The sequence below is a fragment of the Halobium salinum genome (genome assembly GCF_026586625.1).
GTDB classification, from domain to species: domain Archaea; phylum Halobacteriota; class Halobacteria; order Halobacteriales; family Haloferacaceae; genus Halobium; species Halobium salinum.
Genome location: NZ_JAODIW010000006.1, coordinates 1,370,686 through 1,426,839, shown reverse-complemented (window position 1 = coordinate 1,426,839; position 56,154 = coordinate 1,370,686). Strand labels below are relative to the sequence as shown.

55 protein-coding genes and 3 tRNA genes (2 of these 58 cut by a window edge) are annotated in these 56,154 nt (G+C 69.0%); 39 read left to right on the top strand and 19 right to left on the bottom strand.

Annotated features, from left to right (window positions below):
• The 9 genes from N5095_RS10580 to N5095_RS10540 all read left to right on the top strand — a co-directional run.
• Positions 1–835: the end of an FAD-binding protein gene (locus N5095_RS10580; protein WP_267623036.1), read on the top strand. The gene continues 1,025 nt to the left of window position 1, outside the view; 835 of the gene's 1,860 nt are visible here — the last part of the coding sequence; its start codon lies off the left edge, out of view; the stop codon is at positions 833–835.
• A gap of 118 nt (positions 836–953) precedes the next feature.
• Complete coding sequence (locus N5095_RS10575; RefSeq protein WP_267622776.1) at positions 954–1,808, top strand: prenyltransferase; 855 nt, start codon at positions 954–956, stop codon at positions 1,806–1,808.
• A 34-nt stretch (positions 1,809–1,842) separates the two neighbouring features.
• Positions 1,843–1,941: transfer RNA gene (locus tag N5095_RS10570), tRNA-Gly, on the top strand.
• A gap of 463 nt (positions 1,942–2,404) precedes the next feature.
• Complete coding sequence (locus N5095_RS10565) at positions 2,405–2,623, top strand: helix-turn-helix domain-containing protein (RefSeq protein WP_267622775.1); 219 nt, start codon at positions 2,405–2,407, stop codon at positions 2,621–2,623.
• A gap of 94 nt (positions 2,624–2,717) precedes the next feature.
• The gene (locus N5095_RS10560) at positions 2,718–2,957 is read left to right on the top strand and encodes a DUF7999 family protein (RefSeq protein WP_267622774.1); all 240 of its coding nucleotides are present in this window, start codon (positions 2,718–2,720) and stop codon (positions 2,955–2,957) included.
• Positions 2,958–3,047: 90 nt separating this feature from the next.
• Complete coding sequence (locus N5095_RS10555; RefSeq protein ID WP_267622772.1) at positions 3,048–3,845, top strand: hypothetical protein; 798 nt, start codon at positions 3,048–3,050, stop codon at positions 3,843–3,845.
• A 31-nt stretch (positions 3,846–3,876) separates the two neighbouring features.
• A complete protein-coding gene (locus tag N5095_RS10550) occupies positions 3,877–5,343 on the top strand; it encodes an MFS transporter (protein ID WP_267622771.1) in 1,467 nt (488 codons plus the stop codon).
• A gap of 102 nt (positions 5,344–5,445) precedes the next feature.
• The gene (locus N5095_RS10545) at positions 5,446–6,282 is read left to right on the top strand and encodes an NAD-dependent epimerase/dehydratase family protein (protein WP_267622770.1); all 837 of its coding nucleotides are present in this window, start codon (positions 5,446–5,448) and stop codon (positions 6,280–6,282) included.
• Entirely contained in the window at positions 6,279–6,857 is a 579-nt protein-coding gene (locus N5095_RS10540) for a hypothetical protein (protein WP_267622769.1), read from the top strand. Before N5095_RS10545 ends, N5095_RS10540 begins: the two co-directional genes overlap by 4 nt.
• 28 nt (positions 6,858–6,885) lie before the next feature.
• On the opposite strand, the gene N5095_RS10535 is transcribed toward N5095_RS10540, so the two are convergent.
• A tRNA-Thr gene (locus tag N5095_RS10535) sits at positions 6,886–6,959 on the bottom strand.
• 18 nt (positions 6,960–6,977) lie between these two features.
• Positions 6,978–7,496, bottom strand: a complete 519-nt coding sequence (locus N5095_RS10530; protein WP_267622768.1) for a GNAT family N-acetyltransferase — start codon at positions 7,494–7,496, stop codon at positions 6,978–6,980.
• Between the two features lie 135 nt (positions 7,497–7,631).
• Here N5095_RS10530 and N5095_RS10525 point away from each other — a divergent pair, with 135 nt between their 5' ends.
• The 4 genes from N5095_RS10525 to N5095_RS10510 all read left to right on the top strand — a co-directional run bounded on the left by N5095_RS10525 (position 7,632) and on the right by N5095_RS10510 (position 11,819).
• Positions 7,632–8,750 (top strand): branched-chain amino acid ABC transporter permease, encoded by a 1,119-nt coding sequence (locus N5095_RS10525; RefSeq protein ID WP_267622766.1) that lies wholly within the window; start codon positions 7,632–7,634, stop codon positions 8,748–8,750.
• Positions 8,747–10,114, top strand: a complete 1,368-nt coding sequence (locus tag N5095_RS10520) for a branched-chain amino acid ABC transporter permease (protein WP_267622765.1) — start codon at positions 8,747–8,749, stop codon at positions 10,112–10,114. Before N5095_RS10525 ends, N5095_RS10520 begins: the two co-directional genes overlap by 4 nt.
• A gap of 167 nt (positions 10,115–10,281) precedes the next feature.
• Positions 10,282–11,061: an ABC transporter ATP-binding protein gene (locus tag N5095_RS10515; protein WP_390203061.1), complete on the top strand. Its 780-nt coding sequence runs from the start codon at positions 10,282–10,284 to the stop codon at positions 11,059–11,061.
• Between the two features lie 26 nt (positions 11,062–11,087).
• A complete protein-coding gene (locus N5095_RS10510) occupies positions 11,088–11,819 on the top strand; it encodes an ABC transporter ATP-binding protein (RefSeq protein WP_390203059.1) in 732 nt (243 codons plus the stop codon).
• A 193-nt stretch (positions 11,820–12,012) separates the two neighbouring features.
• Here the strand turns inward: N5095_RS10510 and N5095_RS10505 are convergent, their stop codons facing one another.
• Together N5095_RS10505 and N5095_RS10500 are read right to left on the bottom strand one after the other, a co-directional pair.
• On the bottom strand, positions 12,013–13,371 hold the full coding sequence (locus N5095_RS10505) for an ABC transporter substrate-binding protein (RefSeq protein WP_267622761.1): 1,359 nt from the start codon (positions 13,369–13,371) through the stop codon (positions 12,013–12,015).
• A gap of 202 nt (positions 13,372–13,573) precedes the next feature.
• A complete protein-coding gene (locus tag N5095_RS10500) occupies positions 13,574–14,143 on the bottom strand; it encodes a CBS domain-containing protein (protein ID WP_267622760.1) in 570 nt (189 codons plus the stop codon).
• Positions 14,144–14,339: 196 nt separating this feature from the next.
• On the opposite strand from N5095_RS10500, the gene udk reads away from it, so the two are divergent.
• Positions 14,340–15,062, top strand: coding sequence for a uridine kinase (gene udk / locus N5095_RS10495; protein WP_267622759.1), 723 nt, complete (start codon positions 14,340–14,342; stop codon positions 15,060–15,062).
• Positions 15,063–15,108: 46 nt separating this feature from the next.
• Here udk and N5095_RS10490 read toward each other — a convergent pair whose 3' ends face one another.
• Complete coding sequence (locus tag N5095_RS10490) at positions 15,109–15,435, bottom strand: DUF5785 family protein (protein ID WP_267622758.1); 327 nt, start codon at positions 15,433–15,435, stop codon at positions 15,109–15,111.
• A 147-nt stretch (positions 15,436–15,582) separates the two neighbouring features.
• Between N5095_RS10490 and N5095_RS10485 the strand changes: the two genes are divergently transcribed.
• Entirely contained in the window at positions 15,583–16,470 is an 888-nt protein-coding gene (locus N5095_RS10485; protein WP_267622757.1) for a DUF8054 domain-containing protein, read from the top strand.
• 62 nt (positions 16,471–16,532) lie between these two features.
• Positions 16,533–17,375: a class I SAM-dependent methyltransferase gene (locus N5095_RS10480; RefSeq protein WP_267622755.1), complete on the top strand. Its 843-nt coding sequence runs from the start codon at positions 16,533–16,535 to the stop codon at positions 17,373–17,375.
• A gap of 201 nt (positions 17,376–17,576) precedes the next feature.
• Here the strand turns inward: N5095_RS10480 and trmB are convergent, their stop codons facing one another.
• Together trmB and N5095_RS10470 are read right to left on the bottom strand one after the other, a co-directional pair.
• On the bottom strand, positions 17,577–18,632 hold the full coding sequence (trmB, locus tag N5095_RS10475) for an HTH-type sugar sensing transcriptional regulator TrmB (RefSeq protein ID WP_267622753.1): 1,056 nt from the start codon (positions 18,630–18,632) through the stop codon (positions 17,577–17,579).
• Positions 18,633–18,769: 137 nt separating this feature from the next.
• Positions 18,770–19,510: a proteasome assembly chaperone family protein gene (locus N5095_RS10470; protein WP_267622752.1), complete on the bottom strand. Its 741-nt coding sequence runs from the start codon at positions 19,508–19,510 to the stop codon at positions 18,770–18,772.
• A gap of 159 nt (positions 19,511–19,669) precedes the next feature.
• On the opposite strand from N5095_RS10470, the gene N5095_RS10465 reads away from it, so the two are divergent.
• The 4 genes from N5095_RS10465 (at position 19,670) to N5095_RS10450 (ending at position 21,585) form a co-directional block, all read left to right on the top strand.
• Complete coding sequence (locus N5095_RS10465; protein WP_267622751.1) at positions 19,670–20,764, top strand: mechanosensitive ion channel family protein; 1,095 nt, start codon at positions 19,670–19,672, stop codon at positions 20,762–20,764.
• Between the two features lie 114 nt (positions 20,765–20,878).
• Positions 20,879–21,118 (top strand): LSM domain-containing protein, encoded by a 240-nt coding sequence (locus N5095_RS10460; protein ID WP_267622749.1) that lies wholly within the window; start codon positions 20,879–20,881, stop codon positions 21,116–21,118.
• Positions 21,115–21,288, top strand: a complete 174-nt coding sequence (locus tag N5095_RS10455; RefSeq protein WP_267622748.1) for a 50S ribosomal protein L37e — start codon at positions 21,115–21,117, stop codon at positions 21,286–21,288. Before N5095_RS10460 ends, N5095_RS10455 begins: the two co-directional genes overlap by 4 nt.
• Positions 21,289–21,408: 120 nt before the next feature.
• The gene (locus tag N5095_RS10450; RefSeq protein WP_267622747.1) at positions 21,409–21,585 is read left to right on the top strand and encodes a hypothetical protein; all 177 of its coding nucleotides are present in this window, start codon (positions 21,409–21,411) and stop codon (positions 21,583–21,585) included.
• A 122-nt stretch (positions 21,586–21,707) separates the two neighbouring features.
• Here N5095_RS10450 and dpsA read toward each other — a convergent pair whose 3' ends face one another.
• Complete coding sequence (gene dpsA / locus N5095_RS10445; RefSeq protein WP_267622746.1) at positions 21,708–22,238, bottom strand: DNA starvation/stationary phase protection protein DpsA; 531 nt, start codon at positions 22,236–22,238, stop codon at positions 21,708–21,710.
• Between the two features lie 228 nt (positions 22,239–22,466).
• Here dpsA and purF point away from each other — a divergent pair, with 228 nt between their 5' ends.
• Positions 22,467–23,921, top strand: a complete 1,455-nt coding sequence (purF, locus tag N5095_RS10440; RefSeq protein ID WP_390203057.1) for an amidophosphoribosyltransferase — start codon at positions 22,467–22,469, stop codon at positions 23,919–23,921.
• Positions 23,922–23,996: 75 nt separating this feature from the next.
• On the opposite strand, the gene N5095_RS10435 is transcribed toward purF, so the two are convergent.
• The 3 genes from N5095_RS10435 to N5095_RS10425 all read right to left on the bottom strand — a co-directional run bounded on the left by N5095_RS10435 (position 23,997) and on the right by N5095_RS10425 (position 25,403).
• Positions 23,997–24,419, bottom strand: a complete 423-nt coding sequence (locus N5095_RS10435) for a MoaD/ThiS family protein (RefSeq protein WP_267622744.1) — start codon at positions 24,417–24,419, stop codon at positions 23,997–23,999.
• A 93-nt stretch (positions 24,420–24,512) separates the two neighbouring features.
• The gene (locus tag N5095_RS10430; RefSeq protein ID WP_267622743.1) at positions 24,513–25,073 is read right to left on the bottom strand and encodes a DUF420 domain-containing protein; all 561 of its coding nucleotides are present in this window, start codon (positions 25,071–25,073) and stop codon (positions 24,513–24,515) included.
• Between the two features lie 117 nt (positions 25,074–25,190).
• Positions 25,191–25,403, bottom strand: a complete 213-nt coding sequence (locus N5095_RS10425; protein WP_267622742.1) for a DUF1328 domain-containing protein — start codon at positions 25,401–25,403, stop codon at positions 25,191–25,193.
• Positions 25,404–25,649: 246 nt separating this feature from the next.
• Between N5095_RS10425 and N5095_RS10420 the strand changes: the two genes are divergently transcribed.
• The 3 genes from N5095_RS10420 to N5095_RS10410 all read left to right on the top strand — a co-directional run bounded on the left by N5095_RS10420 (position 25,650) and on the right by N5095_RS10410 (position 28,894).
• A tRNA-Leu gene (locus N5095_RS10420) sits at positions 25,650–25,734 on the top strand.
• Between the two features lie 294 nt (positions 25,735–26,028).
• A complete protein-coding gene (locus N5095_RS10415) occupies positions 26,029–27,081 on the top strand; it encodes a hypothetical protein (RefSeq protein ID WP_267622741.1) in 1,053 nt (350 codons plus the stop codon).
• Between the two features lie 118 nt (positions 27,082–27,199).
• Positions 27,200–28,894, top strand: coding sequence for a potassium channel family protein (locus N5095_RS10410; RefSeq protein WP_267622740.1), 1,695 nt, complete (start codon positions 27,200–27,202; stop codon positions 28,892–28,894).
• A 97-nt stretch (positions 28,895–28,991) separates the two neighbouring features.
• Here the strand turns inward: N5095_RS10410 and N5095_RS10405 are convergent, their stop codons facing one another.
• Both N5095_RS10405 and N5095_RS10400 read right to left on the bottom strand, forming a co-directional pair.
• Entirely contained in the window at positions 28,992–30,323 is a 1,332-nt protein-coding gene (locus tag N5095_RS10405) for an MFS transporter (RefSeq protein ID WP_267622739.1), read from the bottom strand.
• A gap of 10 nt (positions 30,324–30,333) precedes the next feature.
• Positions 30,334–30,783 carry an arsenate-mycothiol transferase ArsC gene (locus N5095_RS10400; protein ID WP_267622738.1) on the bottom strand — a complete coding sequence of 150 codons (450 nt, stop codon included), beginning with the start codon at positions 30,781–30,783 and terminating at the stop codon, positions 30,334–30,336.
• A gap of 249 nt (positions 30,784–31,032) precedes the next feature.
• Between N5095_RS10400 and N5095_RS10395 the strand changes: the two genes are divergently transcribed.
• Genes N5095_RS10395 through N5095_RS10385 form a run of 3 tightly spaced genes read left to right on the top strand, consistent with a single transcriptional unit; the run spans position 31,033 to position 33,805 of the window.
• Entirely contained in the window at positions 31,033–31,917 is an 885-nt protein-coding gene (locus N5095_RS10395) for a hypothetical protein (protein ID WP_267622737.1), read from the top strand.
• A 24-nt stretch (positions 31,918–31,941) separates the two neighbouring features.
• Positions 31,942–32,505 carry a helix-turn-helix domain-containing protein gene (locus N5095_RS10390; RefSeq protein WP_267622736.1) on the top strand — a complete coding sequence of 188 codons (564 nt, stop codon included), beginning with the start codon at positions 31,942–31,944 and terminating at the stop codon, positions 32,503–32,505.
• Between the two features lie 13 nt (positions 32,506–32,518).
• Positions 32,519–33,805 (top strand): alanine--tRNA ligase-related protein, encoded by a 1,287-nt coding sequence (locus N5095_RS10385; RefSeq protein WP_267622735.1) that lies wholly within the window; start codon positions 32,519–32,521, stop codon positions 33,803–33,805.
• A 63-nt stretch (positions 33,806–33,868) separates the two neighbouring features.
• Here the strand turns inward: N5095_RS10385 and N5095_RS10380 are convergent, their stop codons facing one another.
• On the bottom strand, positions 33,869–34,867 hold the full coding sequence (locus N5095_RS10380; RefSeq protein ID WP_267622734.1) for a M48 family metallopeptidase: 999 nt from the start codon (positions 34,865–34,867) through the stop codon (positions 33,869–33,871).
• Between the two features lie 132 nt (positions 34,868–34,999).
• Here N5095_RS10380 and N5095_RS10375 point away from each other — a divergent pair, with 132 nt between their 5' ends.
• Positions 35,000–36,400: an NAD(P)/FAD-dependent oxidoreductase gene (locus N5095_RS10375; RefSeq protein WP_267622733.1), complete on the top strand. Its 1,401-nt coding sequence runs from the start codon at positions 35,000–35,002 to the stop codon at positions 36,398–36,400.
• Between the two features lie 69 nt (positions 36,401–36,469).
• Here the strand turns inward: N5095_RS10375 and N5095_RS10370 are convergent, their stop codons facing one another.
• Positions 36,470–36,775, bottom strand: a complete 306-nt coding sequence (locus tag N5095_RS10370) for a DUF8036 family membrane protein (protein WP_267622732.1) — start codon at positions 36,773–36,775, stop codon at positions 36,470–36,472.
• Between the two features lie 265 nt (positions 36,776–37,040).
• A complete protein-coding gene (locus N5095_RS10365) occupies positions 37,041–38,363 on the bottom strand; it encodes a ferritin-like domain-containing protein (RefSeq protein ID WP_267622731.1) in 1,323 nt (440 codons plus the stop codon).
• A gap of 334 nt (positions 38,364–38,697) precedes the next feature.
• On the opposite strand from N5095_RS10365, the gene N5095_RS10360 reads away from it, so the two are divergent.
• From N5095_RS10360 to N5095_RS10315, 10 genes are all read left to right on the top strand, one after another.
• Positions 38,698–41,040: a DEAD/DEAH box helicase gene (locus N5095_RS10360; RefSeq protein ID WP_267622730.1), complete on the top strand. Its 2,343-nt coding sequence runs from the start codon at positions 38,698–38,700 to the stop codon at positions 41,038–41,040.
• Between the two features lie 71 nt (positions 41,041–41,111).
• On the top strand, positions 41,112–41,267 hold the full coding sequence (locus tag N5095_RS10355; RefSeq protein ID WP_267622729.1) for a DUF7563 family protein: 156 nt from the start codon (positions 41,112–41,114) through the stop codon (positions 41,265–41,267).
• A 144-nt stretch (positions 41,268–41,411) separates the two neighbouring features.
• The gene (locus N5095_RS10350; protein ID WP_267622728.1) at positions 41,412–42,578 is read left to right on the top strand and encodes an alpha-1 4-glucan-protein synthase; all 1,167 of its coding nucleotides are present in this window, start codon (positions 41,412–41,414) and stop codon (positions 42,576–42,578) included.
• Between the two features lie 373 nt (positions 42,579–42,951).
• On the top strand, positions 42,952–44,049 hold the full coding sequence (locus N5095_RS10345) for a CNNM domain-containing protein (RefSeq protein ID WP_267622727.1): 1,098 nt from the start codon (positions 42,952–42,954) through the stop codon (positions 44,047–44,049).
• A gap of 199 nt (positions 44,050–44,248) precedes the next feature.
• Positions 44,249–45,448 carry an extracellular solute-binding protein gene (locus N5095_RS10340; protein WP_267622726.1) on the top strand — a complete coding sequence of 400 codons (1,200 nt, stop codon included), beginning with the start codon at positions 44,249–44,251 and terminating at the stop codon, positions 45,446–45,448.
• Positions 45,449–45,467: 19 nt separating this feature from the next.
• Positions 45,468–47,090 (top strand): ABC transporter permease, encoded by a 1,623-nt coding sequence (locus N5095_RS10335; protein WP_267622725.1) that lies wholly within the window; start codon positions 45,468–45,470, stop codon positions 47,088–47,090.
• Positions 47,080–48,312, top strand: a complete 1,233-nt coding sequence (locus N5095_RS10330; protein WP_267622724.1) for an ABC transporter ATP-binding protein — start codon at positions 47,080–47,082, stop codon at positions 48,310–48,312. The genes N5095_RS10335 and N5095_RS10330 overlap by 11 nt, the downstream gene beginning before the upstream one ends.
• A 3-nt stretch (positions 48,313–48,315) precedes the next feature.
• Complete coding sequence (locus N5095_RS10325) at positions 48,316–50,607, top strand: DUF7846 domain-containing protein (RefSeq protein WP_267622723.1); 2,292 nt, start codon at positions 48,316–48,318, stop codon at positions 50,605–50,607.
• Positions 50,608–50,702: 95 nt separating this feature from the next.
• Positions 50,703–52,247, top strand: a complete 1,545-nt coding sequence (locus N5095_RS10320; protein WP_267623034.1) for an acyl-CoA carboxylase subunit beta — start codon at positions 50,703–50,705, stop codon at positions 52,245–52,247.
• Position 52,248: 1 nt separating this feature from the next.
• Entirely contained in the window at positions 52,249–52,560 is a 312-nt protein-coding gene (locus N5095_RS10315; protein ID WP_267622721.1) for a DUF8022 family protein, read from the top strand.
• On the opposite strand, the gene N5095_RS10310 is transcribed toward N5095_RS10315, so the two are convergent.
• The 3 genes from N5095_RS10310 to N5095_RS10300 form a co-directional block, all read right to left on the bottom strand.
• Positions 52,557–53,099 (bottom strand): hypothetical protein, encoded by a 543-nt coding sequence (locus N5095_RS10310; protein WP_267622720.1) that lies wholly within the window; start codon positions 53,097–53,099, stop codon positions 52,557–52,559. The genes N5095_RS10315 and N5095_RS10310 overlap by 4 nt on opposite strands.
• An 80-nt stretch (positions 53,100–53,179) precedes the next feature.
• Entirely contained in the window at positions 53,180–54,244 is a 1,065-nt protein-coding gene (locus tag N5095_RS10305; protein WP_267622719.1) for a hypothetical protein, read from the bottom strand.
• 186 nt (positions 54,245–54,430) lie between these two features.
• Entirely contained in the window at positions 54,431–55,909 is a 1,479-nt protein-coding gene (locus N5095_RS10300; protein WP_267622718.1) for a cytochrome P450, read from the bottom strand.
• Positions 55,910–55,991: 82 nt separating this feature from the next.
• Here N5095_RS10300 and N5095_RS22365 point away from each other — a divergent pair, with 82 nt between their 5' ends.
• Positions 55,992–56,154, top strand: partial view of a helix-turn-helix domain-containing protein gene (locus tag N5095_RS22365; protein WP_267622717.1) — the start only. Its footprint extends 488 nt past the window's final position; only the first 163 of its 651 coding nucleotides appear in the window; it begins with the start codon at positions 55,992–55,994; the stop codon falls past the right edge of the window.

The window sequence follows — 56,154 nt, the reverse complement described above, 5'->3', positions numbered from 1 at the left end:
GCCTGGCCAGCACTACGAGATGGGCGGTATCGAGACCGACGAGCACGGCGAGACCTGTATCTCCGGACTCTACGCCGCCGGCGAGTGTGCCTGCGTCTCCGTCCACGGTTCCAACCGACTGGGCGGCAACGCGCTGCCCGAACTCATCGTGTTCGGCAAGCGTGCTGGCCTGCACGCGGCCGGCCAGGACCTCGGCGAGCCGACGCTCACGACGGGCCGCACCGGCGACGAGGAGATCGGCGAGGTCGACTCACCGGTGACCCTCGGCGAGGCCGGCATCACGGCCGGGCCAGCGACGGACGGCGGCGAACGCGACCGCGCGGCCGACGGCGGCGCCACCCTCGCCGACGCCGACGCGATCATCTCCCGCGCCGTCGACCGCGAGGTCGAGCGCGTCGAGTACCTCATGAACAAGGACACCGGCGTCCAGCACGCCGAAATCCGCGCGAAGGTCCAGAAGGCGATGACCCGCTGGGTGAACGTCTTCCGCGAGGAGGAGGGCCTGAAGAAGGCGCTGGAGGTCATCCGCGAGGCCCGCGAGGAGTACGCCGACGTGTACGTCGCCGACCCCTCGAAGACGTTCAACACGGACCTGCAGATGACCTACGAGACGCGCAACGTCATCGACGTGGCTGAGGCCATCACCGTCGGCGCGCTCGCCCGCGAGGAGTTCCGCGGCGCCCACTGGCGCAAGGAGCACCAGGAGCGCAAGGACGACGAGTGGCTCAAGCACACGCTGCTCGACTGGAACGAGGGCTCCCCACAGCTCTACTACAAGCCGGTCGACCTCCAGGGCGAGGAGAAGGAGTACGAGCCCAAAGAGCGGAGCTACTGAGCCTCGCGCTCGCTGACGCAGCGCCTTCTCGCTCTCTCTCGTGGCACCGACGACAGACCATCCGACCGACCGCCGACACCGTCACCGTCGCCTGACCGTCCTCCGCGCGCTCGTCGAGATGAGTCGACCGGACCAACTCCTGTTGATGGTCGTCGTCTACGGGATGGGCGTCGCGGCGGCGGTTGCGGACGGACGACTCCTGCCCACGGGTCGCGTCGCTCTCGCCTTTCTCGCGTACCTCCCGCTCGCGGCCGGCGTCCACTACGCGAACGAGTTCGCCGACTACGGCACCGACCTGCTCACCGAGCGGACCCGCTTCTCGGGCGGGAGCGGAGCGCTCGCACGCACCGGACTCTCCCGTCGACTCGCGCTCAGGGCGACCGCAGCGTCGCTCCTGCTCGGGACCGTCGCGACTCTGACCCTCGCCACCGTCGGCGTCCTCGGCGGGCCGGTGCTCGCGCTCCTGCTCGGGGTCGTCGTCTTCGGCGTCGGCTACTCGTTGCCGCCGCTCGCGCTCGCTTGGCGTGGACTCGGCGAGGTCGACAACGCCACACTCGGTGGGCTAGTGCTCCCGACCTACGGCTTCGTCGCCGTCGCGGGGTCGCTTTCCCTCGACGCAGTGGTCGCGTTCGTCCCGTTCGCACTGTTCGTGTTCGCGAACCTGCTCGCGACCGGGTGGCCCGACCGCGAGGCGGACGCGGCGGTGGGAAAGCGGACGCTCCCGACGCGGCTCCCGACCTCGACGCTCCGCTGGCTCCACGCCGGCGCGCTTCTGGCCGGGTTCGTCGCGCTCGGCGTCCTCCACGGGGGTCACGTGCCCACGGTGGTCTGCTGGGCGACGATGCTCGCGGCGCCGCCGTTCCTCTGGGGGGTGCTCGTGTTCACCCGCCAACGCTCCCCGCTCCCGACGGTCGCGGGGATGGTCGTGGTCGCGCTCGCGCAGTTCGGCGGGTGGGTCGCCGTCGTGTTGTGAAACGTATTTGACCGGGGCGGTCCAAAGCGAGTTTGGAAGGGTAGCTCAGTGGTAGAGCGTCACCGTACCGGGGCCCTCGTGGCCTATCGACGGTGGAGACGACTCTCGCGTGGTTCGACTCCCGCCCCTTCCCTGCTGGCGCGAACGACAGTGAGCGCCAGCGGTGTACGAAGGGAGTCGAATCAGAGAGCGGAGCGAACGAAGTGAGCGAAGCGACCGTGGTTCGACTCCCGCCCCTTCCCTTCGACCGCCGAGCGACAGCGAGGCGTGTCGTGAACCGGAAGGGAGCCGAACCCTGCCGGTCGCAGCGCCCGAGCGGGGCGAGCGGCGAAGCCGCGAGACGAAGCGAGGGCGACCGTCCGGCTCCGGTTCGACTCCCGCCCCTTCCCTGTTTCTGCGAACGATAGCGACTGGGCCCATCGACGGTGGTCGAAATCGACGGGTGTCCGGGGCGTCGAAGCCGAGTGGCAATTGTTCACTCGAACGTGAAGTAATCGGCGCTCGTCGCGACGAGGACCCCGAAATCCCCGGGTTCGAGAGTTCGACGATTGTCGAGGCAGAGATTTATTATCGTCGAATGTCTGGTGGCTCTCACGATGATGCAGAAGCCGACACAGCGGACGCGGATGCCGGGGGATATCGACTCGTCGAGCGCGAAGCTCGTCTACCTGTACCTCTCGACACAGGGCGACGCGACGGTCGAGGAGCTCGGCGACGGGCTCGAGATGCAGAAACTCTCGCTGTTCAGCGTCCTCAAGACCCTCCGCAAGCGCGACTTGGTCGAGCGCGACGGCGAGCGCTACGTCGCCAACTGAGTCTCGCTCTTCACAGGCTCGTCTATCGAGCGCTCGGTAGCGGATGGGTGGGCTCGTATCAACGTTTATGCGCCTGCGGGTGGTGGTGAATTCAATGTCCCAGCCTCGCGCCCGGTCGACGGCGGTCCCCGTCGAGGTAGTACGACCGATGAACGACCACGGCGCCATGACGGTCGAGGTGACTCATCGAAACGAGGCGCGCCACGTCGTCGAGTACGCCTCGGAGTCGACCCGCGAGACCCTCAGTCGACTTCCGAGTGGCTCGTCGATTCCGCTCGAACTCGAGCCGCTCGGCCCCCGTGCCAACGTCTGGCGCGTGCTCCGAATCGCTTGAGGTCGAAGGCGACTCCGTACTCCCGACCGATTCTCGGCGCTGATTCTCCCGGCGCCACGTTCAAATATCGAGACTGTACAATATTTGTATATGAATCGGCGAGCGGCGTTGAAGATGGGGGCACTGGGTGGAATCACACTCACGGCGGGCTGCAACGGGGTCCGGTCGGGGAGCGCGAGCGCGTCGGACGCGACGTTCCTCCCGCCGGTGGTCGCCGAGGGTGCGCTGGAGGGGTGGGCGCAGGTCGGCGACGTCCAGGAGACCGAACTCGACGTGCCGGTACCGGGGCTGTCGGTGTACCAGTCCATGGCGCTGTTCGAGAACCGGGCGTTTCTCGAAGAGATGTCGACGCTCGCGATGGCCGACATCTCGGCGCCGCTGAGCACGTTCTTCGTCACGCGGGTCAACTTCGTCGGTCCGCTGGGTGGCGTCGCGGTCCCCGACCTCGTGGAGACGCAGGTGACGCCCGTGGTGAAAGACCAACTCCGGTCACAGGGCGTGGAGGACCTCGGCGAGCGACGGCCGGCGACCGGGAGCGTCGAGAAAACCGACGACCTCTACGCCATCGAAGGGGCGTTTCACGTCGACGGCCAGACGATGCGCGGCTACCCGCTCCCGGACGGGAAGACGACCGAGGTGACCGTCGAGGCGGCGACGGTCGACATGCGACTCGTCTACGGCATTTGGGCCCCCCGGAGCGGCGAGGTGTACGTCGCGGGTGGGGCGTTCCCCACCTCGCCGTACCAGTCCGTCTCGGACCCCGTCTCGCTCACCGGCGACGACGAGACCGGGGTGACCGTGACCGCCGAGGTCTCTCTCCCGCTCGACCGACCCGACCACCGCGGGGCACTGCTCTCGCTGGTCGACGCGGTCGGTGAACGCGGATAGGAACGCTCTTCAGGCCGGCCACGCGTCGATTGTGACGGACTTCCCCGTGCGCCCGACCCTCCCTATCCCCTCCAGCGACCGGCCCCGGCCGATTCTCAAGTACTATCTCTACCGGGCGACCGGCCGGGCCAGCTTCTTCTACCCCATCTACACGCTGTTCCTCCTGGCGAACGGGCTCTCGTTCACGCAGATCGGCGCCATCGCGAGCGTCCAGTCGGTGGTCGTCGTCGCCGGCGAGGTGCCGACGGGGTATCTCGGCGACCGCATCGGTCGGCGGAACAGCCTCGTCGTGGCGTCGGTACTCTTCCTGATATCGAGTGCGAGCTACCTCGTCGCGACCGACTTCGTCGGCTTCCTCTTCACCTTCACCACGCTCTCGCTCGGACAGACGTTCGTCTCGGGGAGTGCGAGCGCGTGGCTCTACGACACGCTCGACGAGTACGACCTGACCGGCGAGTTCACGTACATCAGCGGCCGTGCCAGCGCGCTCGGCCAGTGGGTGAGTGTGGTCACGCTCATCGCCGGCGGGCTACTGTACGTCGTCGACCCACTCTACCCGTTCATGGCCGCCGTCTGCCTCGGGGCCGTCAACGTCGGCGTCGTGCTCACGCTTCCGAAGAACCGACAGTACGCGAACCGAACCGAACCGCCGACGGACTGGTCGGGCGCCGACGCCGCTGGGGACGACGACGCCGAGAGCGCCGAGGGCGCCGAAAGCGCGGAGAACGTAGACGTGGGCGGTGACGCCGAACCCGCCGATGACGGGGCCGACGGGAGTGAGGGCGAGCGCGACGGTGACGACGAGGACGAGGCCGACGAGGACGAGACCGACGACGACGGCCCGCTCACCATCGTCGAGGCGCTCCCGGTCGTCAAAGAACAGCTCTCCAAGCCGAGCATGCGCTCGTTCATCGTCTACATGGCGCTGGTCGGCGGCGCGCTGATGACCGCGGACATGTACATCCAGCCGATGGCGACCAACGCGCTCGAATCGAGCCTCGGGTCGACGTTGGACTCGTGGGGCGTCCCCGAGCCGGCGACTCTCGGCGTGCTGTACGCGGCGTTCTCGGTCGTCGGGGCCATCGTCAGCGACTACGCCGGCGACGTGGAGGAGCGCTTCGGCGCCCGGAAAGTGCTGCTCTTCCTCCCGCTCGGCATCGCCGTCTTCTACCTCCTGCCGGCGTTCGTCCCCCTGCTCGTCTTCCCGATGTTCTTCGCGATGAAGGGCGGATTCACGCTCGTCTGGCCCATCTCGAGTCGGTACATGAACGACCGCATCGAGTCGGTCGGGCGGGCCACGGTGCTCAGCGTCGTCTCGATGCTGCGGGCGGTGGCGGGCATCCCCTTCCGCATCGGGAGCGGGGTCGTCGCCGACATGACCTCCACGCTCGTCGCGGCCGCAGCGCTCGGGGCCGCGTTCATCGTCGGCGTCCTCGTGCTCCAGGCGGTGACGACGCCCATCAAGACGGACGGGGGGACGGGTGTCTCGGCGGACTGACGCCGACGGTGCTGGCCGGGAGTAGTGTCGAACGAGTGCGGCCGGGAACGAGGTGCTGCCCGGAAAGGATTATCAACGATAGTCCACGGGTGTGACGTAGGTATGAGAGAGGTACTGGTGACAGGGGCGTTCGGCTGCGTCGGAACCGCGATAATCGACCACCTCGCGGACCAGTACTCGTTCACGTACCTGGACCGGCGGCCGGACCCCGACCACGACGCCCGAGTCGCGGACGTCGCCGACTTGGACGCTATCGCCCCTGCGTTCGAGGGGCAGGACGCAGTCGTCCACCTGGCCGGCGACCCCTCCACCGACGCCGACTGGGGGTCGGTCCTTCGGAACAACGTCGTCGGCACGTACAACTGCCTCGAGGCCGCTCGGCGGGCGGAGGTGGAGTCGTTCGTGTTCGCCTCCTCGAACCACGTCGTCGGGATGTACGAGGAGGAGTTCGCTCCCGCGATATACGACCCCGGCTTCGACCTGGTCCTCGACCACACCGTCCCGCCCAGGCCGGACTCGTTCTACGGCACCTCGAAACTGTTCGGCGAGGGGCTCGGACGACAGTACGTCGAGAACTTCGAGTTCCCGCGGCGGTTCTACGCGCTCCGTATCGCGAGCGTCCGCCCGCCGCGGTACGACCACCCGTACGGGGACGCAGAGCGCGGTGTCGACGCCGGGGCGTTCGACCCCGACAGCGACGCGTACGACCGGGCGGTCCGCCGTCTGCGCGCCACGTGGCACTCCCGGCGGGACCTCGCGCAACTGGTCGAGTGTTGTCTGGCGGACGACGAGGTCGCGTTCGATACCTTCTACGGGGTCAGTGACAACCGGTCCCGGTGGTTCGACCTCGAGCACGCCCGTGCCGTGCTCGGCTACCGACCCCGGGACCGGGCCGAGGACTGGTCCCGACCGCCGGAAGAGGAGACCCGGTCGCGATGAGCGCCACCGAACCGGGGGAGACGTCGTACGTGCCCTCCGACGTGTGCGTGTACGAGCAGTACTGGCTGCACGCCCGTCACGTCGAGAACCAGATGTGGTCCGACACCCGTATCTGGGCTCTCGTCCTCACCGGCCTCTTCACGGTAATCGGGTCGAACCTCCCCAGGACCGCGAAGGCGTCCGTCGCGCTCTTCGGCGTCGTACTCTCCGTACTCGGGTTCTTTCTCGTCTACTCGCTCCGGCTCCCGTTTCTCGCCTTCGCACTCTCGTCGGAGGCGTTCGCCATCAACGAACTCGACCTCCCGCGGAAGTACTGGCGCTTCTTCAGGAGCGGGTCGGACTCCGAGGCGGAGAAGACGCTCGACATGCCCCACGTCCTGCTGTTGGTTTACGGGTTCGTCTCGGTTCTCCTCCTCGTCGTCGCCAGCGGGCTGTACGGGGAGACGGCCGTCGGTGTGGGCGTCGGCGGGCTGCTCGGAGTCGTGCTCTTCGGTCTGTACTCGCGCGTCGTGAGTCCGAAGTTCGAGGCGGAGAAAGACGTGGGGCGCGCGAAGGTGGACTCCGAACGGTCGTAACCGCGTCCGCGGTGACGCTCGGCCCCGAAGCCAGGGGTGGGATTCGAACCCACGAAGTCTCGATTACAAGTCGAGTGCATGAACCACCCATGCTCCCCTGGCGCGAACAGCCCGGGCTACTCAGCCCTCCCTTGAGTCAGTATCGTTTTCGGAGCTCACCCGCTTCTCCAGTTCGACGCGGTGTGTGGCGTACCCGCGCGCCTCGTAGAACCGCCTCGCGTCGGCGTTTCGCGCGAGCACTTCGAGGCTCACCACGTCCACGCCGGACGCTTCGAGGTCGCGTTCGGCGGCGGCGAGGAGGTCGCTGCCGACCCCCCGCCCGCGGTGCTCGGCGGCGACGAAGATGTTGCGCACGACGCCGCGATTCACGTCCTGTCTGTACCCGTCGAGCTCCGGGCCGAACATGACGAACCCGGCGATCGGACCGGGGTCGTCGCCACTGTCGTCGCGTGCGTCCGCCGACTCACGCGCGACCAGTAGCCCGCCGGTGACGACGTGCTGGAGGACGGACTCCCGGATAGCCTCCCGGTTGGCGTCGGCGAGGAGGTGCGAGCCGTGCGCTCGCTGTCCCTCGGCGAGGTCGACCCACAGGTCGACGACGCGGTCGGCGTCGTCCGTCACGGCGGGAGAGACCTCCATCGTGTGTCCTCCTGCGCGCCCGGGTGGGTTATTGTTACCGATTGTTTCACTACGAAACGAGAAACCCTCCGCAGAGGCCTTCGAAAAGGCTTTTATGGCTCTGAGTGGGGAACTCTAACATGTGGTGCATTATCAATGGGGATAGCTGATAACTACTCCCGCGGTCGTCGACTGCTCGTCGAGCGTCCCGGGCAGGCGCTCGCCGCGGTCGTCGGCGTGCTCTTGGTACTGGCGCTGTTCGCCGACTTGGCCGCCAAGCTGGGCTCGGGGGCGCTCGGCGTCGGCGACGTGGTTCTCCTCGCGTGGCGCGGGGTCGTCAACGGGCTCGTCATCGGGCTCGCGGGCGTCGGCCTCTCGATGACGTACAGCATCCTGAACTTCGCGAACTTCGCACACGGCGACTACATCACGGGCGGCGCCTTCGTCGGCTGGGCCGTCGCGTGGCTCGTCGCCGGGCTCGGCGAGTACGACATCGGGAGCCTCCTCAGTCTCGGGCTGGGTGCCGACGTGTACGCCCCACAGCTGGGGACGAGCATCTTCGGGGCGCCGCTGGCACTGCTGTTGGGGCTCGTCGCGGCCGGCGTCGGTGCCATCGCCATCGCGCTGCTCATCGACAAGCTCGTCTACGAGCCGATGCGCGGCCAGGACGGCATCGCGCTGCTCATCGCCTCCATCGGCGTCGCGTTCATCCTCCGATACCTCATCGTCTTCGTGTGGGGCACGAGCGTCACCTCTGTGGCCGACGAGGCCGGCGGACTCAGACCAACCGTCGGCGGAGTCACGTTCAGCTTCGGCTACCACGAGCTGACGCTCGTCGTCTGTGCCGTGGTGCTGATGGTGGGCGTCCACGTCCTGCTCCAGCGCACCAAGCTCGGCAAGGCGATGCGCGCGATGTCCGACAACCAGGACCTCGCGCGGGTCACGGGCATCCCGACCGAGCGCGTCATCAAGTGGACGTGGATCATCGGCGCCGGTCTCGCCGGCGTCGCCGGCTACTTGCTCATCCTCGAGGCGGGCACCATCGCGTACAGTCGCGGGTGGATTCTCCTCCTGCTCATCTTCGCCGCCGTCATCCTCGGGGGCATCGGCTCGGTCTACGGCGCCATCTTCGGCGGGCTCGTCATCGGACTCGCCGACTCGATGTCCATCATCTGGATCCCGAGTGACTTCACCAAGGCCGCGGCGTTCGCCCTGATGATTCTCATCCTGCTGTTCAGACCGTCGGGACTGTTCGCCGGGAGGACGACCGCATGAGCGTCCGCGACTACCTCGACCGGCTCACTGGAACCGGTCGGGCCGACACCGACGCCGGCGCCCCGGGCGACGGCGCCGCCGGGACCGACCTCGGCATCGTCGTCGGGCTCATGCTCGCGGTGTACGTCGTCTTCGTCGCCATCGGGGTCGTACTCGGCTACGACACGAACGGCATCGTGAACGCGCTCTCGCAGGTGACGTTCCTCACCGCGGTGTACGCGCTGGTCGTGCTCGCGCTGAACCTCCACTGGGGGTACACCGGGCTGTTCAACATCGGCGTCGCCGGCTTCATGGCCGTCGGCACCTACACGATGGCGATGGCGACGGCCGCCCCGGACGCTCGCGTCCCGGGTCTCGGCCTCCCGATCTGGGCTGGGATAGCCCTCGGGATGGCCGCGGCGGCGGTCATCGGTCTCGTCGCCGCGCTCCCGGCGCTGCGCCTGCGCGCGGACTACCTCGCCATCGTCACCATCGCCCTGGCGGAGATCATTCGGCTCACGTACCTCTCCTCGGCGGTTCAGACGTTCACCGTGTTCGGGACGCAACTCGGCACCGGCGGGGGAAGCGGCATCGGCATCGAGGCCGACCCCGACACCGTCGTCGTGGAGTTCCTCGCCTCGGTGCCGGGGCTGAACGTCCTGTTCGACGCCTTCGGGAGCGTTCTCTCCGGCATGGGGGTCCAACAGAGCGTCATCAACAACTGGTACTACGCGTTCGTCCTGCTCGTCGTCGTCGTCGCGTACTACTGGCTCCTCCAGCGCATCGGTCACTCGCCGTTCGGCCGCGTGCTGAAGTCCATCCGGGAGGACGAGGACGTGGCCCGCGCGCTCGGAAAGAACACCCGGCTGTTCAAGATCAAATCGTTCATGGTCGGCTGCTCGCTGATGGGGCTGGCCGGCATCCTCTGGTTCGGGAGCTACGGGTTCATCAACCCGAACACGTTCCTCCCGCAGGTGACCTTCTTCGTCTGGATCGCGCTCATCATCGGCGGCGCCGGCTCGAACACCGGCGGCGTCGTCGGCGCCGCGATGTTCGCGGCCGTCCTCTTCGAACTCCCGCGCTACCTCGCCAGCATCGCCGGCGACACCGGGGGGCTCCCCTCCGCGCCGCCGACGTTCGCGCGGGCGGTCGGCGCGCTGTTCGACCTCGAACCGCTCGCCTTCGTCGCGTACGGCATCGACAACATCGGGCCGCTTCGGCTGGTCCTCGTCGGCGTCGTGCTCATCGTCCTGATGCAGCGTCGCCCCGAGGGGCTGTTGGGCCACCGCAAGGAGACCGCCGCCAGCATCGGGCTCTCGCGGCCGAACCGGAGCCGCGAGACGACGGACGCCACCGCCGCGACCGACGGGGGTGAGGAGCAGTGAGCTCCGACACCGCCGGGAGCGGGTCGGCCGCCGGCGACGAGCCGACCGCCGAATCGGACGCGTCCGGTGCCGACACCGACGCCGAAGCGCCCGCCTCCGCGACCGGCCGCGACGACGACGCCGGCGTGACGGCCACGGGCCGCGAGGCCGACGAGGTCGGCGCCCACATCGACGGGACGCCGGCGCTGGCCGTGAAGAACCTGCGCAAGACCTTCGGCGGCATCACCGCCGTCGACGGCACCTCCTTCGCCGTCGAGGCGGGGAAGATGACGGGTCTCATCGGCCCGAACGGCGCCGGGAAGTCGACGACGTTCAACCTCATCACGGGGTTCAACCGCCCGGACTCCGGGCAGGTGCTCCTGAACGGGGACGACATCACGGGGAAACAGCCCTACGAAATCGCCGACCGCGGGCTCGTCCGGACGTTCCAAATCGCCCGCGAGCTGGAGGAGATGACCGTCCTCGAGAACATGATGCTCGGCCCGCAACACCAGTCCGGGGAGTCCCTCTGGCGCGCGGTGACGCCCGGGGTCCGGTCGAGCGTCAAGCGTGACGAGGAGAAAGTCCTCGAACGCGTCTGGGAGATGCTCGACTTCTTCGACATCGCCCACCTCGCCGAGGAGTACGCCGGGAACCTCTCGGGCGGCCAGCGCAAGCTACTGGAACTCGCCCGGGCGCTGATGACCGACCCGGACATCCTGCTCCTGGACGAGCCGTTCGCGGGGGTCAACCCCTCCCTCGAGAACCGACTGCTCGAACACGTCCACGAACTGCGCGAGCAGGGGTACACGTTCCTGCTCGTCGAACACGACATCGACCTCATCATGGAGAACTGCTCGCGCGTGCTGGTGTTACACCAGGGCAAGCTACTGGCGGACGGCGAACCGGCCGAAATCAAGGCGGACGAACGCGTCATCGAGGCGTACCTCGGGGGTGAGGTCGAGTGAGCGAGAGCGAGACGGCCGCCGCGGACATCGAGGCCGAGGAGACCCGTGCGCGGGAGACCCTCCTCGAGGTGTCGAACCTCGACGCCGGCTACGGCGACCTCCAGATTCTCACCGACCTCGAGATGACGGTCGGGCGGGGTGAGTACGTCACCATCGTCGGCCCCAACGGCGCCGGGAAGTCGACGGCGATGAAGTCCGTCTTCGGGCTCACCTCCCACATGGGCGGCACCGTCACCTTCGACGGCACCGACATCACGCAGATGGTCCCCGAGGAGATAATCCACCACGGGCTCGGTTACGTCCCGCAGAACGACAACGTGTTCTCGTCGCTGACGGTGCGCGAGAACTTGGAGATGGGCGCGTACATCCTCGACGAAGTGCCCGAGGACGCCCTGCAGGCGGTGTTCGACCGCTTTCCCATCCTCGAACGCCGCCAGGAGCAGAAGGCCGGCACGATGTCCGGCGGCCAACAGCAGATGCTCGCGATGGGTCGGGCGCTGATGCTCGAGCCGAAACTCCTGTTGCTCGACGAGCCCTCTGCCGGGCTCGCACCCGACCTCGTCGCCGACATGTTCGACCGCATCGACGACATCAACGACGCCGGCACGGCGATTCTGATGGTCGAGCAGAACGCAAAGGAGGCACTGCGGCGCTGTGACCGGGGGTACGTGCTCGTCAACGGGAAGAACGGGTACGTCGGCAGCGGTCGGGACCTCCTCGACGACGAGGAGGTCCGCCAGCGGTTCCTCGGCGGCTGAGCGGCGCTCGACGCTCCGCTCCCGGTCTCCGTTCGTCGTCGACGTCTCAGCGCGAGCCACGCGGGCCGGCGTCGGTCGGCCGTCGAGCCCCGGCCGAGCCGCCGGTACGTCCGCTCTCGCTCGGTGGTCGCCACGGCTGGCGCTCGGGGGCGTTGCGGCCGAAAGAGTACCGTTCTGGAGCGACCCGAGCCGACTACTTCTCGAAGTCGATGGTCTCGGAGACCTCGATGCCGGACTCGGAGTCGGGGGCGAACTTCCACACGTCGTAGGAGACCGAAGCCATGTCGCCGGCGTCGTCGAAGTCGACGGGACTGGACGCGCCCTGGTACATGACCGGTTCGCCGTTCGCGGCCATCTGGACGCCCTCCGCGAGGTTCTCGACGGTGACCTCCGTCCCCTCGGGGTTGGCGACCTCCGGCATCATCTCGGCGACCTTCTCGCCGGAGTTCTCTCCGGCCATCGCGTTGGCGAGGACGAGAACGGCGGAGGCGTCGTAGGCGTGGGCGTTGAACACGCCGGGTTCGCGGCTGTACTCCTCCTGGTACAGCTGCGCGAACGCGTCGGCGGCTGGACCGACGGGCGCCGGCGCCGTGCCGGTGACGTTCTCCATCGGGTTGCCGACCTGCTTCTGCATCGCCGGGTCCTTCATCCCGTCCGTCAGAAGCACGTCGAAGTTGCTCGCGTCGAAGTCCGCGTAGAAGTCTTTGAATATCTGGATGCCGGACGCCGGGTAGCCGATGACGATGAGCAGGTCCGGCTCGTCGCCGAGCGCGCTCTGGAGCTTCGAGGTGTAGGAAGACTGCTCCTTCTCGAAGGAGACCTGGTTGTTGACGGAGCCGCCGGCCTCCTCGAAGGCGGAGACGAACGACTCGGAGAGCAGTTGCCCGTAGTCGTTGTTGACGTACATCGTCGCGGCCGTCGACGAGCCGAGGTTCTCGTTCGCGACCTGTGCCATCACCTGGCCCTGCAGGGCGTCGGAGGGAGCGGTCCGGAAGATGAACCCGTCGTCTTCGAGGTCCGTGACGCTCGGCGCCGTCGAGGACGGCGAACAGCCCACGACCCCGTTCGGGATGAACACCTGCTTGCTCACTTGGATGTTCACACCGGAGGAGGCCGGTCCGCAGATGCCGGGGACGCCGGCGTTGACGAGGCTGTTGGCGGCGCTGATACCCGCCTGCGGGGAGGTCTGGGTGTCCTCCTCCTGGTACTCGACCGAGAGGCCGCCCATGTCGGCGTTCTGGAGCTGTTTACCGACCAGCGTCGCCGCGTCGCGAATCGGCTTCCCCACCGAGGCGAGGTCGCCCGTGGTCGGGAGCAACACGCCGTAGCGAATCGGCTCGCTGCGGGAGGCGCTCCCGCCGGAGCCGCCGGAGTCGGAGCCGGTCGTGGTGCCGTCCCCGGAGCCGCCGGAGTCGGTACCGGTCGTCGTCTCCTCGCCGTCGGAGCCGTTGTCGCTGCCACCGCCACCGCCGCCGGTACAGCCGGCGAGTCCGACGATGCCTGCGGTCCCGACCCCTTTCACGAAGTCGCGTCGTTCGATATCACGAACCATACCCCACGGATTGTGGCACCTGCGTATAAAGGTACCCTATTTGTTACACGATAACGTGGGGAAAACCAGCAGGTGACGACGGTTACGTACACGTCGGGTCGTTACCCTCCAACGATGTGCGTTACGAACCGGCCCTGGTGACCGCCGGGTCGACAGAGCGGAGGTGGCGGCGTCGAAAACTCCCGTCTCCGTCGCGACCGTTTCAGACCTCGCGGCAGTCGGCACAGACCAACTGGCCGTTGCGGTTCGAGAGCTCTCGAGAGAGCGCGCCACAGACCTCACAGATGCTCTGGTTCGAGTAGTCCGAGTCGACGGGGGCCGACTCCTCGACGTCGAACCCGCCGTTGGTCTCGATGACGTCCGCTTCGGACATCGACTCCGGTCCTCGGGAGCTCGTCGCGGCCATCACGTCCCGTTCGGTCAGTACGCCGACGATGTCGTCGCCGTCGACGACGAGGAGGTGGGTGGCGGACTCGGAGAGCAGTCGGTCGACCGCCTCGTCGACGTCCGCACGAGCGTCGATCCGCGCCGCCGCCTCGTCCATCACCGAGCCGACGGTGACCGTCTCTCCCCGCTCGGGGCCGCCGTCGAGAAGCGCCTCGACCGCGTCGCGAGCGGTCATCTCCCCGACCGGTTCGCGACCGCGCACCACCACCACGAAGTCGACCTCCTCCTCGACGAGTAACTCCGCCGCGTCGACGACGGAGTCGGATTCGCTCACCCCCACGAACTCCCGGCCCATGAGGTCGTATACCGTGGTGTCTTCACGCATACCCGAGAGTTCGAACGACGACGGCTAAAGTCTACCTCCGGCAGGCTTAAGCGCCGAGGCGGGGTAATCCTACCTTCGGTGTGAGCGCTGCGACGGAGAGCCGAAGGACCGGTCGTGAGGGTGGTGCGAACCGGGCCGGGCTGGGCCTCCGGCCGAAACAGTAGGTTCAAACCCCGCGCTGTTCGTACTGAGAGCAATGAGTATCCCGTCGTTTGTCATCGGGATTGCCGGGGGGACGGGAGCCGGGAAGACCACCGTCGCCCGCCTCGTCACGGAGAACGTCGGCGAGTCGGTGACACGGATTCCGCTGGACAACTACTACGAGGACCTGAGCCACCTCGACATCGAGGAGCGCGAGGAGGTGAACTACGACCACCCCTCGGCGTTCGAATGGGAGCTGTTGCGCGAACACCTCCGCGAGCTACTAGAGGGTCGTGCCGTCGACATGCCCCAGTACGATTTCGAACTACACAACCGCAAGGACGAGACCGTCCGCGTCGAGCCGACCGACGTTATCGTCCTCGAAGGGATTCTGGCCCTGTACGACGAAGCGGTCAACGACATGCTCGACCTCCGGCTGTACGTCGAGACCGACGCCGACGTGCGCATCCTTCGGCGCATCCAGCGCGACGTCATCGACCGCGGGCGCGACCTCGAAGGGGTCATCGACCAGTACCTCTCGACGGTGAAACCGATGCACGAACAGTTCATCGAGCCCTCGAAGAAACACGCGGACCTCATCATCCCCGAGGGGGCCAACAGCGTCGCCGTCGAACTGCTGGAGGAGAAGATTCAGGCGGAGGCGAACGGCGGTGAGACGCGCACGTGGGAGCGTCTGGACGCCGAAGGCGACGCGAAAGACGTAAACGACGTGAAGGGAGTCGCCGGACCCGGTGGCCTCACCGACGACGAGAACTGAGACTCACCCCACTCGCTCCCACCCGACCGACCGACCGACCGACCGCTCAGCGGCTCTTTTTCGCGACGAACTCCTCGGCCCCTTCGTAGAACCAGTACCCCTTCTCGCGCATGTTGCGTCCGAGGGCCCTGTGGAGGTCCGGGAAGTCCTCGTACTCGTCCTGGTCGATGCCGTCGAAGACGTCGCGGACGGAGACGACCGTCTCGTAGTCGATGCGCACGGGGTCGTCGCCGTACTCCGCGACGAACTCCTCCCGGGAGAGCGGGAAGTCCTCGTCTTCGTCTATCTTCTTCGCAATCACGGCGTGTCCGTACTTCCGGCCGCCCTCGCTCCCCTCCTCGCCGTCGGGGTCGTGTGGCCAGTCGGCGCTCATACCGGAGCCTTGGCAGGACGGGACAAAGCCGTTACGCTCTCCACCGTTCGCGACCGGGAGACCGCGACCGGGGAACGACGCTCACGACGCCGAGTCGCCCACCGTCGGGACCGAACCGATAAACCCCTCGGGCGACCAGTGTGAGCCATGTCGAACCCGGACCGCCGCTCGGCCGTCCTCGACACCGTCCGCGACGTGCTCGTCAGCCCGGAGTACGTCGGCGAGAACCGGTGTGCACCCTGCACCGTCGTCAACGCCGCCGTCGTCGCGCTCGCGGTCGGTCTCCTCGCGCCGCTGTGGGCATCGCTCGCGGCGCTGGTCGCCGTCGGCGGCGCGCTCGCAATCGGGCTTCGCGGGTACGTCGTCCCCTACACCCCCGCGTTCGCGCCACGACTCGTCGCCGCGCTCCCGGTCGACGCGGCCGCCCTCGGCTTCGAGCACGAAGGGGCCGACCCGGACGCGGCGGCCGTCGCTCGGGAGTCCGACAGCCTCACCGCCGGCGACGGTGATGGTGGCGCCGGCGCCTCCGACGCGGCCGCTTCCGACCCCGAAGCCGTCAGCGGCGCCCTCGTCGAGGCGGGCGTGCTCGCCGTCGACGGTCCCGACCTCTCCCCGAGTGACGCGTTCTACGACGCGTGGGAGGCCGAAATGGCCGACCTCCGGGACGCCTCGGACGACGAACTCGCCGCCGCCGTCGCCGACGCGGCGGCGTTCGACGCTCCCGCTCGGGTCGAGGACGGCGGCGTCCTGCTCGACGGCGGCACCTCCGAGCGCTTCGCGTGGCTCTCTCGGCCCGTCGCAATCGCCGAGACGGCCGCCGTGCGGGCCCTCGCGGAGTACGACCTCCCGGACGGGATTCGGACCGCCGCGGCCCGGCCGCTCCGGCTGTTCACGCCCGTCTGCCCCGTCTGTGCGGGCCGACTCGCCGAGACCGTCGCCGCCGACTGCTGTGGCGGGACGTCGGGAATCTACGACACGCCGGGACAGGAACTGCTCGCCTGCGAAGCGTGTGACGCCGTCGTCTACGAGTTCTGAACGGCCGACTCCGTGAGGAGAACTCGTCCCGTCCCCAAAACACTGCTCGCCTCCCCGTACCCATGCCCCCCGCAGACCCCATCGACCCCACCGATCCTACCGACCCTACCGACCCCGCCGACCGCTTCGCCAGCACCGAGTCCCACTACGCGGCGCATCGGCCGGCGTACGGCGACCAGGCCCTCGATTACCTCCGGGACCGCTTCGCCCTCGACGACGACGCCCGCGTCCTCGACCTCGGCTGTGGCACCGGCCAGCTCTCGATTCCCCTCGCCCCGTCCGTCGGGCAGGTCGTCGGCGTCGATCCGAACGAAGCCATGCTGGAGGAAGCCCGCCGGGGGGCCGAGGCCGCCGGCGTCGACAACGCCGAGTGGGTCGTCGGCTCCGACGCCGACCTCGGCACGATGCGCGACGACCTCGCACCGCTCCGACTCACGACGATGGGTCGGTCGTTCCACTGGATGGACCAGGGGCGAACCCTCGACCACCTCCACGGAGCGACCGAACCCGGCGGCGGCGTCGCGCTGGTCACCGACGGCGAGTGGCTCACGAAGGGCCGCGAGTCGTGGCAGGAGGAGGTGTACGCCGTCGCTGCCGACTACCTCGACGACCTGCCGGAGCGCGTGGACCCCGACTCGGTCGAGTACGACGACCCGTGGGACGCGAAGCTCGAAGCGTTCGGCTTCGACGACACCGAGACGCGCGTCTTCGCGGTCGACCGCGAGTGGAGCGTCGACGGCGTCGTCGGCTACGTGTTCTCGCTCTCCTTCGCGTCGCCGGCGACGTTCGGCGGCCGGAAGGAGGCGTTCGAGGTCGACCTTCGGGAACGACTGACGGCTCTCGGCGGGGGGCCGTTCACACAGCGCGCCCGGGTCGAAGTGATTTCGGGGAAAACGTCCGCCTGAGTTGGCGCGCCGTTCATCGGCGCTCCGGCGGTCGGGGCGGCTCTACCTCCACGCCAGTGATAGGCGAGCCGACGAGCGGCTCGCCGTTCATCGGCGCTCCGGCGGCTCTACCTCCACGACGGTAAGTTGCGCGGCAGCGCGAGAGCAAGCTCTCGCTGGCCCCCGCTCGCTACACTCGCGGGAACGACGAACGCCGCGCGTTCACTGTCGTTCCGGCACTTCGTCCCGCCCGAGGAGGATGTCCTGGCCCTCGATGTCCTCGAGCGCGGCGACTAGGCCGCCGACGCTGTACTCGTCGCCCTCTTCGGTCTCGACGACCATCGAGGCGACCTCCTCGCTCTCCTCGAAGTCTATCGAGACGACCATCCCCTGGACGGTGATGTCGTTGCCGGTCTCGACGTGTCGGCCCTCGACGGTGGCGTAGAACTCCCCGCCGAGTTCGCGGATGTCCTTGACGGCGCGACGGATGGAGGAGTACCGACGCGGGAACGGCTGGTCGGTCTGGTTCGAGACGAGCGGCTCGGCGGTGGTCCACAGCACGGTGCCGAAGAACCCGGAGACGAGGAACCCGAGCGCGGAGCGGTTGAAGATGACGCCGTAGCGGTCGCGGTCGTCGCGCAGGGCGTCCTGCGTGGCGTAGACGGAGTACTCCCCGTCGGCGACGGCGACGACGGGCGTCGTGATGCCGCGGCGGGCGCGGACGTGAGTCGCGACCGTGAGATAGTCGAACTCCTCCGGGTCGGGGGCACGACTGGCGGGCGTCACGAGCAGGTCGACGCTCACCCCTCGGTCGACGGCGGCTTCGAGGTCCTCGTAGAACCGTCGGAGCAGGTCCGGCGTCAGCGAGAGCACGAGTTCGAACTCCGCGTTCTCGACGACCTCTTCGACGTACCGGAGGATGGTCGAGCGCGACTTCACGAGCGAGACGGCCTCGGTGTCGCGTGCGGGTGCGGTGTAACGTGCACCGAGCTCGTCGACCAGGTTCGTCAGCGAGTCCTGGATGTTGCCGAAGGCGTCGTCGGGGTCGACGGCGACGATCTTCATCGGGCGGGACTCCCGAAGCTCGACCAGTCCGCGGTCCGAGAGGCTTCGGACGGTGTCGTACACGCGTGGCTGGGGGATGTCCGTCGAGTCGGCGATTTCGCTCGCGGTGAGCTCGCCGTGTTCGAGCACCGCGAGGTACGCCTCGATTTCGTACTCGCCGAGGTTGAACCGCTCCCCGACGCGTTCCATCGTCACGCGGAGGTCGTCTGCCATACGGGCACCACCGACCTCCGCACGTAAGTGGTTTACTGACTTCCGAGTAGCACGTACTTTCGGAAGCCGGTTGTATCAGAAACGTCCTCGCAGGTTCGTCCCGTCTGACCGTCGACGGGGCGACGGCGCGGCTACTGTCACATGTACATCCGGTCGCCCGGCTCCTCGGTCTCGCGATCCTCCAGTCGGCTGGCCAGCTCTCGGTAGTACTGGCTCACCTCCGAGGCGAACGACGCCAGCGGCTCGGTGTCCACCCCGAGGTCGTACACCGACTCCACCGCGTCGACGAGCCGGACCGCCGCCTCGACGTCCGGGGCCTGCCGGTGAACCGGCGTGAGGTACACACAGACACCCAGCGGCGAGGAGAGCCCCCGTTCCATCAGCGCCCCGCGGGTGCCGTCGAGGAACCCGGCGCCCATCGCTTCGATGTCGGTGTCGCCCAACCGGCGCTCGCGGTAGTCGTCGCTGGCGACGTAGTAGGCCCGGTGGCCCTCGGGGCCGTGGGCGACCGGGATGCCGGCGAGCACGGCCACCTCCTCGACGCCGCTCCCCTCGGTCCAGTCGAGGACGGCCTCGCTGAACGGGCCGGCGACCCCCGGCGGGACGTACAGCTCGCCGACGAGGACGGTCACGTCGAGGTCGTCGCGCGAGTAGAGCCGCGTGGGATGTCGCGGCTTGCCGTCCGCGAACGGGGTTATCGAGGGGAGTCCCGCCGCGGTGATGTGGCCGGTCTCCTCCAGGTCGAGGTGGTCGACGAGGAAGTCGACCGCGGTGAGTCCGGCGAGGCCGAACTCCGAGAACCCGGCGAGGAGCGTCCCGCCGGGTGTCGAGTCGTGTGAGACGGTGAAGTCGGGAAGCCGCCGGTCTCCGAAGAGCATGGACCGTGGTACTCGCGCCCCGTGCTTAGCCGTTGCCCGGCGTCGAGGGCAGTGCCCTCCAGCCCCATCCGACGCGGTTCGGGACGTCCGGCCCGGACGGGGACGAGCGGTGGCGACCAGTAGCGACAACGTTTTTTCACGCGGGCCGGAGGGGCGAACGTGACACTCGGTTCGGCGCTCGGCGGGGTCGCGCAGGCCGGACAGGCGTCGGACCCGGTACGGGCGTTCCTCCGCCAGTACCTCGCGAGGGAGTTCGTCCCCTTCGTCCAGGTCGCCCTCGGGGTCCTGACGCTCCTCGCGTTCTACTACCTCTCGACGTACCTCGTCAGACTGCTGGGCCGACCAATCGCTCGGCGATTCCAGCGACAGAGCGTCGCTCAGACGGTGCTGCGCGGGATTCGACTCGGAACGCTCGTTCTCGGGTCGGTCGCCACCGGCGCCATTCTCGGCCTCGGCTTCCCCGACATCGTCCTCTCCGTGACGGTGTTCTCCGCCGTCCTGGGTCTCGTGCTCGCGCCCATCATCGGGAGCCTCATCGGCGGGCTGTTCGTCCTCGCGGACCAGCCCTACGAGGTGGGCGACATGGTCGAACTCGACTCCGGCCAGCGAGGGTTCGTCGAGGACATCACGCTTCGGTACACGAAACTCATCACCCTCGACAACACGTTCCTCGTCATCCCGAACTCCGACATCCGCGAACGGGACGTCATCAACTACTCTGCGGAGGACACTAGGACCCGACTCCGACTCAGCATCCTCGTCACCTACGAGTCGGACATCCCACAGGCCCGCGACGTGATAGAGTCCGCCGCCGGCGGCGTGGACGACGTGGTCGAAGGAGGGCCGGACATTCGTATCGGTGCGGCCCGCTACCCGGCGAAGCCCACCTGCTACATCGACGAGTACGGCGACCACGGCGTCCTCCTCACCCTTCGGTACTGGGCGAAGACCCCCTACAAGCTGCTGACGGTCCGCTCGAAGGTCCAGACGCGACTCTGGGGCCGACTCCACGAACCCGACGTCGACGTGGAGATACCCTACCCGCACCAGCACCTCGTCTTCGACGAGACCAGCGGCGAGGCGGCCGTCGCGGTCAGGGACGGGGAGCGGCGGGCGGCGGAGCCGACGGCGGACGAACCGCCGTCGGCGAGCCGGGTGGACGGTGACGGAAACGGGGTCGGCGACGGCCGAGACCCCGACCACGGCGATGGAACTGGTCTCGACGGCGCCGAGGGTGCCGGGGACGACCGCTGAGCGCCGAAGGTCCCACCCACGGCTGGCGGGCAGTCCGGGGGTGAACCGGCCGAGAACCGCCGCTTCCACCGGTCTTCCGGTACGTTTAATAGTCGGACGGGACGCGTTGAACCCATGAGCGGCCGACCTCTCGACGTGCTCGAGGCATCTCTCGACGAACCGGTGACCGTCTCCCTGAAGGACGGCACCGCCTTCTTCGGGGTGCTCGCCGGGTACGACCAGCACATGAACGTGGTGCTGGAAGACGCTGCGGACGCCCCGACCCTCGACGACGCCCTGGGCGACCTGGACGTCGAGTCGGTCGAAGACACAACGATTATCCGTGGCGACAACGTCGTCGCAATCAAAGCATGACGGGCGCCGGAACACCCACCCAGGGCAAGAAGAACAAGAAGGTCCACGTGAAGTGTCGTCGCTGCGGCGAGAAGTCCTACCACAAGAAGAAGAAGGTCTGCTCCTCCTGTGGCTTCGGCAAGTCGGCGAAGCGTCGGAGCTACGAGTGGCAGTCGAAGAAGGGCGAGTAACACCCCGGCTTTCTCTCTCGTTCTCCACCCCGTCGAGCGGCGGTGCTCCCATCTGGTAGTCGCGGCGACGCTCGTCGCGGACCGCGCCCTTTTTCTTTTAGGTCTGCCTAATCCGGCTCGATGGACGGAGCCACGCGACGCGGCCGCGAGTTCGACGCGGAGGAAATCGTGCGGGAGGAGCGCTCACGGCCCGATGTCTCGGTCTGTGAGAGCTGTCCCGACCGGTCGGTGTTCCTCGAGTCGGGCAACACCGACGGTTGGATATCGAGCGACCTGACCGTTCCCCTCCGCCGGTAGTGCGCTGTTAACACGGCCCGCTAGCGAGGGTCAACGAGTCACGGCACCGGCGACCGGGGTCGCGGGTCGACGACGGGCCGGTCGAGAGACCGAGCGCTCTCGGTCGACGGGGACCCGACCGCTCACTCGACGAGCGTGTCGCTCTCGAGGTAGTGGTCGATGACGTGGGCGTGTTCTTCGACCTCGATGAGTTGTTCGCGGAGCATGTGGGCCGTCGCGTGGTCGCCGAGCCCCTGCGCGAGTTCGATGTGTTCGCGGTAGCTCTCGATGATGTCGCCGTACATCTCGAGGTCGTTCGTCAGGGAGGTGCGGATGTCGTACACGTCCTCGTCCTCGGGTTCGACGGTCGCGACCTCGGCGAGGACCCTCATGCTCGCGTTAGGGACGCCGCCCATGGCCTGCACGCGCTCGGCGATTTCGTCGGCCGCGTGCTCGATCTCCTCGTAGGCCTCCTGCAGGAAGCGGTGGATGTCGAGGTGCTCGGCGCCGGCGACGTTCCAGTGGTGCTTGTGGAGCTGGTGGTAGAGGGTGTAGGCGTCGGCGAGGTCGACGTTGAGCGCGGCGATTATCTGCTCGGTCTTCTCCTGGTCGAGACGCAGGGGGTTCGTTCCGACCGAGCCGGCTTCCGCTCTGACGTGCTTCTGAGTGCTCATCTCGACGCCCAGTACGTCGGCTCGAGAGATAACCGTTCTTCGACGTGCTGTGACCTATCTCGGCGGCTGTCCGTTGACTGAGCGAGCCGTCGTTCGACTCCCTCTATGTATGCACGAACGCGAATATTTCTCCGCTCCGAACTGGAGATACGAGCACGATGACGGGGGTTTTTATGCTTCCCCACCCGACGATTGCCCATGTCTGATGGGCGGGTCCGACCCACCGGGATGACCGAGAAGTGCGGCGTCGTCGGCGTCTCCCTCGCCGACCGGGCCGCCGCACGGCCGCTCTACTACTCCCTGTACGCGCTCCAACACCGCGGCCAGGAGTCAGCGGGCATCGTCACCCACGACGGGTTCCAGCAGCACAGCCGCGTCGAGATGGGGCTCGTCGGCGACGTGTTCGACGAGGGCGACCTCGACTCCCTCAACGGGAGCGCCGGCATCGGTCACGTCCGCTACCCGACGGCCGGCGGCGTCAACAACTGCTGTGCTCAGCCCTTCGCCGTCTCGTTCAAGTCCGGGTCGCTCGGTCTCGCGCACAATGGGAACCTCGTCAACGCCGACGAACTGCGCGACGAACTCGAAGGGATGGGCCACGCGTTCACCTCCGAGGGCGACACCGAGGTCATCGCCCACGACCTCGCCCGGAACCTGCTGGAGGAGGACCTCGTTCGCGCCGTCAAACGCACGATGGGGCGCATCCACGGCTCCTACGCCCTCACCGTGATGCACGACGACGTGGTGCTCGGCGTTCGCGACCCCGAGGGGAACCGCCCGCTCTGCATCGGGGAGGTGGAGGACGGCTACGTCCTCGCCAGCGAGTCCGCCGCCATCGACACGCTCGACGGCGACCTCGTCCGCGACGTGAAGCCCGGTGAACTCGTCGTGTTGGAGAAGGGAGGCACCGGGTTCGACACCTATCAGCTCGTGGAGCGCGACCACACCGCCCACTGCTTCTTCGAGCACGTCTACTTCGCCCGCCCCGACTCCGTCATCGACGACACGCTCGTCTACGAGGCCCGGCGCGACCTCGGGCGGGCTCTGTGGGAGGAGAGCGGCGTCGAGACCGACGTAGTGATGCCCGTCCCCGACTCCGGACGGGCGTTCGCCTCGGGGTACGCCGAGGCCGCGAACGAGGACGCGACCACCGACGACGACCTCGTCGAGTTCGCGGAGGGGCTGATGAAGAACCGCTACGTCGGTCGGACGTTCATCATGCCGACGCAGGACGAACGCGAGCGCGCCGTCCGCCTCAAGCTCAACCCCATCCGCTCGACCGTCGAGGGGAAGTCGGTGACGCTCATCGACGACAGCATCGTCCGCGGCACCACCTCGACACAGCTCGTCGACCTGCTGAAGGACGCCGGCGCGGAGGCGGTCCACATGCGCATCGGCGCGCCGCCCATCGTCGCCCCCTGCTACATGGGCATCGACATGGCGAGCCGCGAGGAGCTCATCGCCGCCGGCGGGGAGACGGAGGACGTGCGCGAAGCCATCGGCGCCGACAGCCTCTCCTATCTCTCCATCGACGCCGTCGCCGACGCGCTCTCCTCGACCCGTGACGACCTCTGTCTCGGCTGTGTGACCGGGGAGTACCCCTACGACATCGACGGCGAACCGTCGGACCGCGACGTGACGCGACCGGACGTGGGGACCGAGGCGGCACCTGCGGACGATTAGTCCGAAGCGACCGTAGCCGGGACGCGGTCCGTCGCGTCCCGACACCGTCACCGTGGTGTGACCGAGCGGCCGGACTCAACAGCAGAACATGAAGGGGTAGACGAGTGCGACGCGGTCCCCGTCGCGCAGTTCGGTGTCGAACCCGTCGAGGTTCTCGTTGAATCGGCCGTTGACCAGGATACGTGCGTACGGTCGGGACTGTTCGCCCGCGGGGTTCTTCCGCCACGTCCCTGGCGGGTCACGGTCGAGTTTGACCCATCCCCGGGGCGTCGCTTCCGCTTCCCCCTCGGCGAGGAGCATGCCGCGCAGGTCGTACTCCGCGAAGAACGCGTCGAGGAACGCCCGCAGCGTGGACCCCGAGAACGTGAACTCGAACCGGGAACGGCCGAGTGCCGTCCGGACGTGACCGGTCGCGTGGACCTCGACCGTCGTGTCGGGTCCGCTGTCCTCCTCCGCGTCGTCTCCGGGAACGGTCGTCGGTTCGGTTCGTATCGTCATGGATACGGCTACGCTCCGGGGCGACAAGGGAGCCGCGACGATTGTCGAATGTCGGGAATCCGTAGCAGGGCCGGAGACCGACGACCGGGAGGGTCAGTACACCACGTACAACAGGAGGTACACCACCTCGCCCAGCACGAACGAGACGAGCCACAGCGCCGCCGCCACGCGGCCGACCCGCCGGTGGTTCGACGCCCGGATGGCCGCGACCGGTCGGGTCAGTCCGAGGAGAGCCACGTAGTAGAGGAGCGGGATGCAGACGACCGCGAGCAGGATGTGGACTCCCAGCACCGGGAGGTAGACGAACCGGTAGACGGCCTCCGGACCGGGAAACGCCGCGGTCCCCGTCAGCGCGACCTTGTAGAGGTAGCAGACGAGAAAGACCGCGAAGAGGCCGAAGGAAGCCAGCATGAGCGTCCGGTGGCGTTCGACCCGACCGGCCCGAATCGCCCGGACGCCGGCGACGATGGTGCCGATGGCGAGGGCGCTGACGACCGCGTTGACGTGCGGGATGGCGTCGAGGACGGCGGGAGGAGCCCGCGGGACGCGGTCGACCGGGATAGCGCCGAGGACGGCGCCGAACACGAGTGCGAGCGAGACGACGCTGAGGAGAGCGGTGAGCGCCGGGACGTGCCGGCGCGCTCGCAGTTCCATGGCTGTCGAAAGGAAGCGAGCGGACGAAAACGGTTCGGTCGGGGAGAGCCGTGCGGGTACGAACTGTGTCGATGCGGGGGTGCGGGACGAAAATGCGTTCGTGAGGGCGGGCGCCGGTTACAGAATGATCGCGACGATCGCGAGCACCACGAACAGGAGCACGAAGATTCGGGCGATCTCCATCGAGATACCCGCGACGCCGCGGAAGCCGACGAAGGCCGCGACGAGCGCGAGGACGAAGAAGACCAGCGCGTAGTAGAGGAACTCGCCGCTGAACTGGAGGGGAGCCAGTAGACCCACGAAGGAGTCGAGGTTGAAGGTGTTGCTCATGTGTATCACCGAGGTCCCCAGCGCCGGCGCACCCGCGGCTCGCGTGAGCGAGGGCCTGGTAGAACTCGACCGTATATTCGCCGGCCGAGAGAATAATCCTTGCTCAGACTCCCGTGACCGTCCGGGATTCCGGCCGACCGACGGGCGGCCTCGTGACGGGGGTGAGAGACCCCGACAGGGACGGGACGAAAGGGAAGGGATTTTAATGGAGCGTCGGGAACGTGGTAGTGCGGAAAGACACACGGCGCGTGGGTAGCCAAGCCAGGCCAACGGCGCAGCGTTGAGGGCGCTGTCCTGTAGAGGTCCGCCGGTTCAAATCCGGTCCCACGCACTGTCACCATACAGTGCGGTGACGTCCGCTACACGGACATCACCCGCGCACAATCCTACCGAACTCGCTTCGAAGAGCGGCTGCTCGGCCCGTAGTGTGTATCAGCTCTAACGCTCCGGAGCCACGCCGCTCGTCGGCTTTTGCGCCTGTCGGCCGCTCGCCGCCACGACGTACGCCGGAAGCCCCCACCACCGGACCTATCGCGACTGCAGACGGTGGTTACCGGAACGGTATTCCGAGCGTACATCAGATAGTCGACACATAACAATTACCCCTGCTCCGCGCTCCCCAGCCGTGAACGACACGGAAGCCACGAACGCGGGGCCGAATCCGGGCGACCCGACCCCTCCGTCTTCGCCCGAAGAGGGGAGGCGGCCCGACGCGTCGATCGACTCGCTGTCGACTATCTACGAACGCGACCTCCCTGACCCCGTCGCGGGTCTGGTGCGGGAGTACGACGAGGTGGTCGGCATTCGCGACTCCTTCGTCTGGAAGTGGTACTACACCATCGCCCCCGAGTACCGACTGTCCTGCGTCGCGCCCGAACGCGAGCGAGCGGTCCGGCAGGACAAACTCATCGCCGTCCTGTTCACCACGCTGCTCGACGACTTCGCCGAACGCGAGGGCCACGACGACACCTTCGCGACGGCGAAGCGCATCCCGTTCGCCGCCGAGCAAGTCGACCCGGACGCCGTCGCCGGCGACACCGAGCACGTTCGGTTCACGGCCGCGGTCTGGGACGCTCTGATCGACCGGCTCGCGGACGCGCCTCGACACGAGGAGTTTGCGGACGTCCTCCGGTTCGACCTCGGACAGACGGTGACCAGCATGGAGTACGCGGAGTTGGCGAGCGCGAAGCCGGCGCTCGCCAACCCGACGGAGTCGATGCGCTACGGCGCACAGAACATGATGATGTTCGTCACCCTCGCAATCGACCTGATGAACTCGCCCGGCTTCGACACGGACGACCTCGGCACGCTCCGAGCGGTCACCCAGGAGGTCCAGAAGCTCGCCCGCATCGGGAACTGGGTCAGCACCTGGGAGCGCGAACTGGACGAGGGGGACGTGGCCGCCGGCGTGTTCGCCCACGCGCTCGACCGTGGCGTCGTCACCCACGAGGAGCTCGCGGCGTTGGAAGCTGACACCGGGTCGGCCGCGCTCAGGGCCGCCGTCCGCGGCCGCATCGACGAGGCGGGCACGGAGACCCGACTCCTGGCGGAGTGGTGGGAGCGCTACGACGCGCTCCGGGCCCGCGAGTTCGACGTCGAGTCGGTCGACCTCGACGCCTACGTCGCCGGAATGGAGCCGATTCTGGGGTACCACCTCGCGAGTCGGGGACACAAGTAGTCGAGCGGGGTGTCGATACGAACCGTCGGCTCCGCCGCCCTGCAGTCGGGCGTCCGGGCGGAGGACGACCCGACCAGGCCAGTGGACTCATGCGCCCGACGGACGACCGCACAGAGGTATGAGTTCGCGGAAGCGGCCGCCGCTCGAACAGCAGGTCGACCGGCTCCGCGCCATCGAGTCGCTCGGTGACCTCTCGGAGCGACAGCGGAAGGTACTGAAGTTCGGGACCGGTCTCGTGGCGCTCCTCCTGGTGTACACCTTCATCTATCAGGTCGGTATGGCCCGCCTCGAGGGGAGGCCCCGGTCGTTCCCTCACTCGCTCCAAATTATCGTCCAGACGATGACCACGACCGGGTTCGGCGGGGACGCACCGTGGGAGACGGCGCCGATGAACCTGCTCATGACGTGGTATCAGATCACCGGCGTCGTGATCGGCTTCGTGACGCTCCGCATCCTCATCATCCCGCTGTTCGAACGCGCCCCCGTCGTCCTCGACGAGCGCCTGACCACCAAGCGCGGTCACGTGGTCGTCTGCGAGTACGGGCGCGGCAAGGACGTCCTCCTCGACGAACTGGAGGCGTCCGACGCCGAGTACGTCCTCGTCGACTCCGACGAGGAGGAGGCCATCGCGCTCTCGAACCGGGACTACCAGGCCATCGACGGCGACCCGACCGAGACGGCGACGCTCGAACGCGCCTCCGTCGGCGACGCCGCGTTCGTCGTCACCGACGCGCACGACCGAAACGCGAGCGTCACGCTAACCGCCCGCCAGCTGAACGACGACGCCCGAGCGGTCTGTCTGACCGAGACCGAGACCAGACGCGAGGCCCTCGAGCGGGTCGGCGCGGACCGGGTGGTGTGCCCCCCGCGGCTCGTCGGGGAGCGGTTGGCCGAGAAGGCGGCGTTCGCCGTCGGCCAGTCGGACGAGTCGGCCGAACTCGGCGGCGACGTCGTGGTTCGCGAACTGCCCGTCCGTCGCGGCGGCCCGCTCGACGGGACGAGAGTCGGCGACACCCCGGTCGCCGCCGACCCCGACCTCTCCGTGGTCGCCGCCTGGGTGGACGGCGACCTCCACCTCCCTCCGCGCCCCGACGAGCGACTCCCGTCGAACGGGACGCTGGTGGTCATCGGCCCCGAGTCGGCGTTCGAGTCCCTCTACGACGCGCTCGGTGGAACCACTCGACCGGCCGTCCCCGAACGCGTCGTCGTGGTGGGGCTCGGCGAAGCGGGACGGGCGGCCGTGGACGCGCTCCCCGACCGGGTGGCGGTAACGACGGTCGACGTCCGGGACGACGCCGGGGCGGACATCGTCGGCGACGCGACCGAGCGGTCGACGCTGGTGGACGCCGGGCTGGGGAGTGACGAGTCGACGGCGCTTCTCGTCGCGGTGAACGACGACGACACGACGCTGTTGACGGTCGCCATGGCCCGCGCGATGGACGACGACACCGAGGTACTCGCCCGGGTGGCCGACGCGGAGAACGTCCGGAAGGCGTTCGACGCGGGTGCGGACTACGCCCTCTCGGAGCAGTCGACGACGGCGCGGACGCTCGCGGCCGAGATTCACGGCGACCCCGACCTCCACCCGGTCGGCGAGGTCCGATTCGTCCGACTCGACGGCGACTCGTTCGCCGGGCGGGCCCTCGGGGAGGTGACCCGCGACTGGGAGGCGGGAGTGGCGGCCGTCGGCGTCCGGCGCGACGGAGCGTTGCTCGTCGACGACGGCGTACAGGTCGACGCCGACGACGAGGTCGTGCTCGTCGGGACCGACGAGCGGCTCCGCGGGCTCGGCAGCGACGTCGTCACCGAGTGACGACCGCGAGACTGCAGCGTGTGATGGGCCACCGAGGTGACGTACCACGGAGTGCGACGTGTCACCGAACATCGCACGCTGTCGAGTGCCGCGTCGCTCACCCTCCACGCGCGTACGCCTCGAACTCCCGGCCGAACAACGCGAAGAAGCCGACGCCGGCGAGGCCGACGACCGTCGCGACGGTGAAGGCGGTCTCGGGGCTCCCGGCGTACAGCCACCCGCCGAGCGCCGCACTCGGGATGACGACCGTGTTTCGGACGAGGTAGTACGTCCCCGTCACGCGGCCGCCGGCGTCGGCCTCGGCCGGGCCGACGATGAGCGCCTTGTGTGCCGGGAGGCCGGCGAAACGGAGCCCGGAGAAGGCAAAGAGCGCCACCAGCGCCCACTGGCTGGCCGGCGCGTTGATGAGCGCGACCGGGAAGACGGCGTAGACGAGGAAGCCGAGGCCGACCACCGGTTTCAGCCCCGTCCACTCCGCGAGTTTCGAGACGGGGACCTTGGTGAGGATGGCGACGACCATCTCGACGCCGAGCAGGACGCCGAAGAACGCGTCCGGACGCAGGCTGACGCCGAACCCCTGGAAGCCGACGCCGTTGCCGCCGAGGAAGTCGGTGACGACGATGACGAAAAAGACGTACACCATCCCGTTGCCGAAGCGAATCAGGGTGTCCGCGACCAGAAGGGGACGGAGCGTCGCCGGCATCGACCGGAGGTCGGCGACGACGCCGCCCAGGCCGTCGAAGGACTTCCCGAAGGAGTCCTCGCTCGCGTCGTAGAGGACGTGTTGGGCGACGGTCGCCCCCGCCCCGAACAACAGCGCGACGACGAGAACGGCTTGGAAGCCGCCGACGAACGTGGCGGTGGTCGCGAGCAGCGCGGCCGCGATGAGCGGCCCGACGAGGAAGCCGATGCGGCGGAATATCTCGGTGCTCGCAAAACCCAACGCCAGCCGACTCGGCGGGACGCTCTGCTTGACGATGGCGAACGTCGCCCCCAGTCCGAACGACTTCCACGCCTGCGTGAGAAAGAGGCCGACGAAAATCCAGACCCACGCCGGAATCGCGACCCCACCGACGACGAGCGTGCCGAGTTCAGGTGCGAGGAGCCAGACGCCGAAGCCGAGCGTGGTGACGACGGCGAAGCCGGTCAGCGCGTAGCGCGAGCCGACGCGGTCCGAGAGCGCGCCGCCGGGGTAGGGGTAGACGGCGCCGATGAGGTTCCCGACGCTCCCGTACAGGCCGATGACGCCCGCGCCGGCGCCGAGGACGCGCAGGTACTCCGGTACGTACCGGCTGGTCATCTGGAACGCGAGGCTGAACGCGAACATCGCGACCGACAGCACGAGCACGTCGCGGCGCAGGGAGACGAACTGTCGGAACGAGCCGAAGGTGTCGACCCCGTCGTCGGCGGTGGCGTCGCTGCCCGACATCCGAGTCCGGTCAGTCGGTCCGCTCGTCGGTGGTCGTGGCCGTCGCCGTCTCGGCCAGCAGTTCGTCGAACAGCGCCGAAACGCGCGCCTCGATGGTGTCGCGAATCTCTCGTACCTCCTGCGGGTCCCGACCATCGGGGTCGTCGAGGTCCCAGTCGCGGTTCTCGCCGCTCCACGAGGCCGGACAGACCGACTCGGCCGAACAGCCCATCGTGACGACGTAGTCCACCGACTGGAGTTCCTCGAACGTGACCTCGCGGGGTGTCCGGTCGGCGAGGTCGAAACCCACCTCCTCCATGACCCCGACGACCTCCTCGTGGACGTGGTCGGCGGGCTGTGTCCCGCCGGTGACGACCTCGATTTGCTCCTCGACGCCTCGCTCCCGGCGCTCCCGCTCGGCGAACGCCGTCGCCATCTGGCTCCGACCGGCGTTCTGCACACAGACGAACGCGACTCTCATACACCCAGTCGCGGATTCCCGGCGGTTAGCTCTTGTCCTCGTACAGTACCGTTGGGACAATAGCTCTCGGGAGCGTGGAGAAGCGCCCCGACCGTCCCGCCTCGTAGGTCCCCGCCGCCACCGGCGTCGTTCGCGCCGGCCGGCGCCGCCGTCACGACGGGCGGCCGACGGGACGACAGCGACCGAGACAGTCCGCGCTGCCCACCACAACGCTTGAGCCTCGGTGCCGTGATGTGTGGGAGAGGTAGCATGACACGGAAGTCGGTCGTGGCAGTGCTCGTCGTCGTGGTGCTCGCCGGATGCGGGGCCGCGGTCAGCGACGGGGACGGGACGACCGGCGTGGAGGAGTCGACGCCGACCGCGACGCAGACCACGGGTTCGGCGACCGTCGAGACCGGGGGGACGGTGACGTCGACGGTCACGTCTTCCGGCCCCGCCCCGGGAGACGCGGCCGCGGACCTGTCGAGGGAGCGGTCGGGTTCCGGTACGTCGGAGGAGCCCGCGGACGTCGCGAGCGGGAGCGCTTCCGACCGCGGGGAGCCGGTTCGTACGACCGAGTCGACGACGCCCGGCGCCGGCGGGTCGACGACGCTCGCACAGGACCGGATGGAGGTACGCGCCGCGACGGCCGGACGGTCGGTCGTGCTGACGGTGCGGGCGAACACCTCGATGGCGTACGCCGACAGGGAAACGGAGAACCCCGGTGAACCCCTGCTCGTCGTCCTCCACGAGGGGCGACAACTGGTCAGGACGGACCTCGAACGGGGGCCGAACACGGCCGTCGAGGTCGTGATACCGGCCGACGACTTCCCCGCCGGGGTTCGGGGCGGACGGACCGAGGTGACGGTGCGACTGCTCGACCGGGACTCGCTGTTCGACGACCTGCTGGCGACGTGGACCGGGTCGGTCGACGTGCCGGCGCCGGAGACGACGGCTGGGGGCGAAGAATCACCCGCGACAGCGACGACCACGACCAGGGTGCCCTCGACCGCGACGACTGAGGCCGCGACGACCACGACGACCACGACGACCGAGGCCGCGACGGCCGGGACCACCACCGTCGCGACCGCCACCGGGACCGCGACGACGGCCGAATCGACCGCCCGCCGGCTCGGCGGAGCCGCGGAGTTTTAAGTCGGGGACCCGGTACAGGGTGGTATGGCCAAGTACTCCACCGGACGCGGTGGCGGCGACGACGACGGCGACGCCTGCGAACTCTGTGGCAAGGAGAGCGGGAAGCTCCGACGCGCGAACGTGGCGGGGGCGAACCTGCTCGTCTGTCCCGACTGCGCGCCACACGACGACAGCCGGAAGTCGAGCGGCGGCGGGCGCGGTCGTGCCACCGGAAGCGGCGGTGGCGGAAGCGGGGGCGGCGCCGGGAGCGACGACTACGACTCGGGTCCAAAGAGCCGCAAGCAGGAGGTGGCCCAGAAGGCCGCGAAGATGTACGACGCGGGCAAGGGCGACTCGAAGCGCTGGGAGAAGGAGGGGACGAGCTACGAGAAGGACCGACTCCCCTACCTCGTCTCGGACTACGGCGACGTCGTCGAGCAGGCCCGACAGGACGCCGGCCTGACCGTGGAAGACCTCGCCGCCGAACTCGACGTCGACGAGGACGACCTGCTCGCCGTCGAGCAGAACCGGGCGACCCGCGCGGGCGTCGGCGGGTCGGTCATCTCGAAGCTCGAAGACCGTCTCGGCGTCGAACTCGCCGACGAGTAGCGGACTCCATCGCTTGCGGACCGCCGCGCGGACGACGCACACTTTTCCGGACGCGCACCCACGAGAGCGCATGGCACAACTCGCAGCGCTCGAACCCGACGTTCGGGAGTTCGAGGCGACGGCCGACACCGTCGACGGTCGGACGGTCGTCCTCGACCGCACCTACTTCTACGCGGAGAGCGGCGGCCAGCCTGCCGACCGCGGCACCCTCGCCGGCGTCCCGGTCGAGTCCGTTCGGAAAGACGAGGACGGTCACGTCGTCCACGAACTCGCCGAGGCCCCCGACGCCGACGAGGGCGACCGCGTCGTCGGCGTCGTCGACGACGACTTCCGGACGTACACGATGCGGGCACACACCGCCAGTCACGTGCTGTACGGCGCCGGTCGGCACGTCCTCGAGGAGCTCGGCTACGCCGGCTTCGACATCGGCGAGGAGAAGGTTCGCGTCGACTTCGAGACGACGACCGACCTCGACGACTCGGTGCTCGCCGAACTCGAGCGGCTCGTCAACCGCGCCGTCTGGGACTCCCGGGCGGTGACGTGGGAGGAGGTGCCCGTCGCCGAGGCCCAGGAGCGGGAGGGAATCGCCTTCAACACGAAGACCGAGGAGGGCGTGATGGCCGACGACGAGATGGTGCGCGTCGTCACCGTCGGCCCCGTCGAGGGCGAGGCGGACGGCGTCGCGTGGGACGCGGCGGCCTGCGGGGGCACCCACGTCTCGAACACGAGCGAAATCGGCCCGGTCGAACTGCTCGGCCGCTCGAACCCCGGCGAGGGCGTCACCCGCGTCGAGTTCGCGGTCGGCCCGGCCGCCATCGAGCGCCGTCACCGGGTCCGACAGGCCACCGACGCCACGGCTCGTGCCCTCGGGACGAGCGTCGAGGGGATGGCCGACGAGGCCGAACGTCTCCGCGACGAACGCGACGGCCTCGAAGCCGAACTCGCGGACCTCCGCGGGCAGGTGCTCCGGAGCCGTCTGGAGGGGCTGGAGACCGTCGAGCGCGACGGGCGGACGTGGGCGGTCGGCGTCGTTTCCGGGTTCGGCCCGAACGACGTGGGTGACCGCCTCGGCGAGTACGCGGGCGACGTGGCCGACGTGCTCGCCGTCGCCGGGGAACAGGGGTCGACGTTCGTCGTCGTCGCGGTCGGCGACGACGCGACGGACGAGGTGGCCGCCGGTGACGTGGTCGGGGACGTAACCGACGCGTTCGGGGGCGGTGGCGGGGGTGCTGCGTCGTTCGCCCAGGGCGGCGGCCTCGACGCCGACCCCGAGGACGTGGCGGCGTACCTCCGGGAGTGACCCGTCGTTCCCGTTGCTGTCACCGTCGCTGTCCCAATCGTCGTCGCCGTCGACAGCGACGGGCTACTCCCCTCGTTCCTGCGTCCGCGACCGTCGGCGCAGGCGGTCGATTCGCTCGTCTATCGACGGGTGCGTGTCGAACAGCCACGCGAGCGGGAGCCGGCCGAGGCGGTTCGACCCGTCGGACCGGACACGGCCGGGCTCGGCGATGGCGAACGCCGCGACCTCGGTTCGCCGCAGGTCGGTCGACGGACGGTCGCCGAACGCCCGGTCGATTCGCCGGAGCGCGCTGGCGAGCGCCGCCGGGTTCCCGGTCAGAGCCGTCGCCGCGCGGTCCGCGGTGAACTCCCGGCTCCGGGAGAGCGACGCCCAGAGGAGGAACGTACAGAGGGCGACCGGCGCGGCGAACAGGAGTCCGACCGTCACGAGTCCGTCGGCGAGGTCGGCCCGGCTGGCCGTCCCGTGTTGGACGCCGGTCGTCGGACCCGAGAGCAGGTCGAACACGCGTCCTGCGGCTCCGACCGGGAGGGCGGCGGCGGTCAGCACCGCGGTGTCGCGGTTCTTGACGTGTGCGACCTCGTGGGCGACGACGGCTTCGAGCTCGGCTTCGTCGAGGCGTTCGAGCAACCCCTCGCTGAGGACCAGCCGCGACGACCCGGGACGGAACCCGGTGGTGAGCGACAGCGGCGTCCGACTCGGGGTGACGTAGAGGGCGGGAACGGGCGTGTCGGCCTGCTGTGCGACGGCCCGCACGAGCCTCCGGAGTTCGGGTCGGTCGTCCGCGTCGACCGGGGTGGCACCCAGTAGTGCCACCGTGTGCGCCGGCGCCTTTCGTTCGCCGTACACGACCAGCGCCAGCGTCGCGACGGCCACGAGGGCCACGACGAGGAGGACGGCTATGGTCGGGACACCCGTCGTCAGCGTGAGGCTCACCCAGAGAAGGGAGAGCGCGAGCACGACCGCCACCCCGGTCACGACCGCCTCGACGAGGGCGGTGAGGACGAGTGCGAGGAGGGTCGCCGCCATCCGAACCCGTAGGAGGGTGTCTCGGGAACGGGTCACATCCGGCGGTTCGTGACGACGCGAAAAAAGGTGACGGTCGCACGACCGGCCTCGCGGACACCTCGGGGCGACGGTCAGTCACGCCGGCGAACATCCGGACCATTAATAGCCTCGTAGGGCAGGGTACGGAGTATGAAACGCGTCGACGTCGCAATCGTCGGCGGGGGGCCTGCGGGGACGGCGGCAGCACACGCCGCCGCCTCGAACGGCGCCTCCGCGATGGTGCTCGAAAAGGGGGTGCCCCGTGCCGACCGACCCTCGGGGTTGGGGCCGGACTCGACCGACGCCGCCGGCATCCTCGACTACTGGGTAGACATCATGGACATCCACCCCGACGAGTTCCCCGAGGGCGTGCTGTTGCACGAACTCGACCGCGCCGAGTTCGTCGGGCCGAACCGGACGGTGACGATGCGCCACACCGGCATCGAATCGTCCTACGACGAGTTCGGCTACACGTTCCACCGCGCCCGCTTCGACGACTGGCTCCGCGGGCGCTGTGAGGAGGCCGGCGCCGAGTACCACGTCAAGACCTCGGTCAAGGACGTAGAGACCGACCTCGACGCCGCCGGCGGGGAGGCAGAGCCGCGTCATCTCCTCCGCGTGAAGAACGGGACGAACGTCGGCGCGGATTTCCTCGTGCTCGCCGACGGCCCCCAGCGCACCCTCACGATGCCCGTCCTCGACAGGCTGCTCCCAGACGGGAAGAAAGCCTCCGACGTGCTCGGTCCCCGGAAGGCCAACCACATCGCGTACCAGGAACACCGCGAGTTGCCCCCCGAAGTGGCCGAGGAGGTCCGCGGCGCGCTCAAGTTCTGGTGGGGGTACATGCCCGGCCACACCGCCTATCCGTGGGTGTTCCCGAACGACGGCGAGATGGCCCGCGTCGGACTGACCATGCCCATCGGGATGGACTTAGACGAAGTCGAGGGCCGCGAGAAGTACGCCCTGCTCCGCCCGGAGGACGAACGCATCCCGACCGGGAAGGAGTACGTCCGGCGCATCCTCGAACACGAGTACGGCGACGAGTACGACGTCGAGGCCGACTTCCCGCTCGCCGAGGACCGCGGAAAGCGCGGCGGCACCGAGACGTACGCCATCTCCTCGACGCGACCCGTCGACTCGCCGACCGCTGCGGGTATCGCCGTCACCGGCGGGGCGATGGGGGCGACCTCGGCGTTCCACGAAGGTGGGGACCACCTCGCCGTCCGGACGGGCGCCATCGCCGGCGAACTCGCCGCCGCCGGCGACCTCTCGGCGTACAACGACCGCTGGAAGGAGGCCACCGGCGACGAGGTACTCCGCAACGTCTCCTTCGCGGACGTGGTCCACGACTACGGGCCCGACGACTGGGACCGGACGTTCAAGCACGTGAACACCCTCATGACCGACGAGGGGTCGAACGGGCTCATCGACACGAGCAAGGCGGTCGCCGGCTTCGGCGCCGCGAAACTCGCCATCGCCTATAAACGCCGCAAGCGGAAGTTCCGAAACGGGAAGTACGTCCAACTGCGCGAGAGCGACTACGTCGTCTGAGGCGAGGTCGGAGGGCGACTCGGGTCCGGGTCGGGTTCGGGCCGGGTCCGGGGCGGGTCGGTCGCGGATTCAGTCCAGCGTCACCCACGTCAGGAACCCGAGCGCCAGCGTCTCGAGGACGTGGAACAGCAGCATCGCCCGCCACGCGACGGCCGGAACCGCGCTGTCGAACCAGACCGACAGCGTCGGGTCGGCGAGGTAGTAGTACAGCGCGAAGGCGTTCTCGCCGGCGAGGAGGACGGCGAACAGCGACATCCCGAGGGTGTGTTTCGACCGAAACGCGAGGTAGTTTCGCCCCCAGACGGCCACGAGCAGTGCGAGCAGGAGGACGTTGACGGCGGCGGCGACCCGCGCCGCGTCGAGCCAGACGCTCATCGCCTTACCTCCGAGCGACGGGGGCGAACACGGTCGGGTGTGAGTCCGGTCATGGTACGGAAAGAGGGTGGAGGCCACGGGCACAGCGGGGTCCGTGTCGGCCCGACGACGGCCCGACGGCGGCGGCATGGCGAACGCCGCCGTCGGGCCGCCACGGGCCGGGGTCACAGGGCGGCGTGTCGGTCCGGGTGGCACCGTCCGGAGCGACGGGGGACGACAGAGCGAGGCCCTGGGAACGCTCTCAGAGGAGTTCTCGTAGCTCCGATCAGTTCGAGACGATGAACTGGCCGGCTATCTCCTGCACCTCGCTCATCGACTTCGGTTCGTCGACGCCCTTCGGGAACGGCGACTTCGCGTTCACCTCGTTCAGCAGCGCCGCGTGGCGGGCCTCGACGCTGTGGATGCCGATGGCGGCCGCGAACACGTCGTCGTTGGCGACGGTCGGGGCCGCGCCCTTGTAGGCCGCGACGCCGGTGTTCTCGAGCGCGCGGGCGACGCCGAGGAACTCCGAAGGGGTCTCGTAGCCGAAGTCGTACTCCGCCTCCGAGACGGGCGTCCCACCGAGTTGCTTCACGGTCTTCGTGATGGCGTCGACGTGGGCCTTCTCGTGGGCGCCGGCCGTCTGCAGATGCTCCGGCACCATCGTGCGGAACTCCTCGCTGTAGTCCGCGAGCGCGTCACAGTTCGCGATTCGCTCGGCGGAGAACTCCTCCAGACCCTCGCGGTAGAAGGCGTTCTCGAGGTGTTCGAGCGTCAGCGCGTAGTTGAGCACGTCCACGTCGCTCGTGTCGTCCTCCTCCTTGCGCGCCGGCACCGGACGGTCCTCGCTCAGTTCGTAGACGCTCGGGTCGACCTCGCTGGTGACGAACCCGCCGGCGATTTCGAGCACCTCGCTCACCGACTTCGCCTCGTCGACGGCGTTCGGGAACGGCGACGAGGAGTTCACGAGGTTGAGGAAGCTCGCGTGGCGGGCCTCGACGCTGTGGATGCCCGCGGCGACGGTGAGCAACTCCTCGCTCACGATGGAGGGAGCGGCGCCGGCGTAGGCCGCGACACCGGTGTTCTCGAGCGCCTTCGCGACCTGCATGAACTCCGTGGGGGTCTCGTAGCCGAAGTCGTACTCGCCCTCGCCGACCGGGTCGCCGCCGAGGTCCGAGATGGTCGCCGTCAGCGCGTCGACGTGGGCCTTCTCGTGGGCCCCGACCGTCTTCAGGTAGCCGGGCACCTCCATGCGGAGGGACTCGCTGAACGTCGAGAGCGCGTCGGCCTCCATCAGCTCGTCGTTCGAGAACGTCGCCAGCCCGTCGCGGTAGAAGGCGTTCTCGAGGTGTTCGAGCGTCAGCGCGTAGTTGAGAATCGGCACGTCGGGGGCGGCCTGGGGCTCCGACTCGGTCGTCGTCGGCTCCTCGGTCGGCGTGGCCGTCTCGGTCGTCGTCTCCGTCGTGGTCATCTCCTCGGTCGTCGTCTCGCTCGACCCACCGCCGTTCTCGCTACTGCCGGTACACCCGGCGAGGGCGAACGTCGTCGCGGCGGCGGTCGCACCGAGGAAGTTGCGTCGGGTCCGTCGGGGGTTGCCGTTCTGACTCATTGTCCACTCTCGTTGAGCACCTACCCTCCTAAACGGATTTTCCGAGTTTACGCCGGGGTGGTGCCGGAATGCCCCCGAGGTCGCGCGGAACTCTCACCCAGATTCGTCCCGGATTGGTTGATTATAGAGACTGTAGTCGGTTCGTGACGAATTCGACTCGGCGCAGTCCCGTGGCTGGGCGACGCGGTTCACCGAGCGACGAGGTGTCGCCGGCCGACCACGAACCGGTATCGAGGTCTTCGAGCGTCGCGAACACGGAGGCGGCTCAAGAGTCGGCCGAACGGACGGGCGAAACCGTCATACTCGACCGCCCCCGAGCCGAGAACGACTCACCGTGCCCGACACCGACAGCGTCGCCGAGGTCGTCGACTGGCTCCGCGAGCGCCCCTACTACGAGGGGCAGATTGCGGACCACCGCCGCCTCCCGGCTCGCGACCCCGAGTTCGCCGACGTCGACCTCGAACCGCGCCTCGACTCGGCGCTCCAGTCACGCGGCATCGGCCGGCTGTACCGCCACCAAGCCGAGGCCATCGAGGCCGTGCGAGAGGGGAGGAACGTCGTGCTCGCCACCGAGACGGCGAGCGGGAAGAGCCTCGCCTACACCGTCCCGGCGTTCGAGCGGGCGATGGACCACGGCGGGCGAACGCTCTACCTCGGCCCGCAGAACGCGCTCGTCGCCGACCAGGAGGAGACGCTCGACTCCCTCGCCCGCGACCTCGGGTTCGGCTCCCGGGTCTCCGTGGCGCAGTACACAGGCCGACAGTCGAAGACGGAGAAACGGGAGGTGCGCGACCGCGCGCCCACGGTCCTGCTGTCGAACCCCGACATGGTCCACTACGCGCTCCTGCCACACGCCCACCGGCTCTGGGAGTGGTTCTTCGCCTCGCTGGAGACGGTCGTCGTCGACGAGGTCCACACCTACCGGGGCGTGTTCGGGAGCCACGTCGCGCTCACGCTCCGGCGGCTCCAGCGCGTCTGCGAGCGGTTCGGGTCGGACCCGCAGTACGTCTGTTGCTCGGCAACCATCGGCAACCCCGTCGAGCACGCGGCGCGCGTGACGGGTCGGTCGGAGTCGTCGTTCACGCTCGTCGACGAGGACACCTCGGGTCGCGGCCCGCGCCACTGGGTGTTGTGGAACCCGCCCGAGTACCGCGACGCCGACGCGCGAAGCGGCCGGCGACGGTCCTCTCACACCGAGACGAAGCGGCTGTTCGTCGACCTCGTCTCGAAGGACCTCCAGACGTTGACGTTCACGCGGGCGCGACAGGCCGCGGAACGCTACGCCACCGAGAGCTCGACGGAACTCCGAGAGCGGGGCCACCACGACCTCTCGCGTGGGGTCCGGGCGTACCAGGCCGCGCTCAGAAACGAGGAGCGTCGGGAGATAGAGGACGCGCTCCACGCCGGCGACCTGCGGGGCGTGTGGTCGACGAACGCGCTCGAACTCGGCGTCGACGTGGGCGGGCTGGACGCGGTCGTCCTCGACAGCTACCCCGGCACCCGGATGTCCGCGTGGCAGCAGGCCGGGCGGGCCGGACGGGGCGAGGACCCCGCGCTCGTGGTGCTCGTCGGCGGCGAAGACCAGCTGGACCAGTACTTCATGCGCAACCCGGGGGAGTTCTTCGACGGCGACCCGGAGGACGCCGTCTCCGACCCGGAGAACGACGAACTGCTCCCCGACCACGTCGCCAGCGCCGCCGCCGAGAACTGGCTGCAGACGGCGGACGAGGACTACTTCGGGGCGACGTTCCCGGACGTCGTCGCCGACCTCGAGTCCGCCGGCGAACTCGCGCGGCGGGCGACCGACGACGGAACGCGCTGGACGTTCGCCGGCGACGGCAGCCCGCAACACCGAATGAGCCTCCGGAGTATCGACTCCCGGGAGGTGGACCTGCTCGACGCCCGGACGAACGACGTGGTCGCCTCGCTGTCGCTCTCCGACGCCATGCGCGACGCCCACCCCGGCGCCGTCTACCACCAGCAGGGCCAGTCCTACGAGGTGGCCGACCTCGACCTCGACCGCGACGTGGCGAAACTCCAGCCGACGTGGGCGGACTACTACACGAAGACGCTCCACGAGAAGGAGGTCGTCGTCGAGGACGACGTGACCGAGAAGGCCCTCTCCGCGCGACCCGACACGGCGGTGCGCTTCGCCGACGTGACCGTCTCCATCGAGATTACGGGGTTCGAACGCCGAGACGCCGCCAGCGGCGAGACGCTCGGACGAGAGGCGCTCGACCTCCCGAAGACCCACCTCCGGACGAAGGCGCTGTACTTCACCGTCCCGCCGGACGTGGAGCGCGACCTGCTCGGCGAGCACGACCAGTGGGGGTTCGACGGTGGCATCCACGCCGCCGAACACGGGATGATTTCGCTGTTCCCCCTCCACCTGCTCTGTGACCGCGGGGACATCGGCGGGCTGTCGACGCCGTATCACCCGCACACCGAGCGCAGCACGATATTCATCTACGACGGCTATCCCGGCGGCGTGGGTCTCACGCGAGCGGGGTACGGTCGCGTCGAGGAGTTGATGGCGCGGACGGCGACGCTGATCGACGACTGCGACTGCGCCGACGGCTGTCCGTCCTGCGTCCAGTCACCCCAGTGTGGGAACGCGAACGAACCGCTCGCGAAGGCGCCGGCGGTGACGCTGCTCCGGGCGCTGACCGAGGAGTGAGCGGACGGGTTCTCCGGCGGGTTCGCCCACCGACAGATATAGGGTCGACCATCACATTGACACGTAGTGCCATGCCGGAATGCCTCAACTGCGGCGGCTTCGTGACGGAGAAGTACGTCAGAGTGTTCGCACCGGACGGGTTCACGGACGTGCGGGTGTGCCCAGGATGCGAAGACGTGGTCCGAGACGGCGCGTCGGTCCGCGAGGCGCGCTCGAAGCGCGTCTAGCCGGACGCTGACGCGACAGAGACAGGGGAAACGCTCGCGTCGCGGGGTTTTTTCTTCGTCCGTTAGCCCCCGGTCCGCCGGCACGTCGGGAGCCGTCGACCCAAAACGAAAGTAGTTTTAGGTAGGCCTAAAGATACACACCCGATGAGCCGCGACATCTGCGTCGTCGTGCCGACGATCCGCGAGTACGAGTGTATCCGCTCGTACGTCGCCAACGCCCGTCGGCACGGGTTCGACCTCGACCGCCTCTTTTTCGTGTTGGTTACGGAGGACTTCTGTGACACCGAATCGATGGAGACCATGCTCGAGGAGGAGGGCGTCGAAGGCGTCGTCTTCGACGGGTCGGCACGCGAGGCCTGGTACGAAGCCCACGGCGTGAGCGAGTACGCTCACGTCGTCCCGGCCGCCAGCCACGCCGAGACGAGTTTCGGCCTCTTGTACCTCTGGGCGAACGAGGGGTTCGAGTACGGCGTGTTCATCGACGACGACACGCTCCCGCACGACGAGTGGGACTTCTTCGGTCGCCACATGGAGAACCTCGCCTTCGAGGGGGAGCTGGAGAGCGTCCGCTCGGACGAGAACTGGGTGAACGTCCTCTATCAGAACGCCGAGGAGCACGGGCTCTACCCCCGTGGGTACCCCTACGGCGCGATGGACGAGACCGTCGAGACGCACACCCGAGAGGTCGGCGACGTGGTCGCCTCGCAGGGGCTGTGGACGAACGTCCCCGACCTCGACGCCGTCCGCATCCTGATGGACGGCGACCTGGAGGGGCAGGCCCAGACGCGGACCACGAAGGAGGACTTCGCGGGCGACTTCGTCGTCGACCCCGGGCAGTACCTCACGGTCTGTTCGATGAACCTCGCCTTCGAGCGGGAGGTGGTCCCCGCGTTCTACCAACTTCCGATGGACGACAACGAGTGGGACGTGGGCCGTTTCGACGACATCTGGTCGGGCGTGTTCCTCAAGCGCGCGGCCGACGTGCTCGGCAAGGAGATTCTGACGGGGTACCCTCTCTGTGAGCACAACAAGGCGGCCCGACCCACGTTCGACGACCTGAACAACGAGGTGCCCGGGCTCCAGCTGAACGAACACCTCTGGAAACATATCGACGACGTGGGCGGGGACGCGGATTCGTATGCAGAGGTGTTTCGGGCGATGGCGGACGAACTCGCCGAGGACGACTTCGAGGAGTACGCGAACGGGGAGTTCTTCAACTACGTCGGCGAGCACATGCGCGACTGGCTCGCGTGCCTCGAGCAGTTGGAGGCGGTGGACGCGAGTCCCGAGCCGGTGCCGGCAGACGACTGAGCGCAACGACGGCCGGCCACAGGGGCCGGCCGACTCGCTGACGCGGTGGTGTTGCAGACTACAAACGGACGATTCGCCCGGAACGACCGCATCCGCGGCGCCCCCGTGGCGCCGCGACGTGCCGTCGCGAAGGTGCGACTGAGCGCAACGACGAGCACGCGTTCAGGCGTGCTCGTCTCGCTGACGCGCTGGTGTGAGCGTGAATAGCGGGTGTCCCGTCGCCTCGGGTTCGACGTCTGCGTGGTAGCCCCCGATGTCACCGTCCGTTTCGAGTCGTCGGGTTCGGTGTCGGGACGACAGTCCCGTATTTCCGTGGCGAGACGAGCCAGCACATACTAACCCGTCTAGCGTGAACGAGGAGGTATCGAAATCGATGAATCCAGCTGAGATCGGCCTCCGACTCGTCGCGGGTGTACTACTCATCCTCGCGAACGGTTTCTTCGTCGCGATCGAGTTCGCGCTGACGCGAGCGAGACAGTTCACCGAGGACGAGTTCGTCGACGGCAACCCCAAGCTCGAACGCGCGTGGGAGATGACGCAGGACCTCGAGCTGTATCTCACCACCTGCCAGGTCGGAATCACCGCGTCGAGCATCGCCGTCGGTATCGTCGCCGAACCGGCGCTGGCCGCTCTCTTCGAACCCCTGTTCGGCGGGACGTGGCTCGCGAGCGTCGGCGCCGGAGCGCTCATCGCGTACTTCATCATCAACCTCATCCACCTGACCCACGGCGAGCAGACGCCGACGTACCTCGGGGTCGAGCGGTCCCGTTGGGTCTGTCGGTACGGTGCGGCGCCGCTGTACTGGTTCTACGTCGTCATCTCCCCGCTCATCACGTTCGGCGACAAGATCGCCAAGTGGACGCTGCGCCTGTTCGGTATCGAGATGACCGGGGCGTGGCTGGAAGCCGAAGAGGACGCCATCGAGAGCCGGGCGCAGTTCCGTAATCGGGTGAGCTCCCTGCTGAAGCGCGGCGAAATCTCGGGCGAGCGCCACGACGAGATTCTCAACGCGTTGGAGGCGGGGACCATCCAGGTCCGCGACGTGATGGTCGACGAGCCGGAGGTCGTCTTCCTCTCGTCCGACGACTCGGTCGAGACCAACCTCGAGCGCGTCTCCGAGACGCCACACACGCGCTACCCGCTCCTGAGTGCCGGCGACGAGGAGTTCGAGGGGGTCGTCTACGTCCCGAGCGTCGTCAGCCACATCGAGGAGTTGAAAGCCGGCGACATCGAGTTCGCCGACATCGCGACGGCACCGATGACGATTTCGGCGGAGACGACCGTCAGCGACGCCATCGACGAGTTCCAGGCCGAACACCAGGAGCTGGCCCTCGTTCTGTCCGAGGGCGAGGTCGTCGGACTGCTGACCGCGACCGACGCGATGGAGGCCGTGATGGGCGAGCTCGAGGACCCGCTCGATAGAGCGAACCCCTCCGGACGGACCGGTCGGGGGCAACCGTCCCTCGACTGAGGGTCTCCGCGGGACACTCTCCGATTCACACCGGAACTTCCAGACGGAGGACAGCTCCGAATCTGTCCGTATCGCCGGTCCGGGACGGTCTCGGGGGGCTCTTCCCCCGGTTTCTCGGCCGCCGCCGTGGTGCTCTCGCTCGACTCGTCGCTCCGCCGAACCGGCAGCTATAAGTGATTTAGGCCGGCCTAAAACAACTATGACGAACGACGGCGAGCAACGCTGTCGGAGCCGGCGGCGGTTCCTGGCAGCGGCCTCGACGGCCGGAATCGCAGGATTGGCTGGATGTAACGGGCTCTTCGGTTCGGGCGGGGAGAGCACGACGACGAGCACGGGCAACGGCTCGGGGACGGGGAACGCCACGAACGGCACCGCCGGAAGCGCCGGGCAGATCGGCTCCGGGCGGTCGCCGTTCGGCGACCGGAACCTCGAGGGCGGCGTTTCGATGGCGGAGATGCCCGAGCTCTCCGGCGAGCTGACCCTCTACTCCGGGCGCGGCGAGCCGCTCGTCGGGACGCTCATCGAGTACATCGAGGAGCTGTACCCCGACTTCGCCGTCCGGACGAAGTACGGCTCCGCCATCGAACTCGTCAACCTCATCCAGACGGAGGGGCAGTCGAGCCCGGCGGACGTGTTCTTCTCGGTCAACGCGGGCGCGCTCGGTCAGCTCGCGAACGCCGGACGGACGACGTCGCTTCCGGAGGAGATACTCGACTTCGTCCCCCAGGAGTTCCGCGACCCGAGCGGCAACTGGGTCGGCACCTCCGGGCGAGCGCGCTCGGTGCCGTACAACACGAACCAGTTCTCCGAGTCGGACATCCCGACGAAGATTATGGAGTTCCCGAACACCGAGGCGCTCCAGGGACAGATGGGGTGGGCGCCGACGTACTCCTCCTTCCAGGCGTTCATCACGGCCATGCGTATCCTGGAGGGCGAGGACGCGACCCGACAGTGGCTGAACGGGATGCAGGAGCTCGGCGTCCAGCAGTACAACGACGAGTTCCTCGTCTCGCAGGCGGTCGCCGACGGCGAGCTCGCCGCCGGGTTCGCGAACCACTACTACACCCTGCGGGTGCAGGCCGGTCGGGCGAACGCCCCCATCGCGCTCGCGTTCACCGAGAACGACGCCGGCTCGGTGTTCAACGTCGCCGGCGGCGCCGTCGTCGACACCGCGAGCGACGACACGCTGGCGGCGAACTTCGTCCGACATCTGCTCTCGGCGGAGGCACAGGACTACTTCGCCCGGGAGACCTACGAGTACCCGACGGTCCCCGAAATCGAGCCGCTCGGTCGGCTCCCCGCCATCGACCAGCTCAGCCCGCCCGAGGAGCTGGACCTCACGCAGCTCTCCGAGCTGGAGGAGACCGTGTCGCTCTTACGTGACGTGGGCGTCCTGTGAAGTGACGTAACACCGAACTATGGGCACCGAACGTCGAACCTCGACCGCGACCGCGTCCGACGCCGACGAGGCGAGCGGCCGCGGCGACTCCCTCCCGCTGGCGCCGACGCTGGCGAGTGCGGCCGTCGCCGCCGCCGTCCTCCTGCCGCTCGTCTGGCTGGTCCGGCGCGCGCTCGACGTTCCGACGACCGAACTGCTCCCCCTGTTCTCTCGCAGCACCGAGTTCGTCGCCAACAGTCTCGCGCTCGTGGCGGCGACGACGGTCGCGTCGCTCCTCATCGGCGTCCCGCTCGCGTACCTCACGGTGCGTACGGACCTCCCGTTCAAGCGGGGGTTCACCGTCGCCGCCTCGCTCCCCCTCGTCATCCCGAGCTACATCGGCGCGTTCGCGTTCGTCTCGGCGCTCGGACCGCGGGGCATCGCCCAGCGCGCGCTCGGCGTCGAGTCGCTCCCCTCTATCTACGGGTTCGGGGGCGCGGCGCTGGTGATGACGCTGTACACCTACCCCTACGTGTACATCACCGTCCGCGCCGCGCTGAAGTCGATGGACACGACGCTCATCGACGCCGCGCGGACGCTGAAGCAGTCGCGCTGGGAGGCGTTCAAGCGCGTCACCGTCCCCCAGATTCGGCCGGCGGCGGCCGCAGGTGCGCTGCTGGTCGCGCTGTACACCCTCTCGGACTTCGGGACGCCCGCCATCATGCGCTTCGACGCGATGACGCGGGAGGTGTACCTCGCGTTCAACTCCTTCGACCGGGACCTCGCGGGGCTCCTCTCGCTCCAACTCGTCGGCGTGACGCTGTTCATTCTCGCACTGGAGTCGTGGGTCCGCGGCGGCGACCCGCTCCACTCGGGCCGACAGGGCGGCCGCACGGACGACGTGGTCCGTCTCGGGAAGTGGAAGCTCCCGGCGATGCTCGCAACGGCCGCGGTGCCCGCACTCGCGCTGGTCGTCCCGCTCGCCGTCCTGCTGGGCTGGTGGGCGGCCGGGACGACGGACACCGGCGCGTCGCTGGCGCTGACGCCGTCACACGTGTTCAACTCCGTCGGCGTCGCCGGCGCCGCCGCGCTGGTCGCGGCGCTGGCGGGGTTGCCGGTGGCGTACCTCTCGGCGCGCTATCGGTCCAAACTGGCGGGCGTCTTCGACCGCGCGACGTACGTCGGCTACGCGGTCCCGGGTGTCGCGCTCGGGCTGGCGCTCGTCTACCTCGGCACCGAGGTGTCGGGCGTCCTCCCCATCTACCAGACCGTCTGGCTGCTGGTGTTCGCGTACCTCGTGCGCTTCCTCCCGCAGGCCGTCGGCTCGATGCGCGCCTCGTTCCTGCGCGTGAACCCGGCGCTCCCCGAGGCCGCCCGCACGCTGGGGCGTACCTCGGTCGGTGCGTTTCGGTCGGTGACGATGCCGCTCATCGCGCCGGGCGTCGTCGGCGGCGCCGCGCTCGTGTTTCTCACGACGATGAAGGAGCTTCCGGCGACGCTGATGCTCGCACCCCCCGGCTTCGAGACGCTCGTCCTCCGGGTGTGGGCGGCATACGACCAGGGGTACTTCGGCTACGCGGCGGTCCCGGCGCTCGTGCTGCTCGGCGTCTCGGGGCTCTCGATGCTGGTCATCATCTCTCAGGAGGGTTACGATGTCAAGTGAACTCACGCGGAAGACTGACGTACTGAACGAGACCGACGTAAGCGACGCCGTGCTCGAACTCGACGGCGTCTCGAAGCGATTCGGGAGCGAGACCGTCATCGACGACATGTCGCTGTCGGTGCGCGAGGGGGAGATCGTCACCCTCCTCGGCCCCTCGGGCTGTGGGAAGACCACCACCCTGCGGCTCGTCTCGGGGCTCGAACGCCCCGACGGCGGCGACATTCGGCTCCGCGGGGAGTCCGTGGCCGGCTCGGGCTCGTTCGTCGCCCCCGAACAGCGAGGCGTCGGCGTCGTCTTCCAGGAGTTCGCGCTGTTTCCCCACCTCACGGCTCGCGAGAACATCGCCTTCGGGCTGAAGGAGTGGCCGGCCGACGAGCGCGAGGCCCGCGTCGACGAGATGCTGTCGCTCGTCGGCCTCGAAGACCAGCACGACTCCCACCCGAGCGAGCTATCGGGGGGACAACAACAGCGCGTCGCCCTCGCGCGCTCGCTCGCCCCCGAACCGGAGATGCTGCTGCTCGACGAGCCGTTCTCGAACCTCGACGTGGACCTGCGCGTGAAGATGCGCGAGGAGGTACGGAGAATCCTGAAGGAGGCCGGCGTCACCGCCGTCTCCGTCACCCACGACCAGGAGGAGGCGCTCTCGATTTCGGACCGCGTCGCCGTCGTCAACGACGGCCGCATCGAGCAGATCGGCACGCCCGAGGGGGTGTTTCAGCACCCCGAGTCCCGCTTCGTCGCGGGCTTCCTCGGCCACGCCAGCTTCCTCTCGGCGACGGTCGACGGCGGTACCGTCCGAACCGGCGTCGGCTCGCTCCCGCGCGACCAGATTCACGGCCTCGCACCGGAGTACGACGACACCGACATCGACGTGCTCGTCCGCCCGGACGACGTGAGCGCGACGCCCGTCGCCGTCGCCGACGGCGACCGTTCCGGTGAGGCCGCCGAGACCGCCGCGAACGGCCGCGTCGTCTCCCGGCGCTACCTCGGGCCGACCATCCTCTACGAGGTGGAACTCGACAACGGCGACCGCGTCCAGTGCATGCACAACCACGACGACCAGGTCGACCTCGACACCCCGGTCACGGTCTCGGTCGAATCCGACCACGAACTCTCGTGGTTCCCGGCCGAACAGCGCGCCGACGGCGGCGCCGACACGACGGCCGTGGCCGGCGCCGGGGCGGACGGGCCGGACCCGACCGAGACGCCGGCCGACGACTGACCGATGGGCGGTGCAGGTGAGGAGACTGGTGACGGCTCCGTCGACGTCCTCCCGGCGCGTCTCCGTGGTGCGGTTCCGACCCGACTGCGCGGGGCGACCGGCGCCCGCCTGTTGGCCGCCGCCGTCTCCCTCCTCGCGGCCGTCCTCGTCCTCTGGTTCGCGACCGACCTGTTCGCCTACCGGTCGGTGAACGACGACGAGGGGGTCTACCTCTACCAGGCCGCGATGCTCCTCGAGGGACGGCTGTTCCTCCACCCCCCCGAAGCCGCCGCGTCGCAACTCCGCCCGTGGTTCTTCGTCGTCGACCGCGCGGGCGACGGGCTCCGGATGTACCCGAAGTACTCGCCCGTCGCCGCCGGGGTCTTCGCGCTCGGGAAGGCGGTCACCGGGAGCTTCGCCGCCGCGCTCGTCGCCGTCGCCGCCGGGAGCACGGCGCTCGTCTACGCCGTCTCGGCGGCGGCGACCGACCGCCGGACCGGGCTGGTCGCCGCGCTCGCGCTGGTCGGCTCCCCGCTCTTTCTCGTCTCCTCGTCGGTGTTCCTCTCGTACGCGCCGACGACGTTCCTGAACCTCGCCTTCGCCTACGGCTACGTCAGAGCGGCGCGGGCCGACCGCCTCGGCGCGGTCCCGCGACGGGCACTCGGCTGGGGGGTTCTCGCGGGCGTCGCCGTCGGCCTCGCCGCCTTCTCCCGACCCTTCACCGCCCTGCTGTTCGCGCTCCCCTTCGTGTTCCACGCGGTCGCCGTCCTCGCGCGGGCGTGGCGGACCGGCGGCGTCGACCGACTCCGCACCGCGCTCCCGCGCTACCTCGCGGTCGGCGTCCCCGGGACCCTCTTCGTCGGCGTCACCTTCGCGTACAACGTCGTCGTCACCGGCGACCCGTTCGTCTTCCCCTACATGGCGTTCGGCCCGCAGGACGGCATCGGGTTCGGCTACCACGAGCTCCTGAACTACGGCGTCGACTACACGCCCGCCCTCGCCGCCGAGACGACCGTCGAGGTGGTCGAGGAGCTCCTCGTCGACTGGTTCGTCGCCGGCACCGTAGGGGTGGCCCTCGCCGCGGTCGGCCTCGCGTGGGTCGTCGTCGACGCTGGCCGGGCGTGGCTCTCCCTCGCCCGGCGGCGCCGGAAGGAGGACGGGCGACTCCCGCTCCCGACCGCCTCCCTCGCCGGCATGAGCGACCGGGAGGTCCGCGTCGTCGTCCTCGCGCTCGTCCCCAGCGTCGTCCTCGGCGAGGCGTACTTCTGGGGGACGCTCAACGGGCTCCGTAACGACCTCATCGAACTGCTCGGCCCGTACTACCACTTCGACCTGCTCCTGCCGCTCTCGCTGTTCGTCGCCGTCGGCGTCGTCGCTCTCACCCGTGGGCTCTTTCGGGCCGTTCACCGCCTCCGCGACGACCCTCGGCAGGTGCGCGCGCTCGTCCTCGTCGCGCTCCTGCTCGCGGCGCCGGTCGTCGCGAGCGCCGAGGCGGGCGTGCTCGCCGAACCGCTCACGGAACACCGCGAGCGCACGGAGAACCTCGAAACCGCCTACGAGCCCATCGAGCGCGCCGACTTCGAGCACGCCCTCGTCTTCACCCCCGACACGTACGGCGACTGGCAGGCCCACCCGTTCCAGCACCTCCGGTCGGACCCGGGGTACGACGGCGAGGTCGTGTACGCGACCGACGGCGGGCCCGCCGACGACTTCGCCGTGCTCTCCGCGTTCGGGAACCGGACACCCTACCGCTACACCTACCGGGGCGAGTGGGCGGGGGCGACCCGGGCCGTAAACCCCGAACTGGAGCGTCTGCGGGTGCTCCGGGGGGAGCGCGTCCGGGCGAGCACGACCTTCGGCGTCCCGACCGGGGCGACGAGCGCGTCGGTGCGACTGGAGACCGCCGACGGCGACGCTGGGTCGGAGTCGGGGGCGACGTACGCCCGCTACCGCGTCGGCGACCTGTCCGACCGGGAGTCGCTGACCGTGAACTGGTCCGTCTCCCCGGACCGCACGCGCGTGCGGAACCTGCCGTTCGCGGCCGGGAGCGAGTCGCTCGCTCCGCCGCCGGGCGCCAGCGAGGTGGACCTCGTCGTCACCTTCGTCGGCACCGGCGGGTCGACGGTGACTTACCGACAGGAGCTGACGGTCGAGCGCTCCGAGGGGTCGATTCGGGCCGTCTGGCCGCCCGAGACGCGCGTGTGCCGACTGACGACCGAGTGCGGACGCGAGGGGACGTACGTCGGCCCCGACGGCGACTACGTCTCCGGGGTGTCTGTAGAGGCGTCGGCGCGGGCGACGAACGAATCCAGCTAAGGGTTCGGCGCGTGGCGGACGTTTCCGCTCCCGGAACCCTTTTGCCGCCTGTGGGGGACGGGAAAGACAATGACAGACGGTGGTCCCGAATGACGATGGAGGACCGCATCGACGAACTCCGCGAGAAGCGCGAGGAGGCGCTCCTCGGCGGCGGCGAGGACCGAATCGAGTCCCAGCACGACCGCGGGAAGATGACCGCCCGCGAGCGCATCGACTACTTCCTCGACGACGGGACGTTCAAGGAGTTCGACCGGTTCCGGACCCACGACACCCACAAGTTCGGGATGGAGGAGAAGAAGCTGTACGGCGACGGCGTCGTCACCGGTTACGGCGAGGTGAACGGCCGCAAGGTGTTCGTCTTCGCCCACGACTTCACGATCTTCGGCGGCTCGCTCGGCGAGGTGTTCGCCGAGAAGATCTGCAAGCTGATGGACAAGGCGGTGGAGGTCGGCGCGCCCGTCGTCGGCCTCAACGACTCCGCCGGCGCCCGCATCCAGGAGGGCGTGAAATCCCTCGGCGGGTTCGGCGAAATCTTCCGGCGCAACACCGAGGCGTCCGGCGTCGTCCCGCAGATTTCGGCCATCATGGGTCCCTGCGCCGGCGGAGCGGTCTACTCGCCCGCGCTGACGGACTTCACGTTCATGGTGAAGGACACCAGCCACATGTTCATCACCGGGCCGGACGTCATCAAGACGGTCACCGGCGAGGAGGTCACCTTCGAGGAACTCGGCGGCGCGAAGACCCACGCCGGCACCTCCGGGGTCGCCCACTTCGCCGAGGACGGCGAGGAGGAGACCCTCGACCACATCGCCCGCCTGCTCTCTTACCTCCCGCAGAACAACGTCGAGGACCCGCCGCGGGTAGAGCCGTGGGACGACCCCGAGCGCGCCGACGAGGAACTCACCGAAATCGTCCCCGACCAGCCCCGGAAGCCGTACGACATCACGGACGTTATCGAGTCGGTCGCCGACGAGGGGTCGTTCTTCGAGGTGCAGGCGCGCTTCGCGAAGAACGTCGTCGTCGGCTTCGCCCGCCTCGACGGCCGTTCCGTCGGCGTGGTCGCCAACCAGCCCCGCGTCAACGCCGGGACGCTCGACATCGAGGCCAGCGAGAAGGCCTCGCGGTTCGTCCGCACCTGCGACTCGTTCAACGTCCCCATCCTCACCTTCGTCGACGTGCCCGGCTTCCTCCCCGGCACCGACCAGGAGCACAACGGCATCATCCGCCACGGCGCGAAACTCCTCTACGCCTACTCCGAAGCGACGGTTCCGCTGATGACCGTCATCACGCGGAAAGCCTACGGCGGCGCCTACGACGTGATGGCCTCGAAGCATCTCGGCGCCGACGTGAACTACGCGTGGCCCACCGCGGAAATCGCCGTCATGGGCCCCCAGGGCGCCGTCAACATCCTCTACAGCGAAGAACTGGAGGACGCGGAGGACCCCGACGCCCGCCGCGACGAACTCATCGAGGAGTACCGCCAGGAGTTCGCGAACCCCTACACCGCCGCCGACAAGGGGTTCATCGACGACGTCATCGAGCCGACGGAGACGCGCGCTCGCCTGGTCTCGGACCTCGAGATGCTCAAGAGCAAGCGCGATTCGCTCCCGGACAAGAAACACGGCAACATCCCGCTCTGAGATGGCCGGAGAGAACGAGGACGGGACGGGACAGGCCGTCGACGACCCGGCGACGCTCGGCGACGCCCTGACGCTCCCGGACGACGCGGACTCGGAGGAGGCCGCCGCCATCGTCGCCGCGCTCGGCGCGCACCTCCGCGACCAGGCCGCCGCCGCGGCCGCCGCGGGCGGCGAGGAGGACGAAGAGACGTGGCAGGACCGCAAGTGGGCCTACGCGGGGCGCATCGAGTCGCTCCAAGGTCGCCGGATTCGGGTTCCCAGCGGTGCGCCGACCGACGGGTGGGCCGCGTCCGGTCGAGCGGACCGATTTTAGAGGCGCCCTCGCGTCGCCGTCCTCTCGACGGTATCGTTGGTACCGCGCTGGGTGACGGTGACCCGGTTCGGTAGTTCTTCTCCGCTCGCGACGACGACCCGGTAGTGCTGGAGAGCGGCGTCGCACACGACAGCCGTCTCGCCCGTCCGCTCCGGCCCCTCTCCTCGACGAACGACCAGTTTCAGACCGTCCTCGTCGGCCTCGACCGACGCGAGCGACGCGCCCCAGCAGGTGTAGAGGTAGCCGTTCACGACGACCCGTCCCGGCTCGAACGCGATTCGGACCGTCGCCCGCCTAGGCATCTCCGAGTAGTCGGTGTCGATTTCGGTGAGTCTGGCGGTCAGAGGTCCGTGCTCGCGACAGCGAGCGGTCCCCGATTCGTCGCCCGCCCGGGTCGAGTCCGGAGTCTCACAGGGTGAGACGGCGGTCGCCGTGTCGGTCGAGGCGCTTTCGGGGCCGTCGGTCTCGGTGGACGGGACGGAGCCGAGGCAGCCTGCGGCCGCGAACGGGAGGAGGGCCAGCAGCGAGCGGCGGCGCATGGGTGGCGCTCGGAACCGTCCGACAAGTGTCTTCCCCTCGGTCGGTCGGCGACCGACCAGCGTGCGGAGGGGTACTCGACTCAGCGTCGGCGGAGCGCGTAGAGCGTCTGATACGCCGCGGTCGACAGGACGAGCCCACCGACCAGCGCACCGACGAGGAGGAGCGGTGAGCCGGTCAGTCCGGAGAAGCGGCCGCCGAGCGCGTTCGTGACGCCGGGTCCGCCGAGGTCACCGATGCCGCCGGTCGACGTGGCGTTCCCCGCGTCGTCCACCGACGCGGCGGGCGTCCCGGTCCTCTGCGTCCGGTTCGCGTCCGCCGTTCCGTTCTCGGTCGTCGTCCCGTTCCCGACCGCAGTCCGGTTCTCGGCCGTCGACTGGGTCGTCTCCGGCGTCTCGTTCGCGCTCGTCGTCGCGTCCTCGGCCACTGTCCCGTTCTCCGGCGTCCGCGTCACCGTCGTCGTCTCGTTCGAGACGCGAACCCGAATCGAGTCGCTCGTGCCGACGACCCGGTCGCCGGCGTAGACCTCGGCGTACACTCGGTAGCTCCCGGGGTCGAGAGTCGCCAGCGCGGTGTAGTTACCATCCCCCGACTCGGTCGCGTTCATCCGAGAGATACCGTCGGGACCGCGGACGACCACCCGAACGTCGTCGACCGCCGGCGCGGCGGTCACCTCGCGGGGGGTGACCGAGAACACCGTCGGTCCGTAGCCCGCGGACCCGCGTACCGACAGCGTCGTCTCGTACCCGGCGACGACGACCGGCACCGCGTCCTCCGTGGTGCCGTTCTCGTCCCGGGTCGACACGACGTACTCGCCGGGCGCGAGCCCCCTCGTCGACAGGGTCACCGAGTCGTCGCCCCGAACGCGGCGCTCCGTGACGACCGACCCGTTCCCGTCGGAGAGACGGAGCGACTGGACCTCCGACGGTACCGTGACGAGCGCCGTCAGCGGGTCGCCAGCCTGGACGCGACCCACGGAGGAGACGGTGTGCGTCTCGTTCGCGTACGAGACGGTCCGCGTCTCGGTCTGGACCGAACTCTCGAGCACGATTTGTCCCTCACCCTGTGCGACCACGCCGAGAGAGACGGCCGACAGGCCGGTCACGGCGAGCAGGAGCAACCCTATCCGTTTGCTGGGGACGTTCACGCCCCTTCCTGTCAGGTCGTCCGGTAAAATCTTTTCAATATCTACTTTTGATTAGTCAGTGCTGATAGGTTCGTCCCGGTAACGGTGGTCGACAGCGGGCCACGGTGGACCACAGCGACGGGCGACCGCCTCGAGGGTCGCGTCGCGGGGTCCTGTCCGCGACGGTGTAAACGATATTTCGGACGGTCACCGCGTCCGGACCCGCATCCGGACCTCGCCGGGGTCGAGCACGAGGCGCGGTGCCGGCTCGACGGCGCCGGCGCGCTCGAAGCGAACCCGTCGTGCGATAGTCGCGAGCGCGAGTTTCGTCTCCATCGTCGCGAACCGCATGCCGATGCAGTGTCTGGGACCGCCGCCGAACGGGAAGTAGGCGTACTCCGGTCGGTCGGCGTCGCCGTCGTCGCTCACGCCGCCGTCGCCCCCGCTGCCGCTCTCGAAATCTCCGCTCAGCCACCGCTCCGGTCTGAACTCGCCGGGGGCGTCCCACCACCGCGAGTCGCGCTGGACGTGATACGTCGCGAGCTGGAGCGTCGCGTCCGCGGGAATCGCGTAGCCGCCGAGCGTCGTGTCCGTCTTCGGCTGCCGGTAGAGGCTGTAGACGGGTGGGAAGAGCCGCATCGCCTCCCGCACGACGGCCTCGGTGTAGTCGAGCGCCGGGAGGTCCGCGAGCGTCGGGTCGCGCCCGTCGAGCACGCCCGCCAGTTCCTCGTCGAGTCGGGAGCGGACCTGCGGGTGGCCGCCGAGCAGCCAGCAGGCGTACGAGAGCGCCGTCGCGGTGGTCTCGTGGCCGGCGAAGAGGAACGTGACCAGTTGGTCGCGCACCGTCGACTCGTCCATCGTCGACCCGTCCGGGAACGCGGCGTCGAGCATCGCCGTCAGCAGGTCGTCGTGCTCGCTACCGTCGCCGGGCGCCCCGCGGCGCTCCTCGATTAGTGTCCCGACGAGGTCGTCGAGGTCGGCCATGGCCCGCCGGTAGCGGCGCTCCGGCGGGGTCGGGAGCCAGTCGGGGGCGAACGACCAGGCGCTCGTCGTCAGCCCGGCGATGGAGTCGGCGGCCTCGCGGACGGTCGCGCCGCGCTCGGCGTCGAGGTCCACGTCGAGGAGCGTCCGGGCGAGCACCGACAGCGTGTACGACGACAGGTCGTCGCGAAGCGAGACGACCTCGCCGTCCGCCCAGCCGTCGGTCATCGTCGCCGCGTCGTCGACCATCGTCTCGGCGAACGTCCCGAGTCGCGCGGGCGTGAACGCAGGCTGGAGCAGCCGACGCTGGCGGCGCCAGCGCTCGCCCTCGACGGTGGCGAGCCCCTCCGGCGCGAGCAACGAGAGGAATTCGGTCTCGTACTCCCCCTTCCGGAACTCGTCGCTCCGGGAGACGAGCACCGCCTCGACGAGCGCGGGGTCGAAGACGGCGACGAACCGCTCGCCCAGCGCGTCGTAGGCGACCACGTCCCCCCGCTCCTGCAGACGGTCGCCGAACGCGAGCCCCTCCCGGAGCAGCGCGGGGGTGCTACCGAGGAGTGGAAGCCCGTCGTGCTCCGGCGGCGATGGAGCGACTTCGGGGTCGTCGCGCTCCGAATCGATGGCGGCCGCTGCGGGCGCCGGTGACTCCTCCCGGTCGGTCGGCGCTCGGGAACGTCGGTCGGCGAGTGGGTCTGCGTCGGTCATCACGTCGAAGTCGGCGGCGGACCCCCCTCGTCGTTGCCGCGAACGGCTGAACCTTTTTATCAGTCCCGCCGCGACTCGGGGCGTGAAGTCCCTCGACGTGACGCTCCGGCTCCCGCCGCCGATGCGTCTTCCGGTCCCCGAGTCGGCGGAGGCGGCCGTCGAACGCGAGGAGATGGTCGCGTGGCAGGGCCATGCGGACGGCACCGTCTCCTTTCTCTCCGTCGTCGCCGGCGACCTCGCGGTCG

Bases quoted from the DNA above. Each gene is read 5' to 3' on its own strand.
- N5095_RS10575 (WP_267622776.1), top strand. From the start codon at position 954: ATGAGTCGACCGGACCAACTCCTGTTGATGGTCGTCGTCTACGGGATG.
- N5095_RS10565 (WP_267622775.1), top strand. From the start codon at position 2,405: ATGATGCAGAAGCCGACACAGCGGACGCGGATGCCGGGGGATATCGAC.
- N5095_RS10560 (WP_267622774.1), top strand. From the start codon at position 2,718: ATGTCCCAGCCTCGCGCCCGGTCGACGGCGGTCCCCGTCGAGGTAGTA.
- N5095_RS10555 (WP_267622772.1), top strand. From the start codon at position 3,048: ATGAATCGGCGAGCGGCGTTGAAGATGGGGGCACTGGGTGGAATCACA.
- N5095_RS10545 (WP_267622770.1), top strand. From the start codon at position 5,446: ATGAGAGAGGTACTGGTGACAGGGGCGTTCGGCTGCGTCGGAACCGCG.
- N5095_RS10540 (WP_267622769.1), top strand. From the start codon at position 6,279: ATGAGCGCCACCGAACCGGGGGAGACGTCGTACGTGCCCTCCGACGTG.
- N5095_RS10530 (WP_267622768.1), bottom strand. From the start codon at position 7,496: ATGGAGGTCTCTCCCGCCGTGACGGACGACGCCGACCGCGTCGTCGAC.
- N5095_RS10525 (WP_267622766.1), top strand. From the start codon at position 7,632: ATGGGGATAGCTGATAACTACTCCCGCGGTCGTCGACTGCTCGTCGAG.
- N5095_RS10520 (WP_267622765.1), top strand. From the start codon at position 8,747: ATGAGCGTCCGCGACTACCTCGACCGGCTCACTGGAACCGGTCGGGCC.
- N5095_RS10505 (WP_267622761.1), bottom strand. From the start codon at position 13,371: ATGGTTCGTGATATCGAACGACGCGACTTCGTGAAAGGGGTCGGGACC.
- N5095_RS10500 (WP_267622760.1), bottom strand. From the start codon at position 14,143: ATGCGTGAAGACACCACGGTATACGACCTCATGGGCCGGGAGTTCGTG.
- udk (WP_267622759.1), top strand. From the start codon at position 14,340: ATGAGTATCCCGTCGTTTGTCATCGGGATTGCCGGGGGGACGGGAGCC.
- N5095_RS10490 (WP_267622758.1), bottom strand. From the start codon at position 15,435: ATGAGCGCCGACTGGCCACACGACCCCGACGGCGAGGAGGGGAGCGAG.
- N5095_RS10485 (WP_267622757.1), top strand. From the start codon at position 15,583: ATGTCGAACCCGGACCGCCGCTCGGCCGTCCTCGACACCGTCCGCGAC.
- N5095_RS10480 (WP_267622755.1), top strand. From the start codon at position 16,533: ATGCCCCCCGCAGACCCCATCGACCCCACCGATCCTACCGACCCTACC.
- trmB (WP_267622753.1), bottom strand. From the start codon at position 18,632: ATGGCAGACGACCTCCGCGTGACGATGGAACGCGTCGGGGAGCGGTTC.
- N5095_RS10470 (WP_267622752.1), bottom strand. From the start codon at position 19,510: ATGCTCTTCGGAGACCGGCGGCTTCCCGACTTCACCGTCTCACACGAC.
- N5095_RS10460 (WP_267622749.1), top strand. From the start codon at position 20,879: ATGAGCGGCCGACCTCTCGACGTGCTCGAGGCATCTCTCGACGAACCG.
- N5095_RS10455 (WP_267622748.1), top strand. From the start codon at position 21,115: ATGACGGGCGCCGGAACACCCACCCAGGGCAAGAAGAACAAGAAGGTC.
- N5095_RS10450 (WP_267622747.1), top strand. From the start codon at position 21,409: ATGGACGGAGCCACGCGACGCGGCCGCGAGTTCGACGCGGAGGAAATC.
- dpsA (WP_267622746.1), bottom strand. From the start codon at position 22,238: ATGAGCACTCAGAAGCACGTCAGAGCGGAAGCCGGCTCGGTCGGAACG.
- purF (WP_390203057.1), top strand. From the start codon at position 22,467: ATGACCGAGAAGTGCGGCGTCGTCGGCGTCTCCCTCGCCGACCGGGCC.
- N5095_RS10435 (WP_267622744.1), bottom strand. From the start codon at position 24,419: ATGACGATACGAACCGAACCGACGACCGTTCCCGGAGACGACGCGGAG.
- N5095_RS10430 (WP_267622743.1), bottom strand. From the start codon at position 25,073: ATGGAACTGCGAGCGCGCCGGCACGTCCCGGCGCTCACCGCTCTCCTC.
- N5095_RS10425 (WP_267622742.1), bottom strand. From the start codon at position 25,403: ATGAGCAACACCTTCAACCTCGACTCCTTCGTGGGTCTACTGGCTCCC.
- N5095_RS10410 (WP_267622740.1), top strand. From the start codon at position 27,200: ATGAGTTCGCGGAAGCGGCCGCCGCTCGAACAGCAGGTCGACCGGCTC.
- N5095_RS10405 (WP_267622739.1), bottom strand. From the start codon at position 30,323: ATGTCGGGCAGCGACGCCACCGCCGACGACGGGGTCGACACCTTCGGC.
- N5095_RS10400 (WP_267622738.1), bottom strand. From the start codon at position 30,783: ATGAGAGTCGCGTTCGTCTGTGTGCAGAACGCCGGTCGGAGCCAGATG.
- N5095_RS10395 (WP_267622737.1), top strand. From the start codon at position 31,033: ATGACACGGAAGTCGGTCGTGGCAGTGCTCGTCGTCGTGGTGCTCGCC.
- N5095_RS10390 (WP_267622736.1), top strand. From the start codon at position 31,942: ATGGCCAAGTACTCCACCGGACGCGGTGGCGGCGACGACGACGGCGAC.
- N5095_RS10375 (WP_267622733.1), top strand. From the start codon at position 35,000: ATGAAACGCGTCGACGTCGCAATCGTCGGCGGGGGGCCTGCGGGGACG.
- N5095_RS10370 (WP_267622732.1), bottom strand. From the start codon at position 36,775: ATGAGCGTCTGGCTCGACGCGGCGCGGGTCGCCGCCGCCGTCAACGTC.
- N5095_RS10365 (WP_267622731.1), bottom strand. From the start codon at position 38,363: ATGAGTCAGAACGGCAACCCCCGACGGACCCGACGCAACTTCCTCGGT.
- N5095_RS10355 (WP_267622729.1), top strand. From the start codon at position 41,112: ATGCCGGAATGCCTCAACTGCGGCGGCTTCGTGACGGAGAAGTACGTC.
- N5095_RS10350 (WP_267622728.1), top strand. From the start codon at position 41,412: ATGAGCCGCGACATCTGCGTCGTCGTGCCGACGATCCGCGAGTACGAG.
- N5095_RS10345 (WP_267622727.1), top strand. From the start codon at position 42,952: ATGAATCCAGCTGAGATCGGCCTCCGACTCGTCGCGGGTGTACTACTC.
- N5095_RS10340 (WP_267622726.1), top strand. From the start codon at position 44,249: ATGACGAACGACGGCGAGCAACGCTGTCGGAGCCGGCGGCGGTTCCTG.
- N5095_RS10335 (WP_267622725.1), top strand. From the start codon at position 45,468: ATGGGCACCGAACGTCGAACCTCGACCGCGACCGCGTCCGACGCCGAC.
- N5095_RS10330 (WP_267622724.1), top strand. From the start codon at position 47,080: ATGTCAAGTGAACTCACGCGGAAGACTGACGTACTGAACGAGACCGAC.
- N5095_RS10325 (WP_267622723.1), top strand. From the start codon at position 48,316: ATGGGCGGTGCAGGTGAGGAGACTGGTGACGGCTCCGTCGACGTCCTC.
- N5095_RS10320 (WP_267623034.1), top strand. From the start codon at position 50,703: ATGGAGGACCGCATCGACGAACTCCGCGAGAAGCGCGAGGAGGCGCTC.
- N5095_RS10315 (WP_267622721.1), top strand. From the start codon at position 52,249: ATGGCCGGAGAGAACGAGGACGGGACGGGACAGGCCGTCGACGACCCG.
- N5095_RS10310 (WP_267622720.1), bottom strand. From the start codon at position 53,099: ATGCGCCGCCGCTCGCTGCTGGCCCTCCTCCCGTTCGCGGCCGCAGGC.
- N5095_RS10300 (WP_267622718.1), bottom strand. From the start codon at position 55,909: ATGACCGACGCAGACCCACTCGCCGACCGACGTTCCCGAGCGCCGACC.